46 protein-coding genes (1 of these 46 running past the window's edge) are annotated in these 57,671 nt (G+C 67.7%); 21 read left to right on the top strand and 25 right to left on the bottom strand.

The genetic code is table 11. The annotated features are described in order from the left end of the window. On the bottom strand, positions 1-388 hold the start of the coding sequence (locus tag Amac_RS22930) for a protein kinase family protein (protein ID WP_155356439.1). 1,370 nt of this gene lie to the left of the window's left edge; the window shows 388 of its 1,758 coding nt (coding positions 1-388); the start codon lies at positions 386-388; the stop codon falls past the left edge of the window. Positions 389-515: 127 nt separating this feature from the next. Here Amac_RS22930 and Amac_RS22925 point away from each other — a divergent pair, with 127 nt between their 5' ends. Together Amac_RS22925 and Amac_RS22920 are read left to right on the top strand one after the other, a co-directional pair. Then, positions 516-3,458 carry a DEAD/DEAH box helicase gene (locus Amac_RS22925; protein ID WP_246268593.1) on the top strand — a complete coding sequence of 981 codons (2,943 nt, stop codon included), beginning with the start codon at positions 516-518 and terminating at the stop codon, positions 3,456-3,458. Continuing rightward, entirely contained in the window at positions 3,458-3,742 is a 285-nt protein-coding gene (locus Amac_RS22920) for a hypothetical protein (RefSeq protein ID WP_155356438.1), read from the top strand. Before Amac_RS22925 ends, Amac_RS22920 begins: the two co-directional genes overlap by 1 nt. On the opposite strand, the gene Amac_RS22915 is transcribed toward Amac_RS22920, so the two are convergent. From Amac_RS22915 to Amac_RS22885, 7 genes are all read right to left on the bottom strand, one after another. Continuing rightward, the gene (locus Amac_RS22915; protein ID WP_155356437.1) at positions 3,665-4,594 is read right to left on the bottom strand and encodes a diacylglycerol/lipid kinase family protein; all 930 of its coding nucleotides are present in this window, start codon (positions 4,592-4,594) and stop codon (positions 3,665-3,667) included. The genes Amac_RS22920 and Amac_RS22915 overlap by 78 nt on opposite strands. Before the next feature lie 81 nt (positions 4,595-4,675). After that, the gene (locus Amac_RS22910) at positions 4,676-7,504 is read right to left on the bottom strand and encodes an immune inhibitor A domain-containing protein (RefSeq protein ID WP_246268592.1); all 2,829 of its coding nucleotides are present in this window, start codon (positions 7,502-7,504) and stop codon (positions 4,676-4,678) included. 230 nt (positions 7,505-7,734) lie between these two features. Further along, positions 7,735-8,076 carry a fumarate reductase subunit FrdD gene (frdD, locus tag Amac_RS22905; RefSeq protein ID WP_218041231.1) on the bottom strand — a complete coding sequence of 114 codons (342 nt, stop codon included), beginning with the start codon at positions 8,074-8,076 and terminating at the stop codon, positions 7,735-7,737. After that, positions 8,073-8,441 carry a succinate dehydrogenase/fumarate reductase transmembrane subunit gene (locus tag Amac_RS22900; protein ID WP_155356434.1) on the bottom strand — a complete coding sequence of 123 codons (369 nt, stop codon included), beginning with the start codon at positions 8,439-8,441 and terminating at the stop codon, positions 8,073-8,075. Before Amac_RS22900 ends, frdD begins: the two co-directional genes overlap by 4 nt. Beyond that, a complete protein-coding gene (gene sdhB / locus Amac_RS22895) occupies positions 8,438-9,148 on the bottom strand; it encodes a succinate dehydrogenase iron-sulfur subunit (RefSeq protein WP_155356433.1) in 711 nt (236 codons plus the stop codon). The genes Amac_RS22900 and sdhB overlap by 4 nt, the downstream gene beginning before the upstream one ends. Then, a complete protein-coding gene (frdA, locus tag Amac_RS22890) occupies positions 9,145-10,890 on the bottom strand; it encodes a fumarate reductase (quinol) flavoprotein subunit (RefSeq protein ID WP_155356432.1) in 1,746 nt (581 codons plus the stop codon). Before frdA ends, sdhB begins: the two co-directional genes overlap by 4 nt. Next, entirely contained in the window at positions 10,880-11,113 is a 234-nt protein-coding gene (locus tag Amac_RS22885; RefSeq protein WP_155343747.1) for a hypothetical protein, read from the bottom strand. The genes frdA and Amac_RS22885 overlap by 11 nt, the downstream gene beginning before the upstream one ends. A gap of 124 nt (positions 11,114-11,237) precedes the next feature. Here Amac_RS22885 and Amac_RS22880 point away from each other — a divergent pair, with 124 nt between their 5' ends. The 9 genes from Amac_RS22880 (at position 11,238) to Amac_RS22840 (ending at position 21,681) form a co-directional block, all read left to right on the top strand. Next, positions 11,238-12,590: an FAD-binding oxidoreductase gene (locus tag Amac_RS22880; protein ID WP_246268591.1), complete on the top strand. Its 1,353-nt coding sequence runs from the start codon at positions 11,238-11,240 to the stop codon at positions 12,588-12,590. 76 nt (positions 12,591-12,666) lie between these two features. Continuing rightward, positions 12,667-14,121, top strand: a complete 1,455-nt coding sequence (locus tag Amac_RS57385) for a serine/threonine-protein kinase (RefSeq protein ID WP_281356322.1) — start codon at positions 12,667-12,669, stop codon at positions 14,119-14,121. A 37-nt stretch (positions 14,122-14,158) separates the two neighbouring features. Continuing rightward, the gene (locus Amac_RS22870; RefSeq protein ID WP_155356431.1) at positions 14,159-15,754 is read left to right on the top strand and encodes an acyl-CoA carboxylase subunit beta; all 1,596 of its coding nucleotides are present in this window, start codon (positions 14,159-14,161) and stop codon (positions 15,752-15,754) included. A gap of 5 nt (positions 15,755-15,759) precedes the next feature. Further along, complete coding sequence (locus Amac_RS22865) at positions 15,760-17,667, top strand: acetyl/propionyl/methylcrotonyl-CoA carboxylase subunit alpha (protein WP_155356430.1); 1,908 nt, start codon at positions 15,760-15,762, stop codon at positions 17,665-17,667. Between the two features lie 3 nt (positions 17,668-17,670). Further along, positions 17,671-18,435, top strand: coding sequence for an enoyl-CoA hydratase family protein (locus Amac_RS22860; protein WP_155356429.1), 765 nt, complete (start codon positions 17,671-17,673; stop codon positions 18,433-18,435). A 65-nt stretch (positions 18,436-18,500) separates the two neighbouring features. Further along, a complete protein-coding gene (locus Amac_RS22855; RefSeq protein ID WP_246268596.1) occupies positions 18,501-20,129 on the top strand; it encodes an acyclic terpene utilization AtuA family protein in 1,629 nt (542 codons plus the stop codon). A gap of 84 nt (positions 20,130-20,213) precedes the next feature. Further along, entirely contained in the window at positions 20,214-20,420 is a 207-nt protein-coding gene (locus Amac_RS22850) for a hypothetical protein (protein ID WP_155343741.1), read from the top strand. A gap of 80 nt (positions 20,421-20,500) precedes the next feature. After that, entirely contained in the window at positions 20,501-21,352 is an 852-nt protein-coding gene (locus Amac_RS22845) for a helix-turn-helix domain-containing protein (protein ID WP_155356427.1), read from the top strand. 71 nt (positions 21,353-21,423) lie between these two features. Continuing rightward, on the top strand, positions 21,424-21,681 hold the full coding sequence (locus Amac_RS22840) for a hypothetical protein (protein WP_155356426.1): 258 nt from the start codon (positions 21,424-21,426) through the stop codon (positions 21,679-21,681). Here the strand turns inward: Amac_RS22840 and Amac_RS22835 are convergent. From Amac_RS22835 to Amac_RS22825, 3 genes are read right to left on the bottom strand one after another with little or no spacing between them, the layout of a single operon-like run. Beyond that, the gene (locus Amac_RS22835) at positions 21,654-23,054 is read right to left on the bottom strand and encodes an aspartate aminotransferase family protein (protein WP_155356425.1); all 1,401 of its coding nucleotides are present in this window, start codon (positions 23,052-23,054) and stop codon (positions 21,654-21,656) included. The genes Amac_RS22840 and Amac_RS22835 overlap by 28 nt on opposite strands. A 1-nt stretch (position 23,055) precedes the next feature. Then, on the bottom strand, positions 23,056-24,180 hold the full coding sequence (locus Amac_RS22830) for an aromatic ring-hydroxylating oxygenase subunit alpha (RefSeq protein WP_155356424.1): 1,125 nt from the start codon (positions 24,178-24,180) through the stop codon (positions 23,056-23,058). Then, entirely contained in the window at positions 24,177-25,799 is a 1,623-nt protein-coding gene (locus tag Amac_RS22825) for a phytoene desaturase family protein (RefSeq protein ID WP_218041230.1), read from the bottom strand. Before Amac_RS22825 ends, Amac_RS22830 begins: the two co-directional genes overlap by 4 nt. Positions 25,800-25,941: 142 nt before the next feature. Between Amac_RS22825 and Amac_RS22820 the strand changes: the two genes are divergently transcribed. The 3 genes from Amac_RS22820 to Amac_RS22810 all read left to right on the top strand — a co-directional run bounded on the left by Amac_RS22820 (position 25,942) and on the right by Amac_RS22810 (position 28,920). Next, complete coding sequence (locus Amac_RS22820; protein ID WP_170322598.1) at positions 25,942-27,138, top strand: polyamine ABC transporter substrate-binding protein; 1,197 nt, start codon at positions 25,942-25,944, stop codon at positions 27,136-27,138. After that, complete coding sequence (locus Amac_RS53765; RefSeq protein WP_170322597.1) at positions 27,135-28,028, top strand: ABC transporter permease; 894 nt, start codon at positions 27,135-27,137, stop codon at positions 28,026-28,028. Before Amac_RS22820 ends, Amac_RS53765 begins: the two co-directional genes overlap by 4 nt. A gap of 64 nt (positions 28,029-28,092) precedes the next feature. Further along, complete coding sequence (locus Amac_RS22810) at positions 28,093-28,920, top strand: ABC transporter permease (RefSeq protein ID WP_155356421.1); 828 nt, start codon at positions 28,093-28,095, stop codon at positions 28,918-28,920. A gap of 209 nt (positions 28,921-29,129) precedes the next feature. Here the strand turns inward: Amac_RS22810 and Amac_RS22805 are convergent, their stop codons facing one another. Then, complete coding sequence (locus Amac_RS22805) at positions 29,130-30,203, bottom strand: hypothetical protein (RefSeq protein WP_155356420.1); 1,074 nt, start codon at positions 30,201-30,203, stop codon at positions 29,130-29,132. A 949-nt stretch (positions 30,204-31,152) separates the two neighbouring features. Here Amac_RS22805 and Amac_RS22800 point away from each other — a divergent pair. Beyond that, positions 31,153-31,641, top strand: a complete 489-nt coding sequence (locus Amac_RS22800; RefSeq protein WP_307729753.1) for an IS110 family transposase — start codon at positions 31,153-31,155, stop codon at positions 31,639-31,641. 82 nt (positions 31,642-31,723) lie between these two features. Then, entirely contained in the window at positions 31,724-32,473 is a 750-nt protein-coding gene (locus Amac_RS22795) for a transposase (RefSeq protein WP_155356418.1), read from the top strand. A gap of 207 nt (positions 32,474-32,680) precedes the next feature. Here Amac_RS22795 and Amac_RS22790 read toward each other — a convergent pair whose 3' ends face one another. Both Amac_RS22790 and Amac_RS22785 read right to left on the bottom strand, forming a co-directional pair. Further along, positions 32,681-33,106, bottom strand: a complete 426-nt coding sequence (locus Amac_RS22790; RefSeq protein ID WP_155356417.1) for a hypothetical protein — start codon at positions 33,104-33,106, stop codon at positions 32,681-32,683. Beyond that, on the bottom strand, positions 33,103-42,165 hold the full coding sequence (locus tag Amac_RS22785; protein ID WP_155356416.1) for a LamG-like jellyroll fold domain-containing protein: 9,063 nt from the start codon (positions 42,163-42,165) through the stop codon (positions 33,103-33,105). Before Amac_RS22785 ends, Amac_RS22790 begins: the two co-directional genes overlap by 4 nt. Positions 42,166-43,477: 1,312 nt before the next feature. On the opposite strand from Amac_RS22785, the gene Amac_RS22780 reads away from it, so the two are divergent. Further along, a complete protein-coding gene (locus tag Amac_RS22780) occupies positions 43,478-44,920 on the top strand; it encodes an ATP-binding protein (protein ID WP_155356415.1) in 1,443 nt (480 codons plus the stop codon). A 78-nt stretch (positions 44,921-44,998) separates the two neighbouring features. Here the strand turns inward: Amac_RS22780 and Amac_RS22775 are convergent, their stop codons facing one another. From Amac_RS22775 to Amac_RS22750, 6 genes are all read right to left on the bottom strand, one after another. Then, on the bottom strand, positions 44,999-45,460 hold the full coding sequence (locus Amac_RS22775) for a hypothetical protein (RefSeq protein WP_155356414.1): 462 nt from the start codon (positions 45,458-45,460) through the stop codon (positions 44,999-45,001). A gap of 516 nt (positions 45,461-45,976) precedes the next feature. Next, on the bottom strand, positions 45,977-46,537 hold the full coding sequence (locus Amac_RS22770) for an SMI1/KNR4 family protein (protein ID WP_155356413.1): 561 nt from the start codon (positions 46,535-46,537) through the stop codon (positions 45,977-45,979). Positions 46,538-46,898: 361 nt separating this feature from the next. Next, positions 46,899-47,354 carry a hypothetical protein gene (locus tag Amac_RS22765; protein ID WP_155356412.1) on the bottom strand — a complete coding sequence of 152 codons (456 nt, stop codon included), beginning with the start codon at positions 47,352-47,354 and terminating at the stop codon, positions 46,899-46,901. Between the two features lie 560 nt (positions 47,355-47,914). Continuing rightward, positions 47,915-48,427, bottom strand: coding sequence for a hypothetical protein (locus Amac_RS22760; protein ID WP_155356411.1), 513 nt, complete (start codon positions 48,425-48,427; stop codon positions 47,915-47,917). 39 nt (positions 48,428-48,466) lie between these two features. Continuing rightward, positions 48,467-48,655, bottom strand: coding sequence for a hypothetical protein (locus Amac_RS22755; RefSeq protein ID WP_155356410.1), 189 nt, complete (start codon positions 48,653-48,655; stop codon positions 48,467-48,469). Between the two features lie 286 nt (positions 48,656-48,941). Beyond that, complete coding sequence (locus Amac_RS22750) at positions 48,942-49,565, bottom strand: TetR/AcrR family transcriptional regulator (protein WP_155356409.1); 624 nt, start codon at positions 49,563-49,565, stop codon at positions 48,942-48,944. A gap of 72 nt (positions 49,566-49,637) precedes the next feature. On the opposite strand from Amac_RS22750, the gene Amac_RS22745 reads away from it, so the two are divergent. Together Amac_RS22745 and Amac_RS22740 are read left to right on the top strand one after the other, a co-directional pair. After that, positions 49,638-50,204, top strand: a complete 567-nt coding sequence (locus Amac_RS22745) for a peroxiredoxin-like family protein (RefSeq protein WP_218041229.1) — start codon at positions 49,638-49,640, stop codon at positions 50,202-50,204. 45 nt (positions 50,205-50,249) lie between these two features. After that, a complete protein-coding gene (locus tag Amac_RS22740) occupies positions 50,250-51,005 on the top strand; it encodes a hypothetical protein (protein ID WP_155356408.1) in 756 nt (251 codons plus the stop codon). Here Amac_RS22740 and Amac_RS22735 read toward each other — a convergent pair. The 4 genes from Amac_RS22735 to Amac_RS22720 all read right to left on the bottom strand — a co-directional run bounded on the left by Amac_RS22735 (position 50,959) and on the right by Amac_RS22720 (position 55,105). Beyond that, on the bottom strand, positions 50,959-52,314 hold the full coding sequence (locus Amac_RS22735; protein WP_155356407.1) for a hypothetical protein: 1,356 nt from the start codon (positions 52,312-52,314) through the stop codon (positions 50,959-50,961). The genes Amac_RS22740 and Amac_RS22735 overlap by 47 nt on opposite strands. A 109-nt stretch (positions 52,315-52,423) precedes the next feature. Next, complete coding sequence (locus Amac_RS22730; RefSeq protein ID WP_155356406.1) at positions 52,424-53,335, bottom strand: hypothetical protein; 912 nt, start codon at positions 53,333-53,335, stop codon at positions 52,424-52,426. Then, positions 53,332-53,874 carry an RNA polymerase sigma factor gene (locus tag Amac_RS22725; RefSeq protein WP_246268589.1) on the bottom strand — a complete coding sequence of 181 codons (543 nt, stop codon included), beginning with the start codon at positions 53,872-53,874 and terminating at the stop codon, positions 53,332-53,334. The genes Amac_RS22730 and Amac_RS22725 overlap by 4 nt, the downstream gene beginning before the upstream one ends. Before the next feature lie 67 nt (positions 53,875-53,941). Then, a complete protein-coding gene (locus tag Amac_RS22720; RefSeq protein ID WP_155356404.1) occupies positions 53,942-55,105 on the bottom strand; it encodes an acyl-CoA dehydrogenase family protein in 1,164 nt (387 codons plus the stop codon). Between the two features lie 256 nt (positions 55,106-55,361). On the opposite strand from Amac_RS22720, the gene Amac_RS22715 reads away from it, so the two are divergent. Next, a complete protein-coding gene (locus Amac_RS22715; protein WP_155356403.1) occupies positions 55,362-55,913 on the top strand; it encodes a YciI family protein in 552 nt (183 codons plus the stop codon). Between the two features lie 118 nt (positions 55,914-56,031). Here Amac_RS22715 and Amac_RS22710 read toward each other — a convergent pair whose 3' ends face one another. Continuing rightward, positions 56,032-56,667 carry a TetR/AcrR family transcriptional regulator gene (locus Amac_RS22710; protein ID WP_155356402.1) on the bottom strand — a complete coding sequence of 212 codons (636 nt, stop codon included), beginning with the start codon at positions 56,665-56,667 and terminating at the stop codon, positions 56,032-56,034. A 95-nt stretch (positions 56,668-56,762) separates the two neighbouring features. Between Amac_RS22710 and Amac_RS53760 the strand changes: the two genes are divergently transcribed. Next, positions 56,763-57,671 (top strand): CoA-binding protein (locus tag Amac_RS53760; protein WP_174900213.1); only part of this gene is annotated, 909 nt, incomplete at its 3' end.

Raw genomic sequence — 57,671 nt, 5'->3', positions numbered from 1 at the left:
CCTGGCCGGTGGCGGCCCGCCACTCCGCGACCAGGGCGGCGACGGCCGCGACGGCTTCCTTGGTCCGCTCCTCGTTCCACGGCTCGCCGGTGATCAAGCCGCGCAGCGAATCGGTGCCCAGGTGGGTCTGGACCAGCCAGGGCAGGTCGCCGTCACCGGAACCCGCCCGGCCGTACGCGACGAGACCGGCCACCGGTTGGCCGACCAGGCGGTCGAGCAGCCCTTCGTCCAGCCAGCGGCCCGGCTGGTAGACGCGCAGGGCGATGGGGGTGGGTTCGCCGTTTCTGGGCCGGGCGAGATAGAGGTCGCTCTCCTCGTCCTGGGCGAGAAGCGCCTCGATCGTGTAGCGCCGTCGCAACGACATCGGCACCAGGGAGAACCGGATCACAGGCACTGATCCTTTCAATGGCCGGCATACCCGCCATGTTGATCTGACTACAAACTGCTAACGGGAAACGAGCGAGGACGGGGAGCAGGTTCCTTGGCACTCCACCGGCGCTGCTAGCTTGAACGGCGTGGTGACGAGGGTGCTGCACGCGATCTGGGCGGAGAGCCGTCTGGCGTTGTGGGCCGAGGACAGCACGCTACCGCTGACCACCCACTCCCGCGCCGACGTCCGCGACCATCCGTTTGCGCTGCCCGCGTCCGCGGTGCCCAAACTCGCGCCGCCCAAGGTCACGGCGTACAAGGCCGCGGAACCCGCCGTGCCCGTGCGGTCCGCCGTGCTGCTGCTGCCGAGTTCGGGGCGCGGCCCCGCGCCCTCGCCCGAGCTCGGGGTCGACGTCACCGTCCGGAATCCCCGGGTCGCGCGGTGGCGGGTGCCGATCATGCCGTACGCCCCCGGCGAGCTCGACGCGATTCCTGGGCCTTCGGTGCGATATTTCGGGATTGTTGGGGATTTCGCGCGTGATCTCGTCCGGAGGGGGCGGATCCTGCCGTGGCTCACCGAGGACGAGGCGCGGTGGCGGCCGGTGCTGACGGGCGTGGATGCCGCGCGGTTCCGGGAGCTGGCGGTGGCGATGCCGCCGGTGTGCAGGGCCGTACAGGAGGAGGGGCGGTCCAGTGAGGTGTTGCTGGGGGCGCTGACGGAGCTGGTGGATCAGGTCGCGCGGCGGGCGTTTCCGGACAAGCTCATCGGCGCGTACCGGCCGGGGCGCAAGAGCGCGCTGGCGGATCGCTGGCTGCTGGCGCTGACCGACCCGGAGCCGCGGCTGGACGAGGTGGACGAGGCCGAGGCGGCGGGGCTCAGGACCGCGCTGGCGGCGTGGTTCGAGGCCGCGCGCGGTCTCGGCGGCCCGGTCCGGGTGGACTTCCGGCTGGTCGAGCCGGGCGCCGACGACAAGTGGCGGGTGGAGTTCGGGCTGCGGTCGGCCGAGGACCCGGACGTGCGGATCGCGGCGGAGGACGTGTGGGCGGGCGCCGAGTTCGCCGCGACGCCGGAGCCGCAGAAGACGCTGGCCGGCGGGCTGCGCCGGGCGGTCAGGCTCTACCCCGACCTCGACTGGGCGCTGCGCGTCCCCCACCCGGCGCGGCTGAGCATGGACACCCGGGGCGCGTTCGCGTTCCTCCGCCACGCCGCGCCGCTGCTGGAAGCCGCGGGATACGGCGTGCGGCTGCCCTCCTGGGCGGGCCGGACCCGCCTGGGCCTGAAGATGACCACCCGGTCCCGGCCAGGGCCGCCCAACCTGGGGCTCCGCGAAGTGGTCGACTTCCGGATGGACCTGGCCGTCGGCGACCAGGTGATCGACGAGGCGGAGCTGGCCGAGCTGGCCCGGCTCAAGGTGCCACTGGTCCGCGTACGCGGCGAATGGGTAGAACTCGACGACCGCCAGCTGAAGGCCGCCCTGCGCGCGGTCGAGGAGCGGCGCGTCACCGAGCTGACCGTGGGCGACGTGATCAGGGAGGTCGTGCTCGGCGGCGCCGACGAACTGCCGCTGGTCGAGGTGGACGCCGACGGCCTGCTCGGCGACCTGCTCTCCGGCGAGACCGAACGCCGCCTGCGCCCCGTGCCCACCCCCGCGACCCTCGACGGCGCGCTCCGGCCCTACCAGGAGCGCGGCCTGGCCTGGCTCGGCTTCCTGTCGGGGCTCGGCCTGGGCGGCATCCTCGCCGACGACATGGGCCTGGGCAAGACGATCACCACGCTCGCGCTGCTGCTGGCCGAACGCGAGGACGCCCAGCCCGCCGCGACCCTGCTGGTCTGCCCGATGTCGCTCATCAACAACTGGCAGAAGGAGGCCGCCAGGTTCGCGCCCAGCCTGCGCCTCTACATCCACCACGGCGGCGCCCGCCGCCGCGACGAGGAGCTCGCCGCCACGATCGGAGCCGCCGACCTGGTGATCACCACCTACGGCACCGCCCTCCGCGACCTGCCCGCGCTGGCCCGGCAGGGCTGGGAGCGGGTGGTCTGCGACGAGGCCCAGGCGATCAAGAACAGCGCGGCCCGGCAGGCCCAGGCGGTCCGCCAGATCCGGGCCAGGACCAAGCTCGCGCTCACCGGCACCCCGGTCGAGAACCACCTGGCCGAGCTCTGGTCGATCATGGAGTTCTGCAATCCAGGACTGCTCGGCCCCGCCCGGGCGTTCCGGACCCGCTACCAGGAGCCGATCGAGCTCCGCCGGGACGAGAACGCGATGCGGGCGCTGCGCCGGGCGACCGGGCCGTTCGTGCTGCGCCGCCTCAAGACCGACAAGACGATCATCTCCGACCTGCCGGACAAGCAGGAGATGAAGGTCTGGTGCACGCTCACCCCCGAGCAGGCCCGGCTCTACCAGGCGGTGGTGGCCGAAATGATGGGCCGGATCGAGAACAGCGACGGCATCGAGCGGCGCGGCAACGTGCTGGCCACGATGACCCGGCTCAAGCAGGTCTGCAACCATCCGGCGCACCTGCTGAAGGACGGCTCCCGGCTGGACGGGCGCTCCGGCAAGCTGGCCCGGCTGGAGGAGCTGGCCGAGGAGATCATCGAAGAGGGCGACAAGGCGCTGGTGTTCACCCAGTACGCGGAGTTCGGCACCATGCTCCAGCCGTACCTGGAGGCCCGGCTGGACCGGCCGGTGCTCTGGCTGCACGGCGGGCTGAGCAAACGCCGGCGGGACGAGCTGGTGGAGCGGTTCCAGGGCGACGACGAGCCGATGATCTTCCTGCTGTCGCTGAAAGCGGCCGGCGTCGGGCTGAACCTGACCGCCGCCAACCATGTCATCCACGTGGACCGCTGGTGGAACCCGGCGGTCGAGAACCAGGCCACCGACCGCGCGTTCCGGATCGGGCAGACCAGGAACGTGCAGGTCAGGAAGTTCATCTGTGTGGGCACGCTGGAGGAGCGGGTGGACGAGATGATCGAACGCAAGCTGGCCCTGGCCGACAGCGTGGTCGGCGGGGGCGAGGACTGGCTGGCCGACCTGTCCGCCGACCAGCTGCGCGAGCTGTTCCGGCTCAGCCCGGAGGCGGTGCGCTGATGGATCCCCTGGACGTCGAGGACGTGCCGTTCGAGGAGCGGCTCGACGACTTCTACGGGCCCTCGGTCTCGCTGGCCCGGCTGAAGGAGCACCCGAGCGTGGCCACGCCCGCGGACCTGCTGCTGCGCGCGCTGGAGCCGCCGCCGATCAAGATCAGGCACATCCCGCTGCTGGACCTGCTCCGCCCGGCCTACCGGCGGCTGCCGTCAGGTGTCGACGAAGTCCTGGGCGACCATCACCCGGACGCCGTTCGGGATCGTGGTGAGGGTCAGGGGGGTGCGTAGCCGTACCTCGCCGTCGATGTCGGCGGCCATCGGCGGGTCGGTCTCGATCAGCATCTCCCGGCCGATCACGAAGGGGCCGCCGGCCAGGCTGCGCCACTTGCCGGTGGTGGCCCGGTTCATGGTCTCCACCAGCAGCCGCAGACGTTTGCCGGAACCCAGCTGGTAGGCGACCAGACGCCGGTTGTCGATGCTGATGTCCCTGGCGATCTGCCAGCCGCCGTGGAACCGGCCGTTGGCGATGTTGAGCTGGTGGGTGAGCAGCTCGTGCCGGACGCCGTCCACGGTGATGAACGCGCGGAACGGGTGGTGGCCCGGCAGGATGGTCAGCGCGGTGAGCGGGTAGGCGGCCCGGCCGAGCGCCCGCTTCAGCCACGGCTTCACCGTGCCCGCCACCTCCACCGAGACGCCGAAGCTGGCCAGGTTGGCGAACGGGCGGTCGCCGCACAGGCCCAGGTCCACGTCGGCGACCTTGCCCGCGGTGAAGATCCGGACCGCGCCGGTGCGGGTCAGCGGCAGGCCGAGGCTGCGGGCGAAGTTGTTGGTGGTGCCCAGCGGCAGCACGCCCAGGGCCACGTCCCGGTGGGCCAGCTGCTTGACGGCGGTGCTCAGCGTGCCGTCGCCGCCGCCCACGATGAGCAGGTCGGGGCCGAGCGCGAGGGCCTCGTCCAGGGTGGCCCGGAGCCGCTTCGGCTCGTCCACCGGGAAGACCCCGAGCGGGGCGAAACCGGCGGCCCGGATCAGGCGCAGCACCTCGTCGTAGTGCCTGCGCCCGCGCCGGGATTTGGTGTTGACCACTACGGCGGCCCTCCGGTGTTCCCGGACGGCCGCCGTATGGTCTGCCTTGCTCCGCATGATCACATGCTAATGGGGGTTCACCCCCACTTGCGTGGGGAGAACGCTAACCTCAACGAGGCTTGCCCGCACAAGACTGGCTCACTTCTTCGCAGCGCTCACTTGGAGGATAACGCCAAGGTTGAGCGGGAGCGGGCTGATCAGCTTGATCTGCGCGCCCAGCTGCTTGCCCTCGTCGCCGGGGTTGCCGGTGCCGAGGGTGAAGCCGAGGAAGTCCTCGCCGTAGAGCCCGGTGGCCGGGGAGCCGTCCGGGTTGACCACGCGGACGCTGTACTGCTGGTCGTCCCGGGAGGGCACGACCGCCGAGGCGTCGCGGTTACGGGCGAACAGGCCCTGGGCGCCGCGGTCCTCGATGCCCGGGTACCAGGTCTTGGCGTCGGTGAACGCCTTGACCGGGTTCTGCGCCGGGAACGAGGTGCAGTACTCGCTGAACGGCTCGCCCGCGGCCTCCAGGCACTCCTTGAACGGGTAGGTCTTGTTGAAGCCGAAGGCCGCGTTGGAGGCCTGCGGGCGCATCGGGATGTTCTTCAGGACGCTGGGGTCCTTCGTGGCCGCGACACCGGACCGGCGCAGCGGGTCGAAGTGCGAGTCCACCAGCAGCATCTCGCCCTTGGAGCCGAGCGACGGCAGCGACAGCAGGTTGGCCGCGACGCTGTTGGCGGCGAAGGACGCGTCCCGCAGCCAGACCAGCAGGCCTGGCGCGTTGTACTTGACCTTCTCCACCTTCCAGACGTTGTTCCGCTGGTAGGTGGTGTCGTAGGTGTACGCCAGGCCCTGGTCGAACCCGTCGTAGTTCCGCCACTCGGCCAGGTAGAACAGCTCCGTGATGACGGTGCCGGAGTGCCGCGTCCAGCCGGCGCCCCGGGTGTCGGTGAAGGTGGTGACGGCGGGGGTCCAGCCGTTGGCGCCGCCCTCGACGTCGTCGCTCCAGACGGTGGTCCCGCCGTTGGTGAGCGAGAAGTCGTCGGCGAACCAGCCGCGCTCCACGAACGCCTCGTCCGTCGCCAACCGCAGCCGGACCTGGACGGTCTGGCCCGCGAACGGGGCGAGGTCGATGTAGTCGTGCCGCCAGCCCTCGGTGTGGTCGGTCAGGCCGTACTTCTTGCCGCCGAAGTCCTGCATGCGGTTGTTGGGGTCGGCGTAGCCGTCGTCGGTGGAGACGAGCGCGCCGCCCTCGGTGAAGATCTTCTGCTCGGTCCAGGTGGCGCCGCCGTCGGTGGAGACCTCGACGAAGCCGAAGTCCCAGTCCGCCTCGATGACGTAGTCGTTCCACATCCAGAACTTCACGTCGGAGCCGGCCGGGACGTCGACCGTGCGGGTGAGCCGCACGTCGGCCCAGTTCTGGTCGTTGCCGGTCCACCAGGCGTTGGCGCCGCTGTGCGGGGTCGTCATGGTGACCGACTTGTTCGGCAGGTTGATGCGGACGCCGTCCTCGGTCAGCTTGGGCGTGCGCGAGGCCTGGCCGACGGTGACGAGCTTGGTGCCGTCACCGGGGTTGAGGGCCTTCGGGTTCACCCAGCCGAGCACCCACTTGTCCCAGGCGCCCATGTGGGCGGGCATCGACTGGAAGATCGGCCCGGAGTGCGAGCCGGTCGACATGAGGTCCCAGAACTCGACGCTGGAGTCGCCTCCGCCGGTGGAGTCGTACAGGTCGGGCAGGCCGAGGTCGTGGCCGTACTCGTGGGCGAAGACGCCGACGCCGGAGTCCTCGGGCTGCACGATGTAGTTGGAGATGCGCTTGCCGGTGCCGGGGATGGTGTAGCCGCCGGGGATGGTGGCGGAGTGCGCCCAGATGGCGTAGGTGTTCTCCGCGCCGCCGCCGCCGGACTTGTCCTCACCGGCGTGCACCAGCACCAGGTGGTCGATGACGCCGTCCGGCTCCAGGAGGTTGCCGTCGCCGTCGGCGTCGCTGACGTCCTCGACGTCGTAGTCGGCCCACGGGAAGTTCGGCTGCTGGGCGGCCAGCACGTTGACCGCGTCGATGCCGAGCTGTGCCGGTCCTGCGGGGTTGTCGGGGTGGCCGTTCATGTTCTGCGGGGCGTTGCCGCCGGCCGGGTTGCACTCGGCGGCGCCGTACCAGCCCTCGGAGTGGGGGACCTTCAGCCAGCCCACGGCCGCGCCGGTGACGGTGTAGGCGCCCTTGGACATCTCCTCGTACATCTTCTTCATGGTGAAGCCGGAGATGTCGATGCCGCTCTTGCCGTCGCGGGGGTCCTTCAGGTCCGGACGGACCCGGGTGGTGATCCCCTTGTCGGTGTAGAGCATCTTGTTGAAGTGGTCGGTGCTGAAGTCCGCCACCCACATGGAGTTGTTGTCCTTGCCGGGCCCAGGGAGGGTCGCCGGGTTCGGGATCTTGTTGTGCAGCGGGCCGTTGGTCTTGGTGCCGGCCGGCTCCACCACGCAGGTGTTCGGGGTCGCGGTGGACTCCTGGCGGCTGAAGCCGGAGAAGTCGTCGTTGGCGTTCTCGTTGAACTCCACCAGCAGCGTCAGCAGCTTCGCGGTCTGCTTGGTGCCGGCCTTCTTGAAGATGAACTCGAACGGGTTCTTGCCGGTCCTGACGGCGCGCCGCTCGTTCTCGGCGAGCCTGCGGGCGGCGACGGGGTTGCCGCCCGCGTACTTGCGGTCGATGGTCTGCGCGGTGGTCTCCTGCGCGGACCGTCCGGCCCGGCTCTGGGAGCCGGCGGTGATGCGCTCCTCGTCCCGGGAGGAAACGTCTCCCTGGACCATCGGGGGCGCGTAGTTGATGTAGTGGTCGCTGGCTGACGGGATGTAGTTGGCCACGGTCGTGTCGGCCGCCGCGATGGTGCCCGTGGCCCCGGGAACGGCCACGAGTCCCGCTGCCGCGAGACCGAGGGCGGGCACGATGGCGGCCAGACGCCGGGCCCGTCCTGAGGATGTTCTGCCTGACAAGGTATGTCCCTCCCTGCCCGGGGTTACCGGGCGACATCCGAGACGCGCTAGGGATGTCGCGCGCCCACGCGACGCAGGCAGGACGAAGCCTGCCTTCGCCGCATTACGACGCATGTGACATAAGGCCACACACGTCGCATGCCGGACGTTAGATGAACGAGTAATGCATTGGTAAAGTCAACTGGTGATGTTGCGAAACCGTAATCGATCTGTATTTGTCACACGGGGAGTCAGAACAAGATCAACACGGTAATGGCGGTTCCGGCCAGGGCGAGGCCGTAGCAGGTCAGCGCGATGAGGCGGTCCCAGCGGGCGATCCCGAGCAGTTCCTCGGCGGTGAACCGGATCCGGTGCGCGGCGTGGAAGAGGGCGAGGAGAACCAGCCCCACCAGCGCCAGCCGTACCAGCACATTTGACAGCAGAGCAGTCAGATCCGGCCTTGACAGGATCCCGAGCGGGACCAGCACGCCCAGGATCAGCACCAGGGCGGGCAGCGTCATCGCCGACACCACGCCGCCGCCCCCGAACAGCAGCCAGAGGTACGGCTCCGCCCGCCGGCGCAGCGGGCTCACGACAGCACCCACAGGATGAGCGCGGAGACCACCAGCCAGGCCGAGAAGTTCCCGCCCGAGATCATGAAGTTGGGCACCCGCCACCCGTCCAGCCGGATCACCGTGGCCTTCGGCGCGAGGTTGAGGAAGGTGACCGCGTGGAAGGCGGTGGCGGCGAACGCGAGCACGTTCACCGCGACCACCCAGGGGGCGCCCGCCCAGGCCCAGAACTCCGGCAGCGTGCCGCCCACGGCCGCGTCCAGGAGCAGGATCAGATAGACGATCGACCAGGCCACGAAGACGCTGGTCAGCTCGCGGAGCACGAACACCAGGTAGGCGCGGCGGCGCAGGAACCAGAGCCGGTCACGCGGCGGCGAGTAGCTCACGGCCGCCTCCTGGTGAAGGGCAGCACGCTGCGCATCGCCGCGGTCAGCTTGTAGCGCTGGATGGCCTCGGCCGGATCCACGTGCTTCGGGCAGGCGGAGGTGCACTCGCCGACGAACGTGCACCCCCACACGCCCTCCTCGGTGGAGAGCACGTCGAACCGGTCCCCCATGTCCCGCGAGTCCAGGTTGTAGCGCTGCGCCAGCGCGATCGCGGCGGGCCCGAGGAAGTCCGGGTCGAGCACGTAGACCGGGCAGGCGGAGTAGCAGAGCATGCAGTTGATGCACATCGAATACTGCTTGTACGCCTCCAGCTGCTCCGGCGTCTGCGCGAACTCCGTCTCGGGCTCCTCCCCCTCCCGGACCAGCCACGGGCTGACCTTCGACAGGTTGGCCAGGAACGGGTCGATGTCCACCACCAGGTCCCTGATCACCGGGAACCCGCGCAGCGGCTCCACCGTGACCGGCCCGGAGTAGTCGGTCAGGAACGTGCCGCAGGTCAGCTTGGGCTCTCCGTTGACGTTCATGCCGCAGGACCCGCAGATCCCCATCCGGCAGGACCAGCGGAACGACAGCGTGCCGTCGACCGTGTCCTTGATGTGGGTGAGGGCGTCCAGGATCGCCCAGTCCTCGCGGTCCGGCACCTCGTAGTCCTGGAACACCGGCGCGTCGTCCACGCCCGGCCGGTAGCGGTTCACTCTCAGGATCATCGTCCGTAGACCCTCTCGCCCGGGGGCCAGCGTGTGATCGTGACGGGCAGCAGGCTGAGCCTCGGCGTCCCGTCGGGGCCGCGATGGGCCAGGGTGTGCGCGAGGAAGGCCGCGTCGTCGCGGGCCGGGAAGTCGGTGCGCTGGTGGGCGCCGCGCGATTCCTCGCGGTTGAGCGCGGAGGCCACGATGGTCTCGGCCACGTCCAGCATGGAGCCGAGTTCGAGTCCGGCCAGCAGTTCGGTGTTGAAGGCGGCGCTGCGGTCCTCCAGCCGCGCCACGGCGGCCCGTTCCCGCAGGTCGGCTAGGGTTCCGGCGGCTTTCTCCAGGGAGTCCCTGTCGCGGTAGATGCCAGCCGACTCCTCCAGCGTGCGCCGCATCAGCGCGCGCACCTCGGAGATCCGCTCCCGGCCGCCGTCCCGCCCGTCCCGCTCTTGTTCCAGCCGCCGCCGCTCGTCCGCGCCCTGCGTCCGGACCGCCTGCTGGTCCGGTTTTGCGGCCTGTACGGCGTACCGCGCCGCCGCCGCCCCGGCCCGCGCCCCGAACACCAGGCACTCGGGCAGCGAGTTGGACCCCAGCCGGTTGGCGCCGTTGATGCTGACGCACGCGGTCTCCCCCGCCGCGTACAGGCCCTGCAGCGGCGTCTCCCCGTCCACGCCCGTGTGCACCCCGCCCATCATGTAGTGCACCACCGGCCGCACCGGGATCAGATCGGTGACCGGGTCGAGCTTCTCGTAACTCAGGCACAGCTCCCGCACGAACGGGATCCGCGCGTTGATCTTGGCTTCGCCGAGATGGCGCAGATCGAGGTAGGTGACCTGCCCATACGGGGTCTCCACGGTGCGCCCACGCTGCATCTCGTGCACGAACGCCTGCGACAGCCGGTCCCGAGGGCCGAGCTCCATGCTGCGCAGCTTCGGCGTGTCGGTGGGCACGCCGAGGTCGTAGTCCTGCAGGTAGCGGTAGCCGTCCTTGTTGATCAGCCAGCCGCCTTCGGCCCGGGCCGCCTCGGTGATGAGGATGCCGGTGAACGGCAGCCCGGTGGGGTGATACTGGATGAACTCCATGTCCTTGAGCGGGGCTCCGGCCCGGTAGGCGAGGGCCATGCCGTCGCCGGTCTTGATGGCGGCGTTGGTGGTGAAGGGGAAGACCTGGCCGCAGCCGCCGGTGGCCAGGATGACGGCGCGGGCGGCGATGGTGTCGATCCGGCCGGTCCTGATGTCGATCGCGGTGACGCCGTGCACACGCTCGCCGTCGGTGACCAGGCGGGTGGCGTACCACTCGTCGAACCGTTTGATCTCGGTGTGCTTGAGGGTGGTCTGGAAGAGGGTGTGCAGCAGGTGGAAGCCGGTCTTGTCGGCCGCGTACCAGGTGCGCAGCTGCTTCATCCCGCCGAACGGGCGGACCGCGACCCGGCCGTCCGGTTCCCTGCTCCACGGGCAGCCCCAGTGTTCGAGCCGGATCAGCTCGCGCGGGGCCTCCCGGACGAAGGCCTCGACGGCGTCCTGGTCGCAGAGCCAGTCGCCGCCGGAGATGGTGTCGTACGCGTGCTCGTCGAGGCTGTCGGCCAGGCCGATCACGGCGGCGGCGCCGCCTTCGGCGCTCACGGTGTGGCTGCGCATCGGGTAGACCTTGGACAGGATGGCCACCGTGGCGTCCGGCTCGGCCTCGGCGACCGCGATGGCCGCGCGCAGACCGGCGCCGCCGCCGCCCACGATAAGGACGTCTACTTCCTCAGCAGCCATGGTCCGGGCCGAACTCGTCGCTGACCCTGCGGCCGTCGTGGCGGGTGGCGTGCACGTGGATGCTGCCGTCGTGGTACTCGTGGCGCATCCTGCGGCAGCCGCAGTCGAAGTAGTCGTCCCGGATCAGCAGCCCGTCGCCGTCCTCTTCGACGAAGTGCTCACCACCACCCTTCCGTCCGCAGGGCGCGAGTAAGTCATGGAAGGTCGTGCGCGTTCCGGTCATCTTCGCCCTCCTTCCGAGATCAAGGGTGCCTTCCACACAAGCACCGCTATGGCCCTTCGGAAAGGCCAGAACATCCTTTCGGGGTGTTCGCACTCACTCGGAATCCGGCCATAGGGTCGAAACTGTGAAAGATCTCATCGCCGCACTCCCGGAAGGCCGCGTCGTCACCGATCCGGACGTGATCGACTCCTATGCCCGCGACCGCACGTTCCTCGGCCCTGGCCAGGCCGCGGGAGCGGTGCTCGCCCGCACCCGCGACGAGGTCGCGACCACGCTGAAGTGGGCGAGCGCGCACCGGGTGCCGGTGGTGCCCCGCGGCGCCGGGACCGGCCTCGCGGGCGCGGCCACCGCCATCGAGGGCTGCCTGATCCTGTCGCTGCACCGGATGACCGCCATCACCGAGCTCTCCCCGGCCGACGAGATCGCGGTCGCCCAGCCCGGAGTGATCACCGCCGACCTGGACCGGGCCGCCCGCGCCCACGGCTTGATGTACGCCCCTGACCCCTCCTCCTATGAAATTTCCACCATCGGCGGCAACCTGGCCACCAACGCGGGCGGCCTGCGCTGCGTGAAATACGGCGTCACCCGCGACTCCACCCTCGGCCTGGAGGTCGTGCTGGCCGACGGGCGCGTCCTGAACACCGGCCGCCGCACCATGAAGGGCGTCACCGGCTACGACCTGACCGGCCTGTTCGTCGGCTCCGAGGGCACCCTGGGCGTGATCACCGAGGCCACCCTGCGGCTGCGCCGCGCGCCCGCCGAGCCGCCCGCCACGATCGCGGCCGAGTTCACCTCGTTCCGGGACGCGGCCGCGGCGGTGGCGGCGATCATCGCGGCCGGGTGCCAGCCGTCCATGCTGGAGCTGCTCGACCGGGCCACCCTGAAGGCCATCGACGACTGGAAGCACATCGGCCTGGAGGCGGCCACCCAGGCGATGCTGATCGGCCAGTCCGACGCCGCCGACTCGGCCACGGCCATCGCCAGGATGGGCGAGCTCTGCGAGGAGAACGGCGCGACCTTCGCGGCCGTGTCGAGCACCCCCCAGGAGGCCGAGGAGCTGGTCGCGGTGCGGCGGCTGGCGTACGAGGCGAAGGAGCGGCTGGGCGCGTGCCTGGTGGAGGACGTGTGCGTGCCCCGGTCCGCGCTGCCGGAGATGATCTCGGCGGTGGAGGCCGCCGGGGCCCGGCACGACGTGCTGATCTGCACGGTGGCGCACGCCGGAGACGGCAACGTGCATCCGGTGTTCGTCTTCGACCGGGGCTTCGCCGAGCCGCCGCCGCAGGTGTGGGCCGCGGCCGACGAGGTGTTCCGGGCCGCGCTGCGGCTGGGCGGGACGCTGACCGGGGAGCACGGGGTCGGCCTGCTGAAACGGCGCTGGCTGGCGCTGGAGGCCGGGCCGGTGGTGACCGACCTGCAGCGGGAGATCAAGGCCGTCTTCGACCCGCTGAACATCATGAACCCGGGCAAAGCCATCTGAGGTACCGTTCTGCCACACTAGTCACGAAATTTCGGGGGGTGTGGTGGAAGGCGATCCGAGTCGGCTGGGGCCGTTCGTGATCGTCAGGCGGCTGGGCGAGGGCGGGCAGGGGGTCGTCTTCCTCGGGGAGGGGCCGTCTGGCGAGCAGGTGGCGATCAAGCTGCTGCACACCCGGCTGACCGCCGACGCCGACGCCCGCTCGCGCTTCCTGCACGAGGTGGCGCTGGCCCAGCGGGTGGCCCGGTTCTGCACCGCGCCCGTCCTGTACGCCGACCTGGCCGGGAACCAGCCGTACATCGTGAGCGAGTTCGTGCCCGGCAAATCCCTGCGCGACCTGGTCGAGGAGGAGGGCCCGCGCCGGGGCGCGGCGCTGGATCGGCTGGCGATCAGCACGGCCACCGCGCTGGCCGCCATCCACCGGGCGGGGATCACGCACCGGGACTTCAAACCGGCCAACGTGCTGATGGGCCCGGAAGGCCCGGTCGTGATCGACTTCGGGGTGGCCAAGGCCCTGGACTCGCCGCAGACCACGGGAACCGGGACGACGATGGGGACGCCGTCGTATCTCGCGCCGGAGTTGATGAGCACCGGGGTGGCCACGGGCTCCTCGGACGTGTTCGCGTGGGCGGTGACGATCGTCTACGCGGCGACGGGCAAGCCCGCGTTCGGGGCCGATTCGATCCCGCAGGTGATGCACCGGATCCTCACGAGCCCGCCTGATCTGGGGGAGCTGTCCGGGCCGCTGCGCGACCTGATGCGGGTCTGCCTGGCCAAGGATCCGGCGCTGCGGCCCACGGCCGAGGCGATCGTGGCGCATCTCACCGGCGGTCCCGCCATCGACCTGACCCCGTCCGCGCCCGGGCGGCGGCGCAAGCCGGTGCTCCTGGCGGCGGCCGTCACCGCGGCGGCGCTCGCCGTGACCGCCGCGGCGGTGATCACGCTGCGCCCCTCCGAACCCGCCGGACCTTCGCCGACCCCCGCCGCCGCGCTCCCCTCGGCCGCTCCCCCGCCGTCCCCCAGCCCTCGCCGCCCGTCCGCCACCCGGTCGGTACGGCAGCAGCCCGCCCCCACCCGCAGCACGGTGGTCCCGGTGAAGCAAGCGCTCCCGGTGAAGACCCCCAGCCCGTCGCCCTCGCCCACGCCGTCCCCAAGCCCTTCGCCCAGCGTGACGCCCACCGTGAAACCCACCGTGCCGCCCACGCCGAATCCACGGAACCCGCGCGGGCTCTGCGGCTGGGCCTTCAAGATCGTCGACTCCCATGGCTGGAACGGCAAGGGCACCACGTACCTGCTGGTCAACGAATCGACCGGCCGCGCGTGCGTGGTCACCCTGTCGACCAACGTGATGCCTGGCAAGGTCAGGATGGGGGTCTCGCTGCGGGTCCAGGGCGGCCAGAACGCGAGCGACTGGCGCAGGCACAGCACGCACACGGGCCCGATCAAGCTGCCCGCCGCGGGCAAATGTGTCATCTGGGGCGGCGGCTACGGCCAGGCCACCTGGAAGAGCGCCTGGTCGCACTGCGGCTCCTGAGGCCGGTCACAATATAGATCGCACGAGGGGAGGGTTCATGAGTGTGATCACCAGCCGGCTGGACACGTCCGCCGCCGAGTACGAGGCGCGCCGGGCCGCCATGCTGGCCAAGCTCGCCGAGCTCACGGCCGAGCAGGAGAAGGCGGTCGGGGGCGGCGGCGAGAAGTATGTGGACCGGCATCGCGCCCGGGGCAAGCTGCTGGCCCGGGAGCGGATCGAGCTGCTGATCGACCAGGATTCTCCGTTCCTGGAACTGTCGCCGCTGGCCGCGTGGGGCAGCGATTTCCCGGTCGGGGCGAGCGTGGTGACCGGGATCGGCGTGGTCGAGGGCGTCGAATGCGTGATCGTCGCCAATGACCCGACCGTGCGCGGCGGCGCGTCCAACCCGTGGACGCTGCGCAAGACGCTCCGCGCGGCGGACATCGCCCTGCGGAACCGGCTCCCGCTCATCAACCTGGTCGAATCCGGCGGCGCCGACCTGCCGACGCAGAAGGAGATCTTCATCCCGGGCGGCCGGATATTTCGGGATCTGACCCGGTTGTCGGCGGCGGGGATTCCCACCATCGCGCTGGTCTTCGGCAATTCGACGGCCGGGGGCGCGTACGTTCCCGGCATGAGCGATCACGTCGTCATGGTGAAGGAACGCGCCAAGGTGTTCCTCGGCGGCCCGCCGCTGGTCAAGATGGCCACCGGCGAGGAGGCCGACGACGAGTCGCTCGGCGGCGCCGAGATGCACGCCCGCGACTCCGGCCTGGCCGACCACCTGGCCGCCGACGAGCACGACGCCCTGCGTATCGGCCGCCAGATCGTCCGCCGCCTCGACTGGCGCAAGCTCGGCCGCCGGCCCGAACCGGCGGAGGATCCCCGCTATGACGAGGACGAGCTGCTCGGCGTCGTCCCCGAGGATCTGCGCGTCCCGTTCGACCCGCGCGAGGTGATCGCCCGGATCGTGGACGGAAGCGACTTCGACGAGTTCAAGCCGCTGTACGGCGCGAGCCTGGTCACCGGCTGGGCCAGACTGCACGGCTACCCCATCGGAGTGCTCGCCAACGCGCAGGGCGTGCTGTTCGGCGCGGAGTCGCAGAAGGCGGCCCAGTTCATCCAGCTGGCCAACCAGTCCCGGACTCCGCTGCTGTTCCTGCAGAACACCACGGGTTACATGGTGGGCAGGGACTACGAACGTGCCGGGATCATCAAGCACGGCTCGATGATGATCAACGCGGTGGCCAACTCGACGGTCCCGCACATCACGATCGTGATGGGGGCCTCCTATGGCGCGGGCAACTACGGCATGTGCGGCCGGGCGTTCGATCCCCGGTTCCTGTTCGCGTGGCCGAGCGCCAAGGCGGCCGTGATGGGCCCGGTCCAGCTGGCGGGCGTGCTCTCCATCGTCGGCAGGGCGGCGGCCGAGGCGCGCGGCCAGGTCTACGACGAGGAGGGCGACACCGCGATGCGGGCCATGGTGGAGGCCCAGATCGAGGCGGAGTCGCTGGCGTTCTTCCTGTCCGGCCGCCTCTACGACGACGGGGTGATCGACCCGCGCGACACCCGCACCGTGGTGGGCCTGTGCCTGTCCGCGATCAACAACGCCGCCGAGCCCGAGCCCGCCGGGTTCGGCGTCTTCCGGATGTGAGCCGCATGACCGTGCAGAGACTTCTGGTCGCCAATCGGGGCGAGATCGCGCGGCGGGTGTTCCGTACCTGCCGGGACCTGGGCATCGAGACCGTCGCGGTGTTCACCCATGCGGACGCCGGCGCGCCGCACGTGGCCGAGGCCGACCACGCGGTGTTGCTGGGCGACGGGTCGCCGAAGGCGTACCTGGACATCGGGCTGGTGGTGGAGGCGGCGCGGGTTTCGGGGGCGGATGCCGTACATCCGGGGTATGGGTTCCTGTCGGAGAACGCCGCGTTCGCGCGGGCGGTGCTGGAGGCGGGGCTGACCTGGATCGGTCCGCCGCCGGAGGCGATCGCGGCGATGGGCTCGAAGATCGAGGCCAAGGCGCTGATGGCCGAGGCGGGCGTGCCCGTGCTGCCCAGCCTGTCCGAAGGGGACGCCGGTCCCTTCATCGTCAAGGCGTCGGCCGGGGGTGGCGGGCGTGGCATGCGGATCGTGCACGATCCGGCGGAGTTGCCCGAGGCGCTCGAATCGGCCCGGCGGGAGGCGGAGGCCGCGTTCGGGGACGGCGACGTGTTCGTCGAACGGTTGCTGGTGGGCGCGCGGCACGTCGAGGTGCAGATCCTGGCCGACGCGCACGGCACGATCTGGGCGCTCGGCGAGCGTGAGTGCTCGATCCAGCGCAGGCACCAGAAGGTCGTCGAGGAGGCGCCCTCCCCCGCCGTCACCCCGGAGTTGCGCAAGGAGCTGGCCGAGGCGGCGGTGAACGCCGCCCGGGCGATCGGCTATCGCGGGGCGGGCACGGTGGAGTTCCTGCTGGCCGACGAAGGGTTTTACTTCCTGGAGACCAATACGCGTCTCCAGGTCGAGCACCCGGTCACCGAATCCGTGTACGGCGTGGACCTGGTCCGCCTGCAGATCGAGATCGCCGAAGGGGCCACCCTTCCCGGGCTGCCGCCGAGCCCGGTCGGCCACGCCATCGAGGTCCGCCTGTACGCCGAGGATCCCGCCCACGACTGGCGTCCCGGCAACGGCCCGCTGCACCGCTTCGAGATCCCCGGCGTCGAGTCCGAGTTCACCGTCAGCGGCCTGCGCCTGGACTCCGGCGTGGTCGACGGCTCCGCGATCGGCACCCACTACGACCCGATGCTGGCCAAGCTCATCAGCTACGCCCCCACCCGCGAGGCTGCGGCCCGCCGCCTCGCCACCGCCCTGGCCAGGGCCCGGATCCACGGCCCCGCCACCAACCGCGACCTGCTGGTCAACGTGCTCCGCCACCCCGAGTTCCGGGCGGGCGCGATCGACACCGGCTTCCTGGACCGCCACGACCTCACCGCCCCGCTCGCCGGCCACGAGGCGGTCCGGGTCTCCGCGCTGGCGGCGGCGCTGGCCCAGGCCGCCGCGAACCGCGCCACCGCCAAGGTCCTGGGCGGCCTCCCGAGCGGCTGGCGCAACGTGCCCGCCAAACCCCAGCGCACCGAATTCACCGAGCAGACCATCACCTACCGCCTCACCCGGGACGGTCTGCACTCCCTCCCCGGCGTCAGCCTGATCAGCGCCGACGACACCCACGTCGTCCTGGACGCCGCCGGCGTCCGCCGCAGGTTCGACATCGCCGCCTACCCCGGCGCGACGTTCGTCGACTCCCCCCTCGGCCCGGTACGGCTCACGCCCGTCGACCGCCTCCCCGAACCCGCCGAGAAGGCCGCGCCCGGATCGTTGCCCGCCCCCATGCCGGGCACGGTCCTCCGCGTCGAGGTCAAAGCGGGCGACCCCGTGACCCAGGGCCAGCCGGTCGTGGTGCTGGAGGCCATGAAGATGGAACATCGAATCCTCGCCCCGGCGGAGGGCGTCGTGGCGGAACTGAACGTCGCCCCCGGCGATCATGTCGAGGGCGGGACCGTGCTCGCGGTCATCCAGAAGGGCGAGTAGCGCATGGAAAGTGTGGTTCACCTGGAGACGAGCCGGGGCATCGCGACGGTCACGCTCGACTCACCGCGCAACCGCAACGCCCTGTCCCGGCAGCTGATCGAGGAGCTGTCCGGCCACCTGGAGGCCGCCACCGCCGACGAGGACGTGCGCGCGGTGCTGCTGACCCACACCGGCACGGTGTTCTGCGCGGGCGCGGATCTGGGCGAGGCCGCCGCCGAGGGCATGGACGCGGGCAGCCGGCGTCTGATCGATCTGCTGACGCTGATCGTCGAGTTGCCCAAGCCTGTGCTCGCCAAGGTGACGGGGAAGGCGCGGGCGGGCGGGCTCGGCCTGCTCGGGGCGTGCGACATCGTGATCGCCGACGACCGGGGCGACTACGCGTTCACCGAGGCGCGGCTCGGCCTGAGCCCGGCGATGATCTCCCTCACCCTGCTGCCCCGCCTGGACGCCCGCGCCGCCGGACGTTATTTCCTCACCGGCGAGACGTTCGGCGCGCCGGAGGCGGAGCGGATCGGCCTGCTCACAAAGGCCGTACCCGCCGACGAGCTGGACGCGGCCGTCGAGACCGTCCTGGCGGGCCTGCGCGCGGGCTCGCCGCAGGGGCTGGCCGAATCCAAGCGCCTGGTCACCGAGCAGGTCAGGCACGCCCTCGCCGAGCGCGGCGCGGAGATGGCCGCCCGATCCGCCCAGCTGTTCTCCTCGGCCGAAGCCCGCGAGGGCATGAGCGCGTTCCTGACGAAACGGCCCCCGTCCTGGGCCGTTCAGTGAGCGCGCCACTGCGCATCGCCAACTGCTCCGGCTTCTACGGCGACCGGCTGTCAGCCGCGCGGGAGATGGTCGAGGGCGGCCCGATCGACGTCCTGACCGGCGACTGGCTGGCCGAGCTGACCATGCTGATCCTGGCGGGGAACCAGCTGAAAGGTCGGCCAGGTTATGCGCCGACCTTCCTGACGCAGCTGGAGCAGGTGCTCGGGCGCTGCCAGGAGCGCGGCATCAAGATCGTCTCCAACGCTGGCGGGCTGGATCCGGCGGGGTGCGCGCAGGCGGTCGCCGACCTGGCGACCCGTTTGGGCATTCACGGGCTGCGGATCGCGCACGTCACCGGGGATGACGTGCGGGAGCTGGCCGGGGAGGGGGCGGTCACCGCCAACGCGTACCTGGGCGGGCGGCCGATCGCGGCGGCGCTGGCGGCGGGCGCGGACGTGGTGGTGACCGGGCGGGTCACCGACGCCGCCCTGGTCACCGGGCCCGGCATGTGGCGGCACGGCTGGGGCCCCGGCGACCTGGACGCGCTCGCCGGTTCCGTGGTCGCCGGGCACGTCATCGAGTGCGGCTGCCAGGCCACCGGCGGCAACTACGCCTTCTTCGAGGAAGTGCCCGACCTGGCCGACTGCGGCTTCCCCATCGCCGAGCTGCGCCCCGACGGCTCGTCGGTGATCACCAAGCATCCGGGCACCGGCGGCCTGGTCAGCGTCGGCACGGTCACCGCGCAACTGCTGTACGAGATCGCGTCCCCGCGCTACCTCGGGCCGGACGTGACCGCCCGCTTCGACACCATCCGCCTCACCCAGATCGGCCCCAACCGCGTCCTGGTCACCGGCGTGACCGGCGAACCCCCGCCGGAGACGCTCAAGGTCGCCGTCAACCGGCTGGGCGGCTACCGCAACACGATGACGCTCGTGCTCACCGGCCTCGACTTGGCCGCCAAAGCCCGGCTCGCGGAAAAGGCGATCTGGGCCAGAGTGCCGAAGGAGTCCTTCGAGCAGGCGCACGTGGACCTCACCCCGCTGGACGCCGAGACGGCCCTACTCCGGATCACCGTCATGGACCCCGACCGGAAGCGGGCCGGGCGCGCGTTCTCCGCCGCCGTCGTGGAAACCGGCCTGGCCTCCTACCCGGGCCTCTACGGCCTCACCCCGCCCGGCGACGCCACCGCCTACGGCGTCTACACGCCGTCCACGATCGCCAGAGACAAGGTCCACGTCCAGGTGTGGCTGGACGGCCGGGAGATCCCGGTCCCTCCCGACGATCCCCCGCGACCCCTGCAGCGCCCCACAGCGCACGCGAGTGGGCTCCCGTACGGCACCCATGTCGGCCCGTGGACCACCGCCGGGCTCCCTTTCCCCGCCGATGTGACCGAGGAGACCGTCCCGCTCGGCCGCATCGCCGGCGCCCGCTCCGGCGACAAGGGCGGCGACGCCAACCTCGGCGTCTGGGTCCGCAGCCCGGAGCAGTACACCTGGCTGTCGGACTACCTCACGGTCGAGCGCCTGCGCGAACTCCTGCCCGAGGTCCGCGACCGGCCCATCGAGCGTTTCGTCCTGCCCAACCTGCTCGCCCTCAACTTCGTCGTGTACGGCCTGCTCGGCCAAGGCGTCGCCGCCAGCCCCCGACTAGACCCCCAGGCCAAAGCACTGGGCGAACGCCTAAGAGCAGTTCGGGTGCCTTTGCCCAGTTTGTGAGTTTTCTGAATGGCATACCGCAGAAACATGAGCCATCCTACAATTGCCCGCAATTGCGGCAATTGTTCGGGGAAGGACGTCGTCATGCGACTCCGATTTCTAGGCTCCACCTCCGAGGCGGGGGCCTGCCCCTCACTGTACGAGACCGACCGCGGCACCATCGTCGTCCAGGGACTCGAACTGGTGGACGCGGACGCGCGGGCCGATCTGCGGCACGTGCTCGACGGGGAGACCGCCGTGGAGGTTCCACGGGAACTGCTGGTCGAGATCGCCAGAAGGGTGCTGAGTTGATCGGACTGTTAGGGAGATCCCTATGGTCTGAGCGGCGGTCGCGCGTCTACCTTTGAGCGCACTACGGCCGGAGGTTATTGGTGAGCGGGTTCCAGCAGGCGCGGATCGATCTCGGGTTGCAGCTGCGGCAATTGCGGGAAAGCGCGCACCTGTCGGGCAAGGATCTCGCCGAACGGCTCAGCTGGCAGCCCTCCAAGGTCTCCAGGATCGAGAACGCGCGGCAGACCGCCACCGAGGACGACGTGGTGGTGTGGGCGCAGGCCGTACGGGCCGAACCGGCGGTGGTGGACGGGCTGATCCAGCAGGCGGTCGGCCTGGTGGAGCGGCAGGACTCCTGGCGCGGGCGGCACAAGAGCGGACTCGCCGCACTCCAGGAGGACATTCGTGACTTAGAGTCACGAACCCGGACGTTCCGGGCGTTCGAGCCAGGGGTGGTGATCGGCCTGCTCCAGACCTCCGAGTACGCCCGCCACATCTTCGCCAAAGTCCGCCGCCTGTACGAGGCCACCGACGACGTGGACGCCGCCATCCGCGTCCGCATGCAACGCCAGGAGATCCTCTACGACCCCACGCGCACGTTCCGTTTCATCATCCCGGAGTCGGTGCTCTACTACCGGCTCGCCCCGATAGACGTGATGCGCGGCCAGCTCGACCGGTTACTGGCCGTCACCACCCTGCCCAACGTCGAGTTCGGCATCCTGCCGTTCACCACCCCGCTCCCCTCGGCCCTGCTCAACGCCTTCTGGATCTACAACGACGCGCTGGTGGCGGTGCCCACCAGGACCAAGGACATCCTGCTCCGCGACCCCGACGACATCGCCTTTTACGCGCGCGCATTCGAGGAGTTCGCCGAAGTCGCCGCCTTCCGGGAGGAGGCACGGTCGGTTCTGGTGCGGGCCGCCGACGACTACGCGAAACAATCGGTGGATTAGCGGCAACAATTGCTTGCACTGTAGAAGTCAGCCGTGCAATCCTTTTCCCTTAACCGGGAGGTGATTGTGCAATGCTGGACACATTGTCCTGCCTTGAGCGGTTCGCTGCCGCGACACGGGAGCACATCGATCTTTCGGTCCGGGTGATGACCGCGGCCCCGCCCCGGGTGCAGGTCCGCAACCGGTTCAGCGACAACCTCACCGAGACGGTCACCTGCACCGAGCGCGGCGCCTTCATCACCTCCTGGGGTTACCGTCTCGGCACGGTGGACTCGGTCGAGGACGCCGCCGCCCGGCTCGCCTACCTGATGGCGGCGCTGCCCGCGTAGTCGCGGGCCATCCGCTCCAGATTCACCAGGAACCTTCTGGCGTCGTCCTCGCCGTGCTGGACCGACACCGTCCACTGCTCGCACTTGCCCCACGGCGGCAGGAACACCCCGCCGTTGTGCTGGTAGAGCCAGTGCGCCTGCCCCCACTGGTCGGGATAGTCCAGGAAGTCCCGGTAGTTGCGGAGCAGCCGGTCGTGGAAGATCACCGCGCCCTTGGCGCCGAACGACTGCACGTATCCGGCCAGGCCGTGCGCCCGCAGGATCGCCGCCGCGCCCTCGGACATGATCGCCCGCAGCCGTTCGAAGTGCCGGTACGCGCCGTCGTCCAGCACGTCCAGCAGCACCGTCCTGGCCGCGGCCATCGTGAGCGGGTTGCCGTTGAAGGTGCCCACCTGCTCGTAGACGCCCTCGGCGATCAGGCCCATCAGCTCGGGGGTGCCGCCGATCGCGCCGCAGGGCAGCCCGCCGCCGAGCGCCTTGGCCAGGCAGATCAGGTCGGGCACCACGCCGAGCAGCTCGCCGGCCCCGCCGGGAGCCACCGCGAGCCCGGTCTTGACCTCGTCGAAGGCCAGGTAGGCGCCGTACCGGTTGAGCAGCGCCTTCAGCGTCCCCAGGTAACCGTCCGGCGGCGGGATCAGCCCGATGTTCATCATGATCGGTTCGACGATCATCCCGGCGATCTCACCCGGGTTCTCGATCAGCACCCGCTCGACCGCCTCCAGGTCGCCGAACGGCACCACGATCGTCAGCCGGGCCAGGTCCGGCGGCACGGCCAGGCCCTGCCGCACCGAACGCGGCCGGAAGGCGGGCCCGGCGTCCTCGGCCGACGGGTAGACCGACACCTGCACCGAGTCGTGGTGGCCGTGGTAACTGCCCTCCACCTTGATGATCTTCATGCGTCCTGTCGCCACCCGCATCAGGTGCACCGCGTCCATGGTGGCCTCGGTGCCCGAGTTGCCGAACCGCCACATCGGCAGGCCGAACCGGTGGGCCAGCGCCCGCGCGACCACGACCGCGTCCTCGGTCGGCTGGGCGAAGTGGGTGCCCTTGCGGACCCGCGCGCCGACCGCCTCGACGATGGCGGGGTGGGCGTGGCCGACCAGGCCGACGCCGAAGCCGCCGTGCAGGTCCACGTAGGAGGTGCCGTCCACGTCGACGACGCGGGAGCCGGAGCCGTGCGAGATCCACACCGCGCCGGGGGGCGCGTCCTGCCAGTTGGAGGCGACGCCGCCGGCCAGCACGTCGGCGCAGTCCCGGCGGATGCGCCGGGATTCGCCGGTGCGGGCCAGGAAGGCGGCTTCCTGGTCCTCGATCATGCTGTCCAGTCGTGCCAAGCTGTCCGGGCGAACCAAGGGCTCGCTGACGACAGACATGTCAGATCCTTTCGGGAAGGGCCGGAGCTCGGCCCGTGAGATACGCGGTCGCCATGGTGGCGATCCACTGGTAGGTGACGTCCTCGTCCACGGTGAACGGGCCTGGCAGGTAGCCGCGCGAGTTGACGCCGCGCTGCACGCCCTCGCAGGCCGACCAGTCCTGGCGGTTGGTGACGTCCCAGAAGTCCACGGCGTAGGCGACCTCGGTGGTGCCCGGCGGGAACAGCCACTGGCAGGTGACCTTCGTCCGGCCGCCGCTGACCGGTTCGAGCACGTGGGTCATGACGTAGTCGGGGTGCATGCTGAGCAGCAGGTTCGGGAACAGCTGCACGTATTCCACGATGCGCAGCCGCTCGCCGGTGATCCCGGGCAGCGGCCCGGCCCCCGAGGAACCGTCCATGGACATGGTCTGCGCGCCTTCGACCAGGTCCATCCTGCCCCCGGCCCACAGGCCCTCCGGGCGGTAGTTGTCGCCGCTGTCCGGCGGGGAGACCCGGCACAGTTCGGGGTGGATGGCCGGGCAGTGATAGCACTCGTGGTAGTTCTCGACGGCCAGCTTCCAGTTGGCGTCCAGCTCGTAGTCGTGCGAGGCGGCGACCTCCAGGCCCGCCATGCCGTACGGGGCGACGATCTCCTCGAGACCGGCCAGATACTCCCCGATGGGCGGCGCGTCGCCGGAGGCGTTCACGAACACGAACCCATGCCATTCGACCACCGGCACCGGCACCAGGCCGAGCTTGGGCGGTTCGGCCCGGGGCACCTTGTGCAGGTCGCCGCGCAGGTCGTAGACCCAGTTGTGGTACGGGCAGGCGATGAACCGGCCGGTGGCGCTGGACCCGCAGGGCAGCAGCTCGTGGCCGCGGTGGCGGCAGACGTTGTAGAAGCCGCGCAGCGTGCCGTCGCCGTCCCGGACCAGCAGCACCGAGTCGTCGCCGACGGCCACGGCCATCCGGGATCGGGGCGCGAGCGTGTTGGCCCGGCCCGCGCACACCCAGCCGCCGCCGAAGACGACGCGCCGTTCCCACGCCAGGACCTCGTCGCTCGTGTACGCCTCCCGCGGCAGCATCATCCCCGGCGGCTCCAGGCACGCCCGGACGGCATCGAGGTCCAGCGGAGCCGGCGTCATCGCCACCACTTCCTGTCGTTGAGAATCCGCTTGCCGCACAGATATCCGGCGATGCCGGTCACGCCGCCGCCGCCGTGGGTGGCCGACGAGCACTGGTAGAGGCCCTTCACCGGGGTCGTGTAGTCGGCGAAGCCAGGGGCGGGCCGCAGGTGGAAGAGCTGGTCGGGGGAGAGTTCGCCGTGGAAGATGTTGCCGCCGACCAGGCCGTACTCCTCGGCCATCTGGTGCGGGCCGATCACCTGGCGGTGCAGCACGGAGGCCTTGAAGCCGGGGGCGAGCTGGTCGTAGCCCTCGATGACGCGGTCGGCGTAGGCGTCGAGCTCCTCGGTGTGCGGTTCGCCGGCCCAGGTGTGCGGGACCCACTGGGTGAACATCGACATGATGTGGGTGCCTTCGGGGCAGAGGGTGCGGTCGAGGGTGGAGGGGATCACGCTGTCGGCGAAGGGGGCGGTCGCGGCGCGTCCCGCGCGGGCGTCCTGGAAGGCCTGCTCGATGTACTCGATGGAGTGGCAGAGCTCGACGGAACCGCTGAGCTGCTCCTCGGTCAGGTCCGGATTCGCCGTAAATTTCGGGAGTTCGGAGAGGGCGACGTTGATCTTGACGACGCCGCTGCGGGAGCGCCATCGTTCGATGTCGGCGACGAAATCGTCCGGGAGGTGGGTTCGGTCCAGCTGGTCCAGGAAGGTGATTCTCGGGTGGGTGGCGGCGACGACCGTACCGGCCTGGAATTCGCGGCCGTCGCGGAGGGCGACGCCGGTGACGCGTCCGCCGGACACCAGGATGCGGGCCACCGGCGCGTCGGTGAGCACGGTCGCCCCGAAAGCCTCCGCCGAGCTGCGGATCGCGGCGCTGACCGCGCCCATGCCGCCGACCGGGTAACCCCAGCTGCCCATCTTGCCGTCGCCGACGTCGCCGATCGTGTGGTGCATCATCACGTAGGCGGTGCCGGGTTCCGCCGGTCCGGCCCAGGTGCCGATCACGCCGTTGATGGCCATCATGCCCTTCACCTCGGGCGACTCGAACCACTCGTCGAGCAGGTCGGAGACCGACATGGTGAACAGGCGGACCGCGTCGGCGGCGCCCCGGGTCGACAGGCCGCGCATGCCCCAGGCCAGGCGGAGCTGCTCCAGCAGGTCGCGCGGGCGGGTGGAGCCGACATTGGGCGGGGTCTTCATCAGCAGCGGGGAGAGCACGTCGCCGATACCGCGCAGCCAGGCCTCGTATTTCGGCATGTTCTCGGCGTCCTTCGGGCTGAAGGCGGCCAGCTGGGCGTGCTCGTGGGCGGGGTCGCCGGTTTCGGTGAGCAGGGATCTGCCGTCGGGGAACGGGACGAAACTCGGGCCCATCGGGATGACCTGGTAGCCGTGTTCGGGCAGGCGCAGGTCGTTGAGGATCGTGGGGGGCATCAGGCTCATCACGTACGAGAGCGCGGTCACCTTGAAGTCGGGGCCCCAGGGGGTCTCGGTGGTGGCGGCGCCGCCGGTGACGGGGCGAGCCTCGAGGACGAGGGGCTTGAGGCCCGCGCGGGCGAGGTACGCGGCGACGACGAGCCCGTTGTGCCCGCCGCCCACGATGATGGCGTCGTATGTCTGCTTGAGGTCGGTCGGCTTCAGGTCCACTGCGAGAACCCCTTCTGCGCGGCGTTACGACCCGGAAAACTTGTGTCCGCAAGCCTTGTGGCCTTTGGTCCTCAGCGACAGACTAACTGGGCAACCAGTCAGTCTGGCAAGAGGTGATTTGGGTTCCAGAAGAGAGACCGCCATGCCCCCCTCGATAGATAGACGCAAGTTCCTGCTGGTCAGCGCCCTCGCGAGCGTGACCGCCGCGTGCGGATCCGAGCGGCCGAGAAGACCCTCCGCCGCCTCCGCGGTGCCACTCAGCCGGACCGACTCCCCGGCCGCGCTCCCCCTGCACGACGACGTGCCGATGATCGCCAACGGCCTGTCACCGGAGACGGGTGGCACGCTGAAGTTGCTCAACTACGCCGAGTACATCTCCCCTGATGTGGTGAAAAAGTTCGGCAAGGAGCACGGGGTCGAGGTGGAGATCACCACCTTCACCACGCAGGAGGAGGCGATCGCCAAGCTGCGTACGGCCGGAGCCTCCTTCGACGTGTGGTTCCCCACGCCCGACGTGATCGGCAAGTCGGCGGTGGGCAAGCTGCTGCTGCCGTTGAACAAGACGTATCTCGGGAATCTGGGCAACACCTGGCCGCAGTTGCAGAGTCCGTTCTATGACGAGGGCGCGCGGTATTCGGTGCCGTACAACGCGTACACGACCGGGATCGGGTATCGGGCCGACAAGGTCACGGACGTGACCGGGTATGACCTGCTGTGGAATCCGGCGTACAAGGGCAAGGCGTACCTGATCGACGACCCGCGGGAGGCGCTGGCGCTGGCCATGCTGAAGAACGGGTCCATCGAGATCAACACCGAGGATCCCGCCAAGATCGCCCAAGCCGGGACCTGGCTGACCGAGCTGGTCGACCTGATGAACATCAAGCTGGGCATCACCGCCTACCAGTACGTCCCCGAGGGCCAGGCCACCGTGCACCACTGCTGGTCCGGCGACATGATCAACGCGCAGTCGTACCTGCCGAAGGGGGTCAAGGCCGACGTCCTCGGCTACTGGTACCCCAGCGACACCACCGGCGTGGTCGGCACCGACTCCATGGCCATCCCCCGCACGGCCACCAAGCCGGTCCTCGCCCACATGCTCCTCAACCACCTCCTGGACAACGGCGTCGGCCAGGAGAATTTCTCCTACACCGGCTACCAGCCCGCGCTGACCGCGATCACCCCCGAGAAGATGGTCACCGACGAGTTCGTCACCGAGCAGCTGAAGAGCGCGATCGTCACCCCGGACGTGTACGCGCGCAGCCAGCAGATCTTCCAGATCACCCCGGCCGCGGAGGCGCTCTGGAACGACTCGTGGGCCAAGTTCAAGGCTGGTCAGTGACGCGTCGGGGCCGCACCGGGCTGTGGGCGGCGCTGGCCGCCCCCGGCACGCTGTGGATCCTCGCCCTGTTCGCGGTCCCGTTCTACGCGGTCGCCGCCGTGGCCTTCGGGTACACCGATCCGGTGTTCAACTCGCCGGTGCCGGAGTGGGATCCGCGCTACTGGGACTTCACGGCGTTCGGCGAGATCCTGTCACGGTCGATCTCCGGGGATCTGCGGCCGGTGTTCCTGCGCACGCTGCTCTACGTGCTGCTGGCGCTGGCGATCTGCGTGCTGGTGGGGTATCCGGTGGCGTACTACCTGGCCAGGCATGCCGGGCGGCGGCGCGGGCTGCTGCTGGCGTTGATCCTGGCGCCGTGGTGGGTCAACTACATCACCCGGATGCTGGCCTGGCTGAACCTGCTGCAGGACGACGGCTATGTCAACGACCTGCTGCTGCTCACCCGCCTGGTGGAGGAGCCGGTGCAGTGGCTGTCGGGCAGACCGGTGACCGTGGTCCTCGCCCTCGTTTACGGATATATCCCGTTTTTTATCGTGCCGTTGTTCTCGTCGCTGGACCGGATCGATGAACGGCTGCTGGAGGCCGCCCGGGATCTGGGTTGTTCGGGCCGCCGGGCGTTCTGGCATGTCACGCTGCCCTTGTCCCGGTCCGGGCTGATGACGGCAGGGGCGATCACCGCGCTTCCCATGTTCGGCGACTACTACACGAACACGTTGGTATCCGGCTCCCCCAAGACGACGATGGTGGCCAACCAGATCGAGCTCTATCTGCTCGGCGGCAACCGCAAGGAAATCGGCGCGTCGCTGGTGCTGCTCATGTCGGCGCTGCTGATGGTCCTGATGGCGTACTACCTGGTGGCTTCCCGCCGCGCCGAGGAGGCGACCGCATGAAACGCCGTTCTATCTTCCTGGCGTACTACCTGGTGGCCTCGCGGCGGGCCGAGGAGGCCGGCGCATGAGACGGCGTCCTATCTTCCTGGCCACGCTGACCTGGGCATATGTGGTGTGGTCGCTGGTGCCGGTGCTGGTCGCGATCCAGTTCTCCTTCAACGACGGCAAGTCTCGCAGCGCCTGGCAGGGCTTCTCCACCCAGTGGTACGTCGGCGGGAGCGGCTCGGTGGCCGAGGACCCCTCCCTCCGCCTGGCCCTGACCAACACCCTGATCCTGGCCGTCCTCACCACACTGATCGCGACCCCACTGGGCGTGGCGATGGCACTCGGCCTGTCCCGCTGGAAGGGCCGCACCAGCCGCGCCGCCAACGGCCTCATGCTCCTCCCCCTGGCCACCCCCGAGATCGTCATGGGCAGCGCCCTCTACCTGGTCTTCACCAACCTCTACCTGTTCGTCCCCCTCGGCCTCCCCGCCCAGGTCCTCGGCCACGTCACCTTCTCGGTCTCGTACGTCGTCGTGATCGTCCGCTCCCGCCTGGCCTCCATCGGCTCCGACTACGAAGACGCCGCCCGCGACCTAGGCTGCAACCGCCTCCAAGCCCTCCGCCTGATCCTCCTCCCCCTCCTCTCCCCCGCCATCTTCGCCGGCGCCATGATCGTCTTCGCCTCCTCCATGGACGACTTCGTCATCTCCGCCTTCCTCTCCCCCGACGCCTCCACCGCCACCGTCCCCATCAAGCTCTACACCGCAGTCAGAAACGCCCCCACCCCCGCATTGAACGCCCTGGCCACCCTCCTCCTGGCCGCCTCAGCCCTAGCCCTCATCCTGGCCTGGCTCGTCCTCCGCCGCCGCACAGGCACCAAAGCCCTGGAGCAAATGGCCTCCTTCTAACGCCATCAGAGCGTGTTGAGAAGTGGCAATACCGGTTGATAACGGTCAGCGTGTTGTTCCGGCGTACGGCGTGAAGATCGCCAGCATGGTCGGGTGCCACGCGAGCGCCGCTACCCCTCCGACCCGACCGACGCGCAGTGGGCGCTGATCGAGCTCGCGCGGGTGCGGACGTGGCTGGAACCGGAGGCCGAGGTGCTGCAGGGTCCTCTTCAGGGAAGGTTGCGGAAGACGCCTGAAGCTTTGCCGATCACTCCGGTGGCCAGGAGCGGGCCGCCGGGGACGGCCGACAGCGAGGTCAGCTCGCCGCCAGACGGAACCCTGGTCCAGTGACCGGAGGGGTCGCGGTGGGTGAGGGCGGAGTCGTAACCGTTGATGTCGGTGGAGCCGAGAAACCAGTGGCCGCCCCCGCCGTCGGGGACGGGCGGGAGGCCACGGATCATGCGTCCGGCCGTCGCGGAGGTGTCCTCGCCGCGCCAGGCGGAACCGGTCTGGGAGAGCAGGAACGACGACGCCCCGATCTCCCCGGTGATCCAGATGCCGGACGGGTCGGCGGTGATGGCGGTCAGCCGAGGGCCGGGCGGGTCGGGCGGGAAATCTTCGAAGGGGGGCGGGGCCTTGGGTAGGGCCGGGGTCAGGTTGACTCGGGCCCAGACCTTGCCGTCGAAGTGGTGAACCCAGGGCGCGTCGCCGTCGAGGGCCCAGATGTCGGAGGCGGAGCGGGCGCTGACTCGGAAGGCGCGGAAGGAGACGCCCTGTTCCGACCAGGTGGCGCCGTTGTAGTGCCAGGCCTTGTGGTCGCCGAAGACCCACACGTCGTTGTCAGCGGTGACGGCGAGGCTCCCGGCCGTAACGGGCAGCATCTGGACGATCGTCCAGGCGCGTCCGTCCCAGCGCAGGACGGAGGTGTTGCCTTCGTCGCCGGCCAGGGCCCACACGTTGGAGGGGGCGGACGCGGCGACCGAGCCGATGTTGCCGCGTTTTACCGGGAAGTCGCTTTTCGTCCAGCGGTCGCCGTCCCGGTGGAAGGCTGTGGGGCGGTGTGGGCCGTCGGCCATCGGGAGCCAGGCGCCGATGCCGAGGATGTCCCAGCCGAAGGCCCAGGCGTCGTGCTCGCCGGTGGCGATGACCTGTCCGTAGGTGACCGACGACTGGGCGGCCACCAGTTTCCAGCGGTCGTTGCCGTCGTCCCAGGGGGCCGTCCACCAGAGCCAGAGGCCAGCGGCGGCTGCGACGGCGGCTGCCCACCCGAGCCACAGGCCGGTGGCGGCCAGCTTCAGAAACATAATCGAAGCGTATGAAGGCCGCCAGAACGGCGCATGAGTATTCGTGCTCAGCTGGATGGGCATAGGGCGCAGAGGCGTTCATGGCGATGGGGTTGTTGCTGGGGAGCCGACGCGGCGGCAGGCTGAGTCCCGGCAGCGGATCGAGGAGCATGGTGAGCAACTCGCCGAGATGCGGGCGCGGCTGGAGGCCGAGGAGGATCGGTTGTCGCGGTCGCTGATCGCGCAGGAGATGGCGACCGAGAGAACCAGCGCTTTCGCCACCGCCGTCACCAGGACGAACATACCCTCACAGCCTGATCGAACCAGTCACTGCGGAAGAGCCACACTCAACGGAGTAGCCCTTCTCAAACGCGTTCTCATCCTCGCCTGGCTGGTCCTCCGCCACCGCACCAGAACAAAGGCCCTAGAACAAATGGCCTCATTCTGAAATGTAACTGGTTAGATATGGACAGGGGTTCGAGACCGGCTCTCCCAGGGCGCTGACCTGCGACTATTCAACGAGATCGTATGGCTGAAGTGCTCCGCCAAGTCGAGGAATCTGACCGAAAGGCTGCATGAGGTGCACTCAGAGGGTGCACTCAGGGGCTTATGGCCAACCATCCCCGGGCTGCTGACCTGGGGAAACGCATCGCCGAGAGGTACCTAACCAGTTACTCTGCTTTCCGGGCCACGCGTTTCTAACCGACGTCATACGGAAGCACCTCGATGACCACGAAACTCTCCGTGGGGTTCTGACTCTACGCCTTTTCCACCAGGTCGGCGGCCTCGTCCTCCAGAACAATGATAGAAGACAGGACGTCGTCCCCGAACACCTCCATGAAAACCTTCGCATTCCAGTGGGATGCGGTCAGCGGAGAAGCCAGCCACTATTAACACGTACCGTATCTTCCGATGACCGACTCTCACCCTGCACATAAGAGAAGTACATGCGCCACTTCGTGGCGCTCCCGTGGAGGACGAACTGGGCTCCTCGGAGTCCCCGAGCAGGTGCAGAGCGCTGCATGAGCGCGTCGCTGGGATCGACGTGCACGAGGATATGATCAAAATTGGGATTCGCACGCCCGGGCATCGGGCGTGGACTCGCACCTCGGAGGTGCTGGAGTACAAGACGTTCTACGGAGTGCTCCAGAAGATGGCCGCCGACCTGCGTGAGCCGGGCGTCACCCACGTGGTGATGGAGGCCGGCGGGGCCCACACCGAGCCGGTCTGCTACGCGCTCGCCGAGCGGGACTTCACCCAGGTCGCGATGATCAACCCGGCCCACGCCAAAGCGCTGAAGGGGCACAAGACCGACGCCCGCGACGCCATACGATTGGCGGAGTTGTTCGAGTGCGGGCTGCTGCACGGCAGCTACATCCCTTCAGCCGAACCGAAGGAGATCCGGGACCTGACCAGGTATCGGACCAAGACGGTCCAGGCCCGCACCTCGGAGGTTTAACGGCTGGCCAAGACCCTGGAGTCGGCGGGAATCGAGCTGGGTTCGGTGGTCTCGGAATTGACCGGCGTCCTCGGCCACCTTGATGATCGAGGCGCTGATCGACGGGGAGCGGCGCGGGAGCGTGCCGGCCGATCTGGCGATCGGCCGGATGCGTACCGCGGGCAAGCTGGCCGATCTATCCCAGGCCCTGGTCGGTCGGTTCACCGACCATCACGCGCTGCTGTGCCGGATGCACCTGGACCGGATCGCCCTGTTTGATGCTGCGGTCGCCGGGATCGAGCAGAAGTTCCAGGCCAAGGTCGTCGGCTACCGGCGGGAGCTGGACCTGTTGCGGTCCATCCCAGGGTTCGGGGACGCGGTGGCACACGCCTGGCTCGCCGAGATCGGTCCGGCTCCCCAGGAATACTTCGACAGCCACGACAAACTCGCCTCCTGGGCGAGTCTGTGCCCGGGTAACCAAATGAGCGCCGGCAAGCGTGAGCACGGCAGGACCGGTGACGCTGGCACCTACATCAAGCCGATGCTGGTGCAGGCCGCCTGGGCGGCGGTCAAGTCCCCCGGGCGATTGCAGGCCAGGTACCAGCGCCTGGTGCGCCACTTCGGCGGCTCGAAGCACCCAGCCGCGAAGAAGAACGCCGTCATCGCGATCGCCCACACCCTGTTGAAGATCGCCTACAAGGTGCTCGCGAGCGGCGCGCCGTATGAGGACCTGGGCGCGGACTTCTACACCAGGCGCGAGTCCCCCGAGCAGCGCCAGGCCTATCTGATGCGGCAACTGGAAAAGCTCAATCCCGGCTGCACGATCACCATCGCATCCGCGGAGGACGTCTGAGGTCGGCCACTGCCCGCCCTTCCCCTGACCGTGGAGTCGCTCACCTGTCCCTGTCATGCTCCCGGCCACGCCCCACGCCGGACACATACCGCTTAGCATCAACCCTCACCGATGCCACAGGCCGAGGTTCGCTGCCGCGCGCCTGGCGGGAGCCCAGTTTCGTGTCAGTATCCCATAAATGCTATGCGATAGCACCCGGCGAAACTACTATTCGAATTGAATGTCGATCTCTTTTGAGTCTCCACGTTGCCCGAACATAGCAACCACCCATCTACCTTGAACCGACTTCTTCATCACTTCTGAAAGATGAATTTGGTATCTGTAGCGCTTGGCCTCGTCAGGCGACAATTGTTGCCATGAGTCATGCTCTCGAAGCCTTTTTGCGAGAGCAGGCATGGATACGTCGGAATTCACATTGATTGCTATGGACGGACCATCTCCGGAGTCGCAACCGGAGAAGTCATAGCTGGCCTGAAGCTCTTCCGGCAAGAACGAGTTTTGGATTGATGCATGCAGAATTCTTAGGCCATTGGCCGCCTCAGCCGCACAGCCCGGGCTATTGCAGCCAGTCAGCACCAGAGCTGCGACAGATGCGGCAAGGAAGGTCATTCGGATGCGGCGCGAAATCATCATGGTTCCCTCCTCAGTTTACCCTGGGCATACAGATCGGTTCCGGCCGAGAGAAGGCTGTCGATCAAGTACGCATAACCACCCCAGGCAAGCCTCCCCATAAGATATCCCCGATTGTCGTTCGCGTAATGGCGCGCCACCGAATTGTTGTATAGATCTATCTGACTATCTCTTTTGTCTCCCGATCCCACCTCGTGAGCGTCGCCGATCTGTTTTGCCTTATCGAAGCCAAATAGAATGGTGAGCGCACCCTGCCAGACAAAATGCCGGAGGGCATTTTCCATGCGCCAGTCGCGCAAGTGCTGGACCGATGCCCAAGCCAGGGCTGAGATTTCCATTACGACGGCGCACAGCAGGCCGAGACTGAGGCAGACTTTGGCTTCGGCTGCCCACTGGGAGAAATCGTCGTCATCCTCCAGTTGCTTCCTGGTCGGAACCCTACTCGCCGCCAGCGATGAAGCCTCTGAGTTGGGGCCGTCATAAGCCAGGACAATCGCGTCCCAGAGCCGGTCGAGCCCCTCGTCGGTCGCGTGGATTCCGAAGTAATAATAAAGTTCGAGATACTTATCCCTGGCCTTCTTCCCTGCTTGCCAGTAACCGTCACGCTCTCGCCCATTCGGCATGAGCCCGAGTTCCTCGGCCCGCTCGTCGGAGAAGTGCGGTTGATTCCGCTGATATTCGGGTGAGGTCATGTATTGGCTCCACCAACGTGCGTGGGCATCTGTTTCATGGCAGGTGTCGGCGCTGCAGATGTAGCCGCCACAGTGGAAGCCGTCAAGGCAGATCTCAACTGCTTGATGCCCGGTCGGGTCGGTATGGGTGAGTGGGGCCGCGTTGGCATAGGTGTAGCGGTTAGCCTGGGTAGAGGGAGCGGGGTCCAGGGTCCAAGCGTCGCGGCTTGTGAAGGTGCCGGTGGCCGGGCGGTACCAACGGGCAGCCATGTTGGCGTTACCGGTGTCGGGGTCGGTCCATGCATTTTGATAGCCAAGTTGGGAGCTGGTTCCGCTCGTTGTGATGATGGTTCCGAAAGGATCGTAAGCGGTGGATCCGGAAAGTGTGGTTGCTGCGGAGGCAAAGCCAGCGACCACGTCGTGGTGGCGGTCGGTCAACTGGAACTGAGCGGCTGCGGCACCGGTCTTGCTGGACAGATTCCCGCCGTCAGGCGTGCGGTTGTAGATTTCCTGGGTGACTCCGGCATCGTCGGTGACGGCGGACAGATTGTTGGTCAGGTCCGCGTATACGTACCTGGTGGATTCCGCGGATTTCGTGCGGGCGGTCATGCGGTCCAGCGCGTCGTAGGCATAAGTGATGTCGCCTTCGGTGATCAAGCGGTTGAAGGCGTCGGAGGTGAAGGTGGTGGTCACGCCAGAGAGGGTGGAGCCGGCCAGCGTGCCACGAGCCGTGTACGTGTAATCGATTCCGGCACCAGAGGTCAGGCGGTTGCGCTGATCATAGGTATAAGTCTGGGCGCCGGCCTGGGTCCGGTTGCCGGAGGCGTCCCAGCCGTACGTGGTTGTGGTGGAAGCTGGGTCGGTCCACGAGGTCAACCGGCCGACGTGGTCATAGGTGTAGGTGTTGATGCCCGCGCCTGCTGTGCCGGTGGTTGTCTTGGAGGTCAGGCGGTCCTCGTGGTCGTAGCCGTAGCTGATGGAGGCCAGGCCCGCTCCGGCTTCGGTTTTCAACGTGTCGGTGATGACGCGGCTGAGGTCGTCGTAGGTGTAGGTGCGCTGGGGGCCGCCGCTGCCATAGGTAGCGGTGGTGAGGCGGTCGGCAGCGTCGTAGTCATAGCTGACGGTGACGCCGGTCAGCGGATCGACAGCGGTGGTAAGGCGGTCGTCGCCGTCCCAGCTGAAGGTGGTGGCCCCGGCGGCGTCCCCACGTTGGGCGAGGCGGCCGTTGGCGTCGTAGGCGAATGTGGCCTGGTCCACGCCGGCCTTAGCGGTCTTAAGCAGATCGCCCCTGTCGTTGTGAGTGAAGGTGAGGTCTCCGGCCGATGTGACGCGTCCGGCCAGGTCGTAGCCGAAGATCTTGGTCGCGGTGGGTGCGGAGCCGCCGCCGGTGCCGCTCCGTTCGGTGAGACGGCCGAGGTTGTCGAAAACGCTGGTGAGGCTGACTCCGCCGGGTTCGGCCGCGGTGACGGGGTTGCCTGCGGCGTCGTAGCCAGTGGTCCAAGTCCGGTCGGCCAGGGCCGGGTGCTGTGCCGTGGACGGTTCGATCATTGATTCCACCAGGCCGAGCGTGTTGTAGGTGGTGATGGTGGCGTTACCCCGGCCGTCGGTGTACCGGGTCCGCGCGCCAAGCGCGTCATAACCGAAGGATGTGATGATGGACGCCGACGCCGAGACGGGTTCGACGAGCTGGGTGACGCGGCCGAGGGCGTCGACGGTGCTTGTCGTGGTGCGCCCTTCGCCGTCGACCGCCGTGGTGGGGTTGCCGTCCAGGTCGTAGCCCATGGATCGGGTGCGGAGGACGGTTTCGCTGTCGTCCCGATCAGTGACCGTGGTAGGCCGCCCGGCCAGGTCGTAACCGGTGGTGGTGCTGTTGCCCAATGGGTCGGTGACCTTAGTCTGCCTACCGGCCAGGTCATAGCCGAACATCGTGGTGTCGCCGAGCGCATCGGTTAGCTCGGTTATCTCACCGAAAGCGTTGACTAGTGCTTCGGCGATGTCGCCGGCTGGGCGTTGCTCGGAGATCAGGTTTCCCGCGTCGTCATAGGTGGCGTGGGTCGTGAGCGAGGTCAGCGTCGGCTTGCGTTCGATCACTGTGGAGGTGATCTCCCGGCCAAGGTCGTCGTAGGTCGCCTGGCGGCGCGCACCCGTCGGGTCGCTGGCCGACAACGGCTCGCCGGCCAGCGTGTAGGTGAAGTCCCACTCTCCTGGCGTGGCCCCGGTGGTGGCGGGCGGGTCGATCATTCGCACAGTACGGCCCAGGGCGTCGTACAACATGGTCTTGGTGTTGCCGCGAGGGTCGGTGACCGCGGTGGGCCGTCCGGCGTCGTCGTAGTTGATGGTGATCGTCGGAGTGACGGCGGTGCCGCCCGGGCGAGTGTACGACGGGGCTGAGGCGGAGACGGGACGACCGGTCTTGTCGAAGGATTCGACGGTGGTCCGGCCTTCGGGGTCGACGGTGTGGGTCTTCTCACCTGAGCTGTTATAGCCGTACGTTGTGACAGGACGCTGCGCGGTGCCACTTCCGCCTGCTCGTTCGATGGTGACCGAGGGCTGCTTGAGTTCGGTCAGGCGTCCGGTGGGGTCGTACCGGAACAGGGTGGTGTAGTCCAGGCGGGTGGCCCCGGCGGCGTTGCCTCGCGGTGAGGTGACCTCGGTGGGGTCGTCACGATCGCCGTAGGTCCAGGTGGTGACCAGGTCGGTGGTGCCGTTTCCAACGGTCTTCTTGATCATCCGGTTAAGTAGATCGTAGTCGAACGACGTCAGCTCCGCGCGCAGGTCGCTTGTGGCGGTGGCAGTGGTGGATAGAACGTTGCCGCCCTCGTCGTAGGTGTAGGTGGTCTTGCGGGCCAGACCGGTAGGGTCGACCGTGGTGGACAGGAGGCGGTTGGCGGCGTCGTAGATGTGGTCGGTGCGTGTTTTGCCGCCACCGGTGACCAGGCGCTCGAGGTTTCCGGCCGGGTCGTAGGTGTAAGTCTCCAAAACGACGTCGCGTGGGGTGGTGGAGCCGTTGAGGCGGGCGTCGTCGGCGATCCTCTCGGCGGGCGTGTCGTCGTTGCCGTAGGTGTACCGAGTGGTGCGGCCCATCGCGTCAGTAGAACTAGCCAGGCGTCCGCCCTGGTCGTAGGCGTGGGAGGCGAGTACGACATCGGTGGCGGGCTGTGGATCGGTGGGACTGCCCGTCCAGTCCCGCAAGGTTTCGGTGGCGAGTTGGCCGCGGTCGGTGTACGCGAAGTCGATGCGGGTGTCGACCTCGTCGGTGACGCTGGCCTTGTCGCCGCGCAGGTTCCAGGTGAAATGGCGGACCCCGCCCTCAGGATCGGTGACGGACTGCACCCGGCCGCGGGTGTCGTAGATGTAAGTGGTCTGGCGTTGCGGGTCGCCACCGGTCAGGTCGGTGACGGTCTCGGTCAGCGGACGGCCGTCGGCGTCGTAGGTGAGAGCGGTCTTACGGGTGTGCGTGACGTCGGTGAGCTCGTTCTCCACCGCGGGTTCGGTCCTGGATGCCAGGTAGCCGCGCGTGTCGTAGGCGAAAGTCGTGGTCAGCCCGCCCGGGTAAGCGGGCGTGGTCTCGGTGCGGCCGGTCTGGCGGCCGATGGCGTCGTGGGCGTAGGCGGTGACCAGGCCGGTCGGGCCGGTCTCCTCGGCCAGGTCGCCGGAAGCGGTGTACTCATAGCTCCATGTGCTGTCGCGTGGGTCGGTTTTGGTTTTGACCAGACCGGCCGGGGCGGTCCCCCCGCCGATGGCGACTTCGCTGCCGTCAGTATAGGTCCAGGTCAAGCTAACGAGGTCAGGGTCCGGATCGGAAGGAGGCGGGGAAGGCGACGGGGATGGGCTCGGCGAGGGGAGCAGGCTGGTCGTCCCCACCGGGGTGTTCATATCCGACTGGATCTCGGTGGTGGTGAGGGCGCGGTTGTAGACGCGGACTTCGTCGATGACGCCGATGAAGAACTCGCCCCAGATGCCGCTGCCACCGATCCGGAAGGGGCCGTTGCTGGTGCCGATGGTGCTGCTGGAGGCGGGTTCGGAGTGGACGAGGGCGCCGCCGACGTAGAAGTCGAGGCTGTCGCCGTCGAAGGTGGCGGCCAGGTGGCGCCACTGCCCGGTGGGCAGGTTGCTGGTGGCGGCTGAGCCGGTCGTATTACCGCCGTTGACGATCCAGGCGCTGGGCGGGTCGCTGAAGGTGCTGGAGAACATGCCGTAGACCAGGTCGCTGCCGTTCTCCTTCTGCAGGACCGTGCGGTAGCCGACGTTGTCGGTGGAGTTGACCCAGGCTTCCATGGTCATGCCGGTGGTCAGGTCCAGCGAGGCCGAGTCGGGGACGGTGATCCAGCTGTCGGTGCCGTCGCCGTCGCCGTCGAAGGACAGGCCCTGGCCGTATTTGCCGGTGACCCAGGTGGCGTCACTGGCGGTGCCGTTGTTGCCGTTGCCGGACAGGTCGGCGACAGCGGTACCGGAGCCTTCGTTCATCCCGTAGGCGGCCACCAACCCGGCCGGAGTCGACGGACTGGGCGACGGAGAGGGTGATGGGGAGGGAGAAGGGGAGGGGGTGGGGGCTGGGCTGCTGCCAGGGGCAGGCCACTGCTCGCTGGTCACTTCGCCGTGCTCGTTGTAACCCCAGCGGCGGATGTAGGTGTTGTCGGTGGCACTGGAGGAGCGGGCGTCGCGGAACGCCTTGAGCTGGTCGTTACGGGGGTCGAAGGGGTCTTCTTGTTCCTCGTATTCGAACCATTCCCAGAAGCAGACGGTGGCGGTGCGGCACCGGTTGCGGCCCACCATGTTTCCGCGGGCGCTGTAGGCGTACCGGGTGATGTTGCCGTTGGGGTCGGTCACCTTGGCGGGGAAGCCGCCCGTGTCGTACTCGAAGGTGGTGACCTTGTTCAGCTGGTCGGTCTTGGAGATCAGCCGGGATCCCCGCCAGGCGTCGTTGACGTAGGTGAGGGTTTCGTCGTAGGGGTCGGTCACGGTGACGGTCGCGGTGGTCTCGGTGTCGGAGACCTCAGTGTGGGTAAGGGCCGACAGTTCCCACACGCCGCCGTTTCGGTCGGTGTGGGTGAGCAGGCGGCCGCCTTCGGCCGAGTAGGTGTTGTGCGCCCATACCCGGCCGGACGGCAGCGTGATCTCGGTGATCTGGCGGCGCCTGGTCTGGGTGCTGTGGTGGGTGCGCACCTGTTCGATGCTCAGCGGCTTGCGGTAGACGGCGACCTCGTCGATGTCACCCGCGAACGGGAACGCCTGGCTCGGCGTGACCGTGGACGGCCAGCTCGGCGAACCGAACCCGTAGCCGATGCGGGTGTCCCACTGGCCGAGATGCGTGATCTGGCCCGCCAGGGTGCCGACCTGCTGCCCGTCCAGATACATGGTCTGGGTGTTGGTCGCCCCCGAGAGCACCACATGGTGCCAGGTGCCGTCGTTCACAGTGCCGGTGGTAGTGATCGGGGCGACCGTGCCGGTCCAGAACTGGCCGCGGAGCTTCCCGTCCGCGCCCACATACACGGCCGGGGTGTAGACGGTGGGCGTGTTGGTGGCCGAGTTCTGGTAGCCGATGATCGTGCCCGAGCCGGTGGTCTTGAACCACGCCTCCACCGCCAACTGATCGCCCTTGCCGTTCACCACTCCGGACGGCAGCGACACATAGGCCGAGTTGAGCGTTCCGCCGAACCGCATCGCCGCGTCGGCGGACTCCTCGAATCCAGCTGTCACGCCTGCAGTCGCGTCCGCCGTCCCGCCCTTGATCTTGCCGCCGGGCACGCGGGTGATCGCGCCGGTCTGGTTACCGACAGTGGTGTTCAGCGCGGCCGAGCCCTCGTTCAGCCGCCAGTACCCGGCCGGGTTGCTGTCCAAAACGGCGCTGCGGTAACGGGAATCGTTGCTGTAGTCGTACTCGGTACACGCCCCCGCCGAGGCGGGCCCGCACGCCTTGGTCAGCAAGTCCCCGGTGTACTGGTAGGTCCACGTCAGCGGCGACCCGCTGATGGCGTCGGTGGACACGCTGGTCACATGCGCGCCCGTCCAGGTGAAGGTCAGCGTGCGCCCGCCGGTGGCGGTCGCGGTCGCCAGCTTGCCGCTGCCGTTGTAGGTCAGGGTCTGGCTGCGTCCCCGCCGGTCAGTCACCTGGGTCAGCCGGCCGTTGGCGTCGAACCAGTAGGAGGTGGACTCCTTGTCCATCAACCGCCAGCCGCCGCCCGGCTGGCTGGCCAACGTGGCATAGGTGCCCTCAGGTGCCGCGAAGCCGCCGTCGGCTCGCTTGGCGAACCGCCACTGCTTACCGTCCGGATAGGTGATCAACACGGTCTTCGTGGCTGGCTCATTCACCAGGTGGGTGTCCCACCGCGTAGTCCAGCCCGCCCCGAACGCGCCGTCGGTCCGCGGATCCAGGCTGTTGTACGTCCTGACCACCGACAGCGGCGGCCCGACCGTCGCCACCGAGATGTCGGTGGCCGACGTGGTGTAGTTGCCCGTCACATGGTCGAACTCGCGGCCGTCAGTACCGTCGGCGAGCAGCGCGTTGATCGACGCCTGCTCGGGGGTGGGCATGAACGCCCGCCACGGCGAGGTCGAGGTCGCCGCGCTGGTCGCGGCCTGGACGTACCAGTAGTAGGTCTTGCCCCACTCCAGCTTGTTGGCCGGAACCGTCCAGGCGCCCTTCACCCAGGCGGAGGACTCACACCACGCCCAGTCGCCGGGCGTACCGGAACAAACCTGGTACCAGTAGTCGGTGGCCGCCTCCCCCGGCACTTCGGCGTAGGTCGACAGGGACGGAGTGAGCGTGCCGACCTGGGTGTTGTCGATCGGTTCGTAAACCTTGAAGACCACCGATGTCAGCGGGGAAGAGGATACCCGGGCGTCCTGCCACGCCGACCACGCCGAGGAGGCCGATCCGGCGGTGGCACGGACGCGGTACTGGATGGACTGCCCATCCGACAGTTCACCGGAGGGGACGGTGACGGTCGCGGTCGAACCGGACGACACCGCATTCGACAGGCCGGACCACACCTCGACCCCGCCGACCTGGACCTGGAACTCACCCCGCAGCGAACCGGACCCGGTCACGACAGTGGACAGCTGCGGGGTGAGGGTGGAGATCTTGACCCCGTCCTCGCCGGTCATATTCGGCGAGATCGTCGGCGTCGCCGCCTGCGGAGCCGACGTGTAGGTGATCGACAGCCACGGCCCGAACGGATAGTCCTCGGAGGAGGCCAGAAAACAGAAAGAATTCCCATTGAGGGCGAAGCCGTAATTGGGCTGCCCGGACGCCCACGCCTGGGCGATCGCCGTCACGTTCATCGTGGCCTGGTGTAATCCTGACGTCGTCCCCGTCGCCGAGCCTGTCGAGCTTGTCGACGGCCTGGTGTTCCACGTCGTGCCGGCACCCCACGACGAGGTGACCCGGCTGGCCGTCACCGATACGCAATTCCCGTCATTGTCCATCTCCACCTCCAGCGACGCCGACGAGACGGAAGCACCTGCCAAGGAGGGGACATTGAAGCTCAGGAAAGCCCGATGACTGGCGCCGCCGAGACTGCCCACCGGCAGCCAGGGCTCGCTGGCAAAGGATGAGTTCGGCGCCGAACTGTCGACGTACAGGTCGGTACTGGGAAAGAGCGTGATGGTGGGATCGACGGTCACCGGGTAGGTGGTGTCCGGATCTGCCAGGAAATCGGCGTCCGGCTCAAGAACCAGCCGCTGCCGGCCGTCCTCGGTCTCCACCCGCGTATCGATCTCCGCCACTCCGGACACGGCCTCAGCAACCGAAGCCGCGGCTGAGGGGTCGGGACTGGCCGACGGAGCGGGACTGGCCGCAGCGGCCAAGACGGCCGAGTCGTACATCACCGGCTCAGGGGCGGAGGCGACCAGCCCGCCCGACTCCGACCTCACCTGCAGGCCCCCGGAGGCGGTCTCCGACAACGACAGACCTTCCCCCTCCACCCCGAACCTGATCTCCACCGGCGCATCCGGGCGCTCCCGCAACACCACATCCTGCGAAAACCCGGCCGGCAACATGGTCAACACCAGATCCGCCCCCGGACCCGCCGCATCCACATATGTCGCCCTATTTCCTGCCACGACCGGCTCCGGCAGCGCCGTCGGCCAGGTCAGCGCGAGCCATTCGTCGGCGTCCTTGGACAGCCGCACGGCAGGCCCCGTACCACCGGAGGAGAAGGACACCTCCGCCTTGGCCGCCACCGGCCGCAACACCCCGCCCACCTCGGACAAGGTCAGGTCCACCGGCACCCACGCGCCGTCCCGCTGGACCCGGGCGACCTGACCGCTGAGCTCCGTGGTCAGCGTCCCGTCCGGGTTGGCGTACGTCACCGACGTCTCAGTGGTCGCATCGGCGACCAGCTGCCGGGTGCCGCTCTGCCGCGCCCTCGCCAGCGCCGCCCCCCGCACCGGATCAGCGACAGGAACGTCCGCACCCGATGTACCGCCCCCAGCTGACTCACCAGGTCGTTGCGGCGGAGACTTCAAACCTCCGCTCGCCGGCACGCTCGCCCGCCGATGCCGCGTCTCGGGCGGCAACGCCCCCTCAGGACGACCGCCATCCTGCTGCGAACGCGACCCTGCCGGCAATTCCAGCGACCGGGTGGCATCGGCCTCCACCAGATGCGGCAACCCGGACGCGTCACCGGGCAATTGAGCCGGAACCTCAAGATCTTCCAACTGCTCAGTCGAAACCGCCTGCGGCGGAAGCCCCAGCACTTGCGGCCGTACCACGGCCAGTGCCGGATTCACGACCGGCCCGATGATCCCCGGAAACATCGCGATTCCCAGGACCAGCGTGGTCTTCCCCAGAATTTTGCGCGCAACAGAACCAGAACGGCGCATGATGGCACCCGTCTAAGCCGTCTCGAATCCGACGAATTCCCGTGCGGCTCCGCGCCAGCCCCCACAAGCACCTGGAGCAAGTCTTCAGCAAACAGTCAGAAAGTACCTGGAGCTCCAGATGAGCTCAAGAGTGGCGGGATGAAAAATTTCTACTAACGGGTCTATCGATACAGGTGGGAGCACGTGTGACCGTCACCTGGGCTAGATGCTGCGCAGGCGAGGCAAGCACGACGGCTCAGCGTTGGCAGGCTGGGTCGGGGTTGACACGCTCCGAACGCCCGGCAAGGACTGCCGCCCGACCAGAGAGCGATCTTCACATCAATTTGGACCGTAAACGAAAAACCCAGTCATGACAACAGCCACTTCTTGCACGTTTATCCGACAATATCCGTCATGTCACTCTACGCAATCCTGGAGCAACAATCACGACACACCCGAAATGTTGTTTCGGATCTTGCGCCAGACAAGAATTAGTCCGCCCGAAGCTGCGGCGATCATCAACCAGTAGAAACGAGCTTGGTCGTCGGTCTTGCCATCGAGATACACGCTGAACAGAGGGACGGCCGGAATATGTCAGAAGGGGGCCGCGGGCGCCAGCAGCATCTGGCATTATTCGGCGTTGAGGATCTCGGCCACCCGAGGCGCGGTCCTGCTTGAGTGCTGCCTACGTTGCAGTTGGCACTGCTCCTGGCCGCACCGGCACCTGCCGCCCTGCTGGCCGCTGGCGGTACTGGAGGGGCGTGTCGTCGGCCGCCATGCGCCATCAAACGACGCCGACGTGCTCAGGGTTCAAGGTCTCCAGCAAATGTAACCGGATCTTGAGTAAATGTAACCAGAACCTAGGCAAATGTAACTGTCAACCGGTTACATTTGACTCGTGATCCACGATCTCATCGAGTTGGTCGGCCGCCTGCGCGCGACCGGAGGCGACACCGCCGAGGTAGAGGTGAAGTCGGGCGCAGGCGGCCTGCCGACGTCCTTGCTGGCCACCCTGAGCGCCATGGCGAACCATCCCGGGGGTGGACTGATCATTTTGGGCCTGGATGAGGCGACAGGATTCAGGCCCGTCCCGCTGCCGGATCCGCAGGCGCTCAAGCAAGGTCTTGCGCACAAGGGCAGGTCCGCGTTCACGCCACCGGTGAATCTCACGGTGACGGATGGCGAGATCGATGGGGAACCGGTGATCGTCACCCAGGTTCATGAGTGCGATCCCTCGATGAAACCCTGCCGAATCACGGCGTCAGGCGCGGCTTATGTACGAGGATACGACGGCGATTTCCAGATATCGGCACTGGAGGAGCAGGCTTTCCTTGCGGCGAGGCAACCGCCGCTTTTCGACCGGCAACCCGTCCCAGGGGCAAATCGGGATGACCTTGATCGAGAGTTGATCGCCGAATACCTCCAGTCGGTGCGGCAACGCGACCCTCACGGCCTGGGACGTTTCCAAGACGATGCCGAACTACTGCGCCGCGCTGGCGTGACAACGACCAATGGCACGCCAACAGTGGCTGGTCTACTGGCACTTGGCACATATCCGCAGGAATGGTTCCCGAGGTATGTTATCCAAGCGTCAGCAGAGCCGCTGGACACGGATCCTGTCGGCTCACGTGCGCGCAATCAGATGACCATCACGGGCCCGATCCCGCGAATGCTGGACGAAGCGCTGACATGGGCACGACGTACCTTCGATTCGACGATCGTCTCCGACCCGAGCGGCATAGTCCGCGACGTTCCCGTCTATCCCTATGTCGCTTTCCGGGAGATCATTTCCAACGCGCTCATCCATCGCGATCTCGACCAATGGTCAATCGGAATGGCCGTGGAGGTCAGACTACGAAGAAACCGGCTGATCGTATCGAATCCCGGCGGGCTGTATGGAATAACGGTGGATCGGCTTGGCCGGGATGCGGTCACCTCGGCAAGAAACGCACGATTGGTCGCCATCTGCCAGCACGTCCGCACCCCGGGGAGCGGAGCCAGGGTGATCGAAGCCCTGGCAACCGGAATTCCAATCGTGACAAGCGCGCTAGCCGAAGCCAGCCTTCCCCCTGCGCATTATGTCGACGCCGCCATCCGGTTCACTGTCGTCCTTCAACAGCCAGCCCAGCCCGTCAGGCCAGGCGAGGACCTGACCGCAACCGAGCTGATGATTTATGACGCACTTGCCGGTACGGCAAGAAGCGTGACAGATCTCACAAATACCCTTGGACTGTCCAAGCCCAACATACGCAAGGCACTGCGCGAACTCCGGACCAGAGGGCTGGTCGAGCAGATAGGCGGCCCGGGGAAGCCGACCAGCTATCGGCGCCGATCTGAGTAAACGCGACCGGATCGCCTACAGAATTATCCGATTCTTCCGTCATGGTAAAGGCTCGCTACCGCATAGCGATACCCCTTCTCATGAGACGCCCGCTCCTTTGGCGTCCACTGCTTCAACCAACTCGAAGAACATTTTTCGCCCGAAACTGGTGACCGAACCAACGGACTCGTACCTGCTCTCCCTCAAGACAAGGTCGACTATATACCTCCCATATCTTCCCCTGAAGCCCCATCCCGAACATTGGGATTCGGAGGAAGACAAACTCCTTCTCGACACACAGAATACTGTGTAATCGACGGCGGAGAAGTTGATTTCGCCTTGAATATCCGCGCTGTACGCGCGATAGCCATCTACTAGATGATAGTTCCGGCCATTAGGCGCCGCACTGAACTCCGCCTGCGCGAGATCAGCGTCCGAGAATTCAAAAATCTCCTCATACAACAGAGGGACGTTCTTCACATCGCCCCAGGCCCGAGACCTATAGGCATCCACCCCCAGATAGCGCGGCAGGGGTAATTCGGTGCTGTCGGACGGCGACACACCTCGGAATAAGCCGACCAATTCTGGTCCGAAAATCGGCTTCGGTCAAGGCAAGACTATCGATGGAATCAGTGGCCTGTTTTGCTTGTGCGACATCGGCGGATCGCTGACCGCACCCCGTGAGCAGGCAGGCCAGGACAGCGGCGGCAGAGAGAAGCCGGCAAGAACGCGCCTTGAAGAATGTCCGCTCTCGCCGAACGGCAGGGTAAGCCATATCCGCCTCCTTCCGAGCACTAGACAGAGTGCCCTTTCGTGCTCACGTTGAGTAGGCCTTGAAGGGATTTACCGTTCCGACAGACAAGGTCAGCAGTCCGCGCGCACTTGTCTCAGTCTCTTGTTCCACAGCTCTGGGATGAGAGCTGTTGGTACGAGCGGACGGGCTTCACCGAGATATGCGGTTTCCACTGCCGCACCACAGCGTGAGCCTCTGCCTGGCCTAGGCCCAAAGCACATCTGTGAGGTCGCCTACGACGCCGATAAGAAGTTCCGAGCAGGCTGGCCGCGATCGAGCTAATCTTACTCCTCGTCTTCGAGCTCTTCTATGTTGGTGCTTTCGGGAAAATCATCGGGCAACGCTGGACATACCAATTCCCTGGTCAACACGCCTACCAGGAATTCCGAAAAGGATCCCTGGTAGTGCCACCAGTCGCCTCCATCGGTGATGACCACCGTCCACTTTTCCGGATCCGGATCCGTAAGCCAAAGCAGTTTGTCACCGTTGTCGGTCACTCCCCATGGGTAAACCCCGCCGGGATCGGGGTAGATCGGGAATGGCCGGGCCCGCCTTGACTCGCCGTCGTCGTCCATCGTCCAGATAAAATCACGATCCTGCCCCAGAATACGGAGGGAATACACCGCTTGGAGCGCCTGCTCCCGCACGGACAGCCCGCCCCGTCTCTTCGGCTGATAGATGTAGAGGAACTCATCCAACCGCACGTCCGGGTAGCGAGCCTGCCACTGCTTGTAGTCGTCCGGGAACTCCAGGCCCAGATCCGACTCTATCTCGGCCCAGTCCACGTGGGCCGGCCGCCTGAGCGGGCGCCCGATCATGTCGAACAGCTCAGCAATTCGCGCCAAAGTGTATTTGTACCACCTTCTGGTTCAAGAAACATGCGTTGATATGCAAGCCGTCACTTGCTCCCAAAGCGGTAGCGAAGTTTCATCGAGATACCGCATCCTCTACGGTCGACGACGAACCGGGTATTCCTGGTTGTTCTGCAGCCACTCCTCGGCGCCCACGTACTCCCCGGGTTGGGTCAGGATTTACGTTGTCACATGTTGCCCACTGCCCGGCTGGACTATTGTGTCCATGTCAGCCGGCTGCGAGAGCTGTTTGAGTGCTGATAATTCATTCGTCCAGGTCAATTCGCGTGCCGCAGCTAATCCATGATCCAGGGTGCGTGCGGACCTCAACCGACCGTCATCTCCCTTTGCACAGTCATTCGTCGCTGCGATACGCCTCCAAAACCATGAGCGCACCCGTCCCGGCCCGAGCCCTGGCGTCCTTGATCGCCGTTCCCACCTGCGGATAGAAGAGCTCGTCGTACTGATAGTCGTCGATCCCCTGCATCGAGACCGACGTGTTCCCCCACTTAGCCGACGTCAGCTCCACCCATTCAGGAAGCCGATCGGTTCTGACCTCCCAGCCGCTCTTGCGCAGAACCTCCACCGCCTTGCCAAGAGCCTTCGGCGTGTCCGAACTCCCGGCATCGACGATGAGCACCTCATAGACGGTGGTCAATCCGTCCCATGGGATCTCGAAGCTGGTCTCCTCAAGGACCGTCCCCACGTTGCGTAACTCACGGACAGCGCCGGGATCGGCCTTGACCGTCCGGGGGAAGTACTCCGAACGACATCCGGCGACTAAGAGTAGCGGACACAGGAGAACGGCCATGGCGGCACGCACCCAGTTCAGCCTGTCACCTCGAACGGAGGACATGCCTGCGGCTCCTCTTCTCGCTGTCCGGCTACGGATCTCAATCTTGCCAATATTCATATGCGCCCCGCCCGCTATGACCAAGCGGTGGCCTGGGGCGTTGTCACCAATCGGTACCGGGACTGGCCCAGCCGCCGGCATCCCGGCTACGCCCTGGCCAGACGTCTACAGACGCGCGCCGCCCAGGTCTGGCGATTCAGTCGACTTCGGCGTGCCCTTTACCAAATGGCCCGTGCGAGCAGCCGCAGCGCATGGTCAAGGTCCAGATGAAGATCGGCGGATGCTGGCGCAGCGTGCGGACCACCGCCCGCTTCTGCCTTATCCGTTCTTACCTGGCCACCGCCCGCACCACGGAGTCCATCCCTTGGACGCCCTCCGCGACGCACTGGCCGGCCGCCCGGGGATGCCGCCCTGATCAATCACAGACCTGAATGGATACCAGCAGCCCACTCGTCACCCAACGCGCAGAGGATGAATGCTTACGACAAGGACCTACGGAACCCCGGCTCAGATACCGATCATTCCATTTCATAAGGCTCAGCTTCCGCGACCACAAGGCCTTCGAAGTTGGGCTGCGTCCGAAGATCCTGGATCATCTTGAGAATCTTGGAGTCGGCCGCGTTATGCGACTCGGAGGCTGTTATTCCTTCGATGTACACTTTCGCGTTCTCTGGTGCGGGCGAGTCCATCGACATGGACTCCGGGAGTCGATCGATATTGATCGTCCACCCACGCGCTACCAGGCTGTCGCTCGCTCTGGGAACAGCCTGTTCTCCAGTCACGTCGCCAACATCGAGGACCACGATATCCGTGATGGTGGTGAGCCCCTCCCAGGTGTACTCCGTCGTTGCCTGGGCGACTACCTTCCCGATGCCTCGTACGTCGCTCAAAACACCGGGATCGACCCGTTCCGTTCTTGGGAAGATCCCCGGGATGCAGCCCGCTAGGAGAAACATGCTGATCACGAGTACGAGTGACCTTACGGCGCGTTCGCCAAGTCCGCTGACCCGGGACATCAGGGCTTCCTGCATGATATCAACCCTCCACGGCGGCATATTTTCGGGCTGCGGTCAACTGAATTGAATGTCGATTTCTTTGAGCTCGCCGCGTTGGCCAAACATGGCGAGTACCCATCTCCCCTGGACCTTCTTTTTCACCACATCGGACAAATAGGTTACGTCTTTGTAGCCCTTGGCCTCTTCGGGTGAAAGCCGCTGCCATAAGTCTTGCTCTTGGATTCTTCTCGCGAGGGCAGGCATGGATACGTCGGACTTCAGCGTGAGCGCTATCGACGGACCGTCTCCGGAGTCGCAACCGGGAAGTCAGAGCTGGACTGGAGCTCTTCCGGTAAGAACGAGTTCTGGATCGACGCGCGTAGAATCCTTAAGTCATTGCGCGCGTTAGCGCACAGCCCGGAAGGCTGCAGCCGGCCAGCAGGGGAACTGTGGCCAAGATGAGGGCGGCTATCCGGAGTAGGCGCGAAATCATCATGGCACCCTTCGTCGTTTCCTGTCAGCCCTCGCCGAGCGAACCCGCTGAGGTCGTTCAAGGCAACTCAGATGTCATGCCTCGGAGCAGGTTGGTCAGGCCGCCGCGGAACTCCTCGTCGGTGTTGACGGTGCGGGCGTGGCGGGCGGTTTCGGACATGTGGGGGAACTCGGTTGGGGGGAGGTCGGCGATGGCCTGGGTGCCGGGGCCTGCCAGGGGGCCGTGGTGTTCGAGTTGGATTGCCCCGACGATGTAGGCGAGCAGGGAGCGTAGGCCGATGACGCGTTCGCGGTCGGTCAGGCCTGCTTCGGTGAGGATGCCGACGACTGTCTCTGACCAGCGCAGCAGGCGAGTGGATCGGTGCCGGTGGGCGATGATCAGCGGGACGACCCCGGGGTGGGCGCCTACGATGTCGCGGACCCGGTTGGCCATGATCTCGATCCGCTCGGGCCAGGGTCTGTCCGTGGTGGGAGGGGTGGTGTCGACGGCGCCGAGGACGAGTTCGATGACGTGTTGTTCGAGTTCGTCCCGATCGTCGACGTATCGGTAGATCGCCATCGTGCTCATGCCGACCTGCTGGGCGACCGCGCGCATCGACAGTCCGGCGAGTCCGTCGTGGTCGATCACGTGGAGGGCGGCCGAGGCCAGTTGAGCGGGAGTGAGCGAACGCGGGCGCGGCATGGCGATTGACAGTGTACGGCATACGCTTTAGCGTCTTAAGCGTATGCCGTACACCTACAGGAGGGCTGCCCGATGCGAACCGCGATGAAGAACGGGGCCGTGCTCACCGCCCGCGAGCTGACCGCGGTCTCCGGCCAGCCGATCGCCATCCCCGACCGCGAGCGGCTGATCCATCTGCAGTTCCGCCGATTCGCGGGCTGCCCGGTCTGCAACCTGCATCTGCGTTCCGTCGTGCGGCGGCATGACGAGATCGAGGCGGCCGGAGTCCGCGAAGTCGTTGTCTTCCACTCACCCGCCGAAGAGCTGGTTGAGCACACGGCGCACCTGCCGTTCCCTGTGATCGCCGATCCCGGCAAGCGGTTGTACGTCGAGTTCGGCGTGGAGTCGGCGACCCGCGCGCTGCTCGATCCACGCGTGTGGGGAACGATTCTCCGAGCGATCGCGCTGAGCGCATGGGGGATCCTCCGCGGCCGCGATCGCGCACCGGCTGCCCGGCCGCACGGCGGCCGATTCGGCCTTCCCGCCGATTTCCTGATCGGCCGCGACGGCCACGTGCTCGCCGCCAAGTACGGCGAGCACGCCTACGACCAATGGTCCGTCGACGAACTGCTCGTCCTGGCGTCACACGCGCCAAAGTGACGTTTTAGAATCGGGCAGGTAATCCCCCAGGTGATGGGGGGTGCCGTGCGGAACTGGTTTCTCCGGGAGATCGTCGATCCGGGCAAGTTGCGGCTGTTCTGTTTCTTTGTGGCGTTCATTCTTGCCTTCCTGTTCATCCGGGTCAGTGTCCGCATGATCAGGGCTGGGGTGAGCTGGTGGCCGGGGAACATCTCGCCGGGGGGCACCCATATCCACCATGTCGTCTTCGGGCTGGTGTTCATGTGTCTGGGTGGCATCGGCGGTCTGGCTGTTACGGACAGCAGATCGGTGACGGCTGCGCTGCTGGCCATGCTGTTCGGGGCCGGCACCGCGCTTGTCCTGGATGAGTTCGCCCTGATCCTGCGCTTGCAGGACGTCTACTGGACGGAGGATGGGCGGCTCTCGGTGGACGCGGTCTTTGTCGCGGTCGCCCTGTGCGGGCTGGCTTTGCTTGGTGTCAGCCCGTTCGAGGTCGGACAGGCCTTCACCGCCGACCAGTCGGGGAGGCTCCTCTCCCGGGACGAGGTGGTGCTCGTCATCGGCACGAACATTTTGTTCGCCGCCCTCAGTCTGATCAAAGGGAAGGTCTGGACCGGGCTGCTCGGCATCTATCTGACTCCCCTCGCGCTGATCGGGGCGATCCGGCTGGCTCGCCCTGGCTCTCCGTGGGCTCGCTGGCGTTACCGCAGCAAGCCGTACAAACTCGCGCGGGCGCAGTGGCGTGATCGTCGTATTCGTGAGCCGGTTCAGCGGGTCAAACGGGCGGTTCAGGACTTTCTGGCGGGGCGTCCTTCGGCCTGAAGGCGAGTGCGGCGGCCCAGCAGGCGACGGGGATCATCGGCAGGACGTAGCGGTGGTCGAAGTCGAGGACGGCGATCGGGGCCAGTAGCAGGTACATCGCCGTCGCGAAGGGCAGGACCGCGAGGCGTGGGCGTCTTAGTGCGGCGTACGCCCCTGCGAGAAGGATCACCGCGATCATCGGGCCGCGCAGGTAGGCCGGGTATTGGTAGGCGATCAGGAAGCTCGCGTACGGGTCGACGCTCTGAATGCCTCGGATGTCGGAGTAGTTGCGGCGGGTTTGGTCGATGAGGGGCTGGTTCGGGAGGGTCTGGGTGCCCCGGGCGAAGCCGAAGGCGGGGGTGACTCGGGCAGGGTGCGGGATGGGGGTCCAGGCGAAGGTGATCGCGGTGTCTTTGAGTACCTCGCGGAGGTAGTCGAAGGGCTGAGCTTTGATGGCTCTTATCGCGAAATTTCGGGCGAGGGTGTTGTGGGTGAAACGGCCGCCGGGGAGGCGGTTGATGGCGGCGGCGGGGTCCCAGACGTATTCGGATGCGGCGTCCTGTACGGCTTCGGTGGGGCAGAGCAGGGCTTCGTCGGGTGGGGGGTCGATCAGCCGGCAGTCGGCGAAGGTCATCGTTCTGGCCCAGAGGGCCACGCCGTCGGCGCCGCTCAGGGCGAAACGGCCGTGGTGGGTTTGGTACCAGGTGGCGTACAGGAGTAGCGGGAGGGTTGCGGCCAGGGCGAAGGTGAGGGCGGGGCGCCAGTGGCGGCGTACCAGGAGGAAGACCAGGACCAGCAGGATCAGCGGGACCGCCACCGTGCGGGTCAGGCCCGCGAGTGCGAGCAGCAGGCCCGCGGCGAGGGGTGTCCGGTCCATGAGCGCTAGTGCGGCGACGACCAGGAAGATGAACAGCGTGTCGGAAAGCACGGCGTGTTCGAGGCGGAGGAACGAGGCGTCGAACAGGAGAGGGACGGCGGCGAGGGTGGCGGCCCAGGCGGGCAGGCGATGGCGGCGCAGGGACAGGTAGATGATCAATCCGGTGGCCAGGCCGAGTACGTGCTGGATGGCCGCCACCACGGTCACGCTGTGGAAGGGCGCGAGCAGCCGGAGGAACAGCGGGTAGCCGACCGGGTGGAAGGTCGCGGATGGGCGCAGGTTGTGCGCGGTGTCCAGGTAAGTGAACGAGTCGTACCAGTACAGCTGGGCGGGCGGGAAGCCGAGCATGGTGATCACGCGAAGCGTGGCGGCGGCCACCAGGACGGCGATGAACAGCCGATGGCGGGACGGCCGGGCGTTTTCGGGCAGCGCGAAGCGAACCTCGGTGAGCATGGCGAAATCAGTCCTTGGCGAAAAGGATCAAAGGGGCAGGTCAGCGTCCGAGGGAGAACCGTCCGGCGGAGGACCTCAGATCAGGACGGGTCCGGCGGAGGGCCTCAGATCAGCAGGTGTCGACGGCCTCGGTTTGAGTTGGTCCGACGTAGAACAGGACCGTGTCGGCCGAATACGGCCAGCCCTCGTGCACGAACCAGGAATCCGGCGGCGGGTTCAACCCCCTGCCGGCCGCCTGGTCCACCCATTTCACGGTTCGTACGCCCTTGCGCACGACCAGCGAGCGGACCTCCGACACCGTCCGGTTGACGAACGGGACGCAGTGCAGGAGTTCGCCGGGCATGTCCAGCCTGGCGGTGGATCGGTAGATCTCGCCGGGACGCGCGGGACGGCCGAGACTGATCACGGTCTGGAGGGTTGTCGTGGCGAGGATCCGGACGCCCAGCACGCAGGGCTGATCGGCAGCGCACGACCCCAGAGACTCGATCCCGGAAATCCCAATCGGGCCCGAATCCCCCTGCCACGGCAGATCCGCGCGGTCCCCGGTCGGGGTGGCCGCAGGGCTCGGGGTGCTGCTGGAGGTCAGCGTGGTGTCCAGGACCGAGGCGGGGATGGTGGTGAAGGTTCCGACACGGCTGGGCGACGCCGGTTCGGTGACGATGCGGATCGGCAGCCCCGCCGAACGCAGTTCGGAGTTGTAGACGCGGGGGTCCGCGTGTGGGTCCTTGACCACGACCATGAAGAAGTCGCCCTCACGCCTGATGTCGAGGGCCGCCTGCGCGGGCGCGGTCAGCGCCCAGGCCAGGACCACCGCGAAACTGGCGGGCAGCAGCGCCCACATCCGCCGTTTGCGTATCCGGGTGGCGGGCACCGGAACCGGGGTAGGAGGCACGGCGGCCGGAATCTGGGCTGCGGCCGGAAGCCGGGTGATCTCGTCGAGGAGTTCGCGGCTCCCGGGGGTCAGGCCAGGGCCTGGGTCGCGGGCGAGACCGGCGACAAGGTGGTCGATTTTGGGCGTCATGACTGGCCTTCCGCGAGCTTGACGGCGCGGGAGCCGTACCTGGACAGATCGAGGCCGGCGGAGTCGAGTTCTCTGGCCAGGCGTTTTCTGGCGCGGTGCAGGCGGATTCGGGCCGCGCCCTGGGAGCAGCCGAGCACGGTCGCGATCTCGGGGGCGGTCAGGCCCTCCCAGCTGACCAGCGACAGCAGTTCGCGGTCGTCGGGGCTCAGCCGGCCGAACGCGGCGCGCACGGCGTCCTGGTCGGCGGCGGGCGTGCCCTCGTCCCAGACCGTCAGCTCCTCGCGGAGCCGGAGCGCGAGGGCCGACCGGCGGGATTCGCCCCGGCGCTGGTTGGCCAGGACGCGGCGGGCGACGCCGTACAGCCAGAGGCGGGCCTGCGGCCCGGCCGGGAGCTCGTCGATCCGCCGCCATGCGGTGGTGAAGGTCTCCGCGATCGCGTCGGCCGCGTCGTCCGGCGAGTCCGTACGGCGGCGGACGTAGGCCAGTAAATCCGGATAATGCGCGAGGTAGAGCTCCTCGAACCGCTGCCTGAGGCCCACATCGCACCCTTCCGGAGGTGACACTTCATTCCTACACATGTCCGGAAGGGCACGAGTGTTTCAGCCTTTATGCGATTACCTGCCGGACGCCTCGGCGTTCCAGCGAACGGCTGATGATCAGCCGCTGGATCTCGCTGGTCCCCTCCCAGATCCGGTCCACCCGGAGCTCGCGCAGGAACCGCTCCGCCACATTGGTACGGATATATCCCCGCCCCCCGAAGGTCTGCACCGCCCGGTCAGCGCACCGATAGGCGGCCTCGCTGGCGAAAAGCTTCGCCACGGACGCCTTGGCGTGCACGATCTTCCGGTCCGCGCCGGAGTCGGCCAGGGCGGCCACCTCGTGCACGAGCAGCCGCGCGGCGGTGGCGTCGGCGGCCGAGTCGGCCAGCGGGAAGGCGACCCCCTGGTGGTCGATCAGCCGGGCTCCCCCTTGCTCACGAGTCCCGGCCCAGGCCACCGCCTCCTCCAGCAGCCGTCCCATGGCCGCGACACAGTGCACGGCGATACCCAGACGTTCCTCCACGAACCAGCTCTGCTGCAGCGCATCGGCCTGCCCGAGGCCGCCGAGCACCGCGTCCCCCGGCACCCGCACATCGGTCAGCCGCACGGTGGGATGCCCATGCGGGAAGGTATGCGTGAACAACGGCTCATCCACGAATTCGACGCCCTCGGCATCGGCATCGACGATGAATAGCGTCGGCCCATGCCCCTCGACCACCGCCACCACGATGTGCGCCGCGGCCACGTCCCCGCTGGTCACGAACCATTTCTCACCGTTCAGGACCCATTCGTCCCCGTCTTGTACGGCGGTGGTGGCGATACCGGACGGATCAGAACCCGCGTGCTCCTCGGTTACGGCGTAGGAGATCCAGGCGTCACCCTTCAACGCGGGACGCAGGTAACGATCGATCTGCTCGGGAGTTCCCGCCGCCAGCACGTTGTACGCATCCGGGACCCACCACCACAGACCATTGGTGTTCCTCCCAAGCTGCTCATGAACCACCACATAATCGACAGCGGACCACCCTTGGCCGCCATGCTCGGGCGCGTGCCGCCCCCCGTTGAGCCGAGCCGCCACCGCCGCTTTCATGATCTCTTGAACGTCCTGCTCGGGCAGCCGTCCCCCGGCCCGCTCGGCGGCTTCCTCACGCGGAATGAGGACGTCGTCCACGAACGCCTTGGCCCGCTCCCGCAACTCGACCTGCTCCGCCGTCAGCCGAACCAGCGACATACCGGACTCCCTTAAACTGATTGGTCACCCAGTCAAATAGGGAAGGTGAGGCCTGTCAAGCGTGCTCAGTAGAACAGCATGCGGACGTCGATGTCGTTCACGTATGGGAGGTCGGCCTCGCGCAGGTCGATCAATTCGAGGGCGCTGAGATTCCTCATGGAGTGGCGACGTTCCTGGGACACCCAAGCCGGCGACAACACCATCGCTCCTCACCGGCTTGATCGGGATCAGGCATGGTGATCGAGATAATGGGGCCATGGAGTTCTTCTGCTATCACCGCGACCGGCCCGGCTCGATAGCGTTGCGCGACAAGTTGCTGGAAGAGCACTGGTTCTACATGGACCGGTACGCGACGGAGATGATCGCCCGCGGCCCGACCCTCACCGACGACCGCGAACTGCCTACCGGCAGCGTGCATATCGTCGACGTGCCCGACCCCGCCGCCGCCCGCGCGTTCGCCTTCGACGAGCCCAACTACCAGGCCGGCGTGTACCGGGACGTAATGCTGCGCCGGTGGCGCAACATGTTGGGGCGCACCATGTGGGACTTCTCTGGCGGTCCGACTGCCGGCAACCGGTATCTGGTGCTCGGCCTCGGTTCGGGGCAGGCCGCCGACCTCACCGTGCCGGCCGACCGGGACGAACTGATCGCGTACGGGCCGCTGCTGTCCGACAACGGCGCCGCCTGGCTGGGTACGGCGGTGCTGCTCCGGGCGCCGGACCCGGACACGGCACGCGCCATCTTGACCCCGGACCGGTACGCCGACGTCGAGGTGCACCACTGGCAGTTCGGCGGACGGCCGTCATGACCCGAGGACGCGCTTGTCGTACCTGACGCCAAGGAGCTTGACCGATCACCGGCGCACCAACCTGCCACTAAAACGGCGCCGTAGCGAACGCCGGGGCAGGTGGACGAGGCGCTGGGATTCAGGCGGGGAAGGCGGAGCGGGGGATGCCGACCTCGTGGGTGGCGGCGATGCGGGCGTGTTCGAGGAGGCGTTTGCGGGACATCGCGCCGGAGTGCAGCGTGTAGCGGACGACGAGGCCGTCGAGCATGCCGTCGAGGCGTTCGGCCGCGCCCATGGGGTCGTCGCAGAAGAACTCGCCCTTGTCGACGCCTTCGGAGATGACCTCGGCGAGGATCTCGATCCAGCCGCCCTCGAGTTCGAGCAGGATCTCGCGGACGTGGGGCTCGCGGACGCCGAGGGCCCAGGCGTCCAGCCAGAGGATCCAGCTCTGGTCGGAGCGGGAGCTGGGAATGTAGTAGCGCAGCACCCGATCGAGGCGCTGCACAGCCGTGCCGGGACCGCTGATGATCTCGCGGAGGCGTTTGACCTCGGTTTCCGAGGTGGCTCGGAGCATCGCGGTGATGAGATCGTCTTTGGTGGCGAAATGGTAGTGGATCAAGCCACCGCTGACATTGGTGGCCTTCGCGATGTCGGCGACCCTGGTGCTCGCCAGGCCTCGCTCCAGCACGACACGCCGGGCGGCGTCCAGCAGTTCGGCCCGGCGCTGATCAGCCTGATCGGCCCGGCTACTCCGGGCGCCCTCCGCACTGCGCACGCCGCCAAGACTACCGCAGCGATCGGCGGCACACGGGCGCGACGATACAACCCTAGCCTTGACGGTTGACTGGTCAACCAACCAGTGTAGAGAGGGTGAAACCCGCCCGGCTGCTCGCTCCCAGATCCGTCGCCGTGGTCGGCGCCTCCACCCGCCCCGGCTCGTACGGAAACCAGGCCGTGGCCAACCTGGTGAGCGCGGGATTCCCCGGCCCGATCTTCGGCGTGCATCCGACGGCGGCCGAGGTGCACGGGGTGCCGTGTGTGCCTCGCATCTCCGATCTGCCGCTGGCTCCGGACGCGCTGGTCATCGCCACTCCGGCGGCGAGCGTGCCCGCCCTGGTGGCGGAGGCGGGGGCGTTCGGCTGCGGCGGAGCCGTCGTGCTGGCCGCCGGATTCGCGGAGATCGCCGAAGGCCGCCTGCTTCAGGATGAGCTCGCCAGGCAGGCCCGGCTGCATCGCCTGCCCATCTGCGGGCCCAACGGCAACGGCATCGTGTCCGTGGTGAATCGGGCCCCCCTCTGGGGCGACGCCTACACCGCCCGACGCCCCGGCCCCGTCGCGTTGATCTCACAGAGCGGCAATGTCGCCGTCAACGCCCTGCTCAGCACCCGGGCGCTCGGCCTGCACACGGTCATCTCCTGCGGCAACCAGGCCGTCCTCGACGCCGCCGACTACCTGACCGCCCTGGCCCGGCTGGACGGCGTCCGCTCAGTGGCCCTCTACCTGGAAGACGAAGCCGACGGCCACCGCCTGGCCACCGCCCTGGCCGACTGCGCCGACCACAGAATCGGCATCGCAGTCCTCAAAGCCGGCACCAGCCCCCTCGGCGCCTCAGCCGCCGCAGCCCACACCGGTTCGATCACCGGCGACTCCCGCGTCCTCCGCGCCTTGATCGAAGAAGCCGGCGGCGCCTGGGCCCACAACCCCCACGAACTCCTAGAACTCGCCAAAACCCTAGCCACCCCTCGACGACCCCACTCCTCCCCCACCACACCCATGGGT

Origin of the sequence: Acrocarpospora macrocephala, from assembly GCF_009687865.1 — a bacterium.
Classification (GTDB): Bacteria; Actinomycetota; Actinomycetes; order Streptosporangiales; family Streptosporangiaceae; genus Acrocarpospora; species Acrocarpospora macrocephala.
This window is presented reverse-complemented; position numbering and strand designations above follow the sequence as displayed.

Coding starts and splice junctions, on each gene's coding strand:
- Amac_RS22920 (WP_155356438.1), top strand. CDS start 3,458: ATGGATCCCCTGGACGTCGAGGACGTGCCGTTCGAGGAGCGGCTCGAC.
- Amac_RS22915 (WP_155356437.1), bottom strand. CDS start 4,594: ATGCGGAGCAAGGCAGACCATACGGCGGCCGTCCGGGAACACCGGAGG.
- sdhB (WP_155356433.1), bottom strand. CDS start 9,148: ATGATCCTGAGAGTGAACCGCTACCGGCCGGGCGTGGACGACGCGCCG.
- frdA (WP_155356432.1), bottom strand. CDS start 10,890: ATGGCTGCTGAGGAAGTAGACGTCCTTATCGTGGGCGGCGGCGGCGCC.
- Amac_RS22885 (WP_155343747.1), bottom strand. CDS start 11,113: ATGACCGGAACGCGCACGACCTTCCATGACTTACTCGCGCCCTGCGGA.
- Amac_RS22870 (WP_155356431.1), top strand. CDS start 14,159: ATGAGTGTGATCACCAGCCGGCTGGACACGTCCGCCGCCGAGTACGAG.
- Amac_RS22865 (WP_155356430.1), top strand. CDS start 15,760: ATGACCGTGCAGAGACTTCTGGTCGCCAATCGGGGCGAGATCGCGCGG.
- Amac_RS22860 (WP_155356429.1), top strand. CDS start 17,671: ATGGAAAGTGTGGTTCACCTGGAGACGAGCCGGGGCATCGCGACGGTC.
- Amac_RS22855 (WP_246268596.1), top strand. CDS start 18,501: ATGGTCGAGGGCGGCCCGATCGACGTCCTGACCGGCGACTGGCTGGCC.
- Amac_RS22850 (WP_155343741.1), top strand. CDS start 20,214: ATGCGACTCCGATTTCTAGGCTCCACCTCCGAGGCGGGGGCCTGCCCC.
- Amac_RS22840 (WP_155356426.1), top strand. CDS start 21,424: ATGCTGGACACATTGTCCTGCCTTGAGCGGTTCGCTGCCGCGACACGG.
- Amac_RS22835 (WP_155356425.1), bottom strand. CDS start 23,054: ATGTCTGTCGTCAGCGAGCCCTTGGTTCGCCCGGACAGCTTGGCACGA.
- Amac_RS22830 (WP_155356424.1), bottom strand. CDS start 24,180: ATGACGCCGGCTCCGCTGGACCTCGATGCCGTCCGGGCGTGCCTGGAG.
- Amac_RS22820 (WP_170322598.1), top strand. CDS start 25,942: ATGCCCCCCTCGATAGATAGACGCAAGTTCCTGCTGGTCAGCGCCCTC.
- Amac_RS22810 (WP_155356421.1), top strand. CDS start 28,093: ATGAGACGGCGTCCTATCTTCCTGGCCACGCTGACCTGGGCATATGTG.
- Amac_RS22805 (WP_155356420.1), bottom strand. CDS start 30,203: ATGTTTCTGAAGCTGGCCGCCACCGGCCTGTGGCTCGGGTGGGCAGCC.
- Amac_RS22795 (WP_155356418.1), top strand. CDS start 31,724: ATGATCGAGGCGCTGATCGACGGGGAGCGGCGCGGGAGCGTGCCGGCC.
- Amac_RS22790 (WP_155356417.1), bottom strand. CDS start 33,106: ATGATGATTTCGCGCCGCATCCGAATGACCTTCCTTGCCGCATCTGTC.
- Amac_RS22765 (WP_155356412.1), bottom strand. CDS start 47,354: ATGGCCGTTCTCCTGTGTCCGCTACTCTTAGTCGCCGGATGTCGTTCG.
- Amac_RS22760 (WP_155356411.1), bottom strand. CDS start 48,427: ATGCAGGAAGCCCTGATGTCCCGGGTCAGCGGACTTGGCGAACGCGCC.
- Amac_RS22755 (WP_155356410.1), bottom strand. CDS start 48,655: ATGCCTGCCCTCGCGAGAAGAATCCAAGAGCAAGACTTATGGCAGCGG.
- Amac_RS22750 (WP_155356409.1), bottom strand. CDS start 49,565: ATGCCGCGCCCGCGTTCGCTCACTCCCGCTCAACTGGCCTCGGCCGCC.
- Amac_RS22745 (WP_218041229.1), top strand. CDS start 49,638: ATGCGAACCGCGATGAAGAACGGGGCCGTGCTCACCGCCCGCGAGCTG.
- Amac_RS22735 (WP_155356407.1), bottom strand. CDS start 52,314: ATGCTCACCGAGGTTCGCTTCGCGCTGCCCGAAAACGCCCGGCCGTCC.
- Amac_RS22730 (WP_155356406.1), bottom strand. CDS start 53,335: ATGACGCCCAAAATCGACCACCTTGTCGCCGGTCTCGCCCGCGACCCA.
- Amac_RS22720 (WP_155356404.1), bottom strand. CDS start 55,105: ATGTCGCTGGTTCGGCTGACGGCGGAGCAGGTCGAGTTGCGGGAGCGG.
- Amac_RS22715 (WP_155356403.1), top strand. CDS start 55,362: ATGGAGTTCTTCTGCTATCACCGCGACCGGCCCGGCTCGATAGCGTTG.